54 protein-coding genes and 1 pseudogene (2 of these 55 cut by a window edge) are annotated in these 57,671 nt (G+C 49.7%); 17 read left to right on the top strand and 38 right to left on the bottom strand.

The window, feature by feature from the left end; all coding sequences use genetic code 11:
• The 3 genes from hisF to G614_RS0104410 form a co-directional block, all read right to left on the bottom strand.
• Positions 1–523, bottom strand: partial view of an imidazole glycerol phosphate synthase subunit HisF gene (gene hisF, locus G614_RS0104420; protein WP_027640972.1) — the 5' portion only. The gene continues 239 nt to the left of window position 1, outside the view; 523 of the gene's 762 nt are visible here — the first part of the coding sequence; its start codon is at positions 521–523; the stop codon falls past the left edge of the window.
• Between the two features lie 75 nt (positions 524–598).
• Entirely contained in the window at positions 599–1,204 is a 606-nt protein-coding gene (gene hisH, locus G614_RS0104415) for an imidazole glycerol phosphate synthase subunit HisH (RefSeq protein ID WP_027640971.1), read from the bottom strand.
• Positions 1,205–1,265: 61 nt separating this feature from the next.
• On the bottom strand, positions 1,266–1,937 hold the full coding sequence (locus G614_RS0104410) for a hypothetical protein (RefSeq protein WP_027640970.1): 672 nt from the start codon (positions 1,935–1,937) through the stop codon (positions 1,266–1,268).
• A 318-nt stretch (positions 1,938–2,255) separates the two neighbouring features.
• Between G614_RS0104410 and G614_RS0104400 the strand changes: the two genes are divergently transcribed.
• Positions 2,256–4,019, top strand: a complete 1,764-nt coding sequence (locus G614_RS0104400) for an ABC-ATPase domain-containing protein (RefSeq protein WP_027640968.1) — start codon at positions 2,256–2,258, stop codon at positions 4,017–4,019.
• A 119-nt stretch (positions 4,020–4,138) separates the two neighbouring features.
• On the opposite strand, the gene G614_RS0104395 is transcribed toward G614_RS0104400, so the two are convergent.
• Positions 4,139–5,161 (bottom strand): aldo/keto reductase, encoded by a 1,023-nt coding sequence (locus tag G614_RS0104395; RefSeq protein ID WP_027640967.1) that lies wholly within the window; start codon positions 5,159–5,161, stop codon positions 4,139–4,141.
• Between the two features lie 172 nt (positions 5,162–5,333).
• Positions 5,334–5,576 carry a hypothetical protein gene (locus G614_RS0104390; protein WP_027640966.1) on the bottom strand — a complete coding sequence of 81 codons (243 nt, stop codon included), beginning with the start codon at positions 5,574–5,576 and terminating at the stop codon, positions 5,334–5,336.
• A gap of 294 nt (positions 5,577–5,870) precedes the next feature.
• Between G614_RS0104390 and G614_RS26770 the strand changes: the two are divergent.
• The 3 genes and pseudogenes from G614_RS26770 to G614_RS0104375 all read left to right on the top strand — a co-directional run.
• Positions 5,871–6,071: pseudogene (locus G614_RS26770) on the top strand (acyl-CoA thioesterase); the annotation flags it as partial.
• A gap of 51 nt (positions 6,072–6,122) precedes the next feature.
• Positions 6,123–7,280 carry a ComEC/Rec2 family competence protein gene (locus G614_RS0104380; protein WP_027640965.1) on the top strand — a complete coding sequence of 386 codons (1,158 nt, stop codon included), beginning with the start codon at positions 6,123–6,125 and terminating at the stop codon, positions 7,278–7,280.
• A gap of 69 nt (positions 7,281–7,349) precedes the next feature.
• Positions 7,350–7,562 carry a DUF3006 domain-containing protein gene (locus tag G614_RS0104375; protein WP_027640964.1) on the top strand — a complete coding sequence of 71 codons (213 nt, stop codon included), beginning with the start codon at positions 7,350–7,352 and terminating at the stop codon, positions 7,560–7,562.
• A gap of 100 nt (positions 7,563–7,662) precedes the next feature.
• On the opposite strand, the gene G614_RS0104370 is transcribed toward G614_RS0104375, so the two are convergent.
• On the bottom strand, positions 7,663–8,274 hold the full coding sequence (locus G614_RS0104370; RefSeq protein ID WP_027640963.1) for an N-acetylmuramoyl-L-alanine amidase family protein: 612 nt from the start codon (positions 8,272–8,274) through the stop codon (positions 7,663–7,665).
• A gap of 207 nt (positions 8,275–8,481) precedes the next feature.
• Here G614_RS0104370 and asnA point away from each other — a divergent pair, with 207 nt between their 5' ends.
• Together asnA and G614_RS0104360 are read left to right on the top strand one after the other, a co-directional pair.
• A complete protein-coding gene (gene asnA, locus G614_RS0104365; protein ID WP_027640962.1) occupies positions 8,482–9,489 on the top strand; it encodes an aspartate--ammonia ligase in 1,008 nt (335 codons plus the stop codon).
• A gap of 20 nt (positions 9,490–9,509) precedes the next feature.
• Positions 9,510–10,166: a trimeric intracellular cation channel family protein gene (locus G614_RS0104360; protein ID WP_027640961.1), complete on the top strand. Its 657-nt coding sequence runs from the start codon at positions 9,510–9,512 to the stop codon at positions 10,164–10,166.
• An 87-nt stretch (positions 10,167–10,253) separates the two neighbouring features.
• On the opposite strand, the gene G614_RS0104355 is transcribed toward G614_RS0104360, so the two are convergent.
• The 12 genes from G614_RS0104355 to G614_RS0104285 form a co-directional block, all read right to left on the bottom strand.
• Entirely contained in the window at positions 10,254–11,573 is a 1,320-nt protein-coding gene (locus tag G614_RS0104355) for an ABC transporter substrate-binding protein (protein WP_027640960.1), read from the bottom strand.
• Between the two features lie 70 nt (positions 11,574–11,643).
• Entirely contained in the window at positions 11,644–12,312 is a 669-nt protein-coding gene (locus tag G614_RS0104350; protein WP_027640959.1) for a response regulator transcription factor, read from the bottom strand.
• Complete coding sequence (locus tag G614_RS0104345) at positions 12,305–13,618, bottom strand: sensor histidine kinase (protein ID WP_027640958.1); 1,314 nt, start codon at positions 13,616–13,618, stop codon at positions 12,305–12,307. Before G614_RS0104345 ends, G614_RS0104350 begins: the two co-directional genes overlap by 8 nt.
• A 4-nt stretch (positions 13,619–13,622) precedes the next feature.
• Positions 13,623–14,570, bottom strand: coding sequence for a sugar ABC transporter substrate-binding protein (locus tag G614_RS0104340; protein WP_002588397.1), 948 nt, complete (start codon positions 14,568–14,570; stop codon positions 13,623–13,625).
• Between the two features lie 212 nt (positions 14,571–14,782).
• Entirely contained in the window at positions 14,783–15,751 is a 969-nt protein-coding gene (locus G614_RS0104335; RefSeq protein ID WP_027640957.1) for an ABC transporter permease, read from the bottom strand.
• Positions 15,752–15,769: 18 nt separating this feature from the next.
• On the bottom strand, positions 15,770–17,257 hold the full coding sequence (locus G614_RS0104330) for a sugar ABC transporter ATP-binding protein (RefSeq protein ID WP_027640956.1): 1,488 nt from the start codon (positions 17,255–17,257) through the stop codon (positions 15,770–15,772).
• Positions 17,258–17,387: 130 nt separating this feature from the next.
• Positions 17,388–18,506, bottom strand: coding sequence for a sugar ABC transporter substrate-binding protein (locus tag G614_RS0104325; RefSeq protein WP_027640955.1), 1,119 nt, complete (start codon positions 18,504–18,506; stop codon positions 17,388–17,390).
• 161 nt (positions 18,507–18,667) lie between these two features.
• Positions 18,668–19,363, bottom strand: coding sequence for a D-lyxose/D-mannose family sugar isomerase (locus tag G614_RS0104315; protein WP_027640954.1), 696 nt, complete (start codon positions 19,361–19,363; stop codon positions 18,668–18,670).
• 21 nt (positions 19,364–19,384) lie between these two features.
• Complete coding sequence (locus G614_RS0104310; RefSeq protein ID WP_027640953.1) at positions 19,385–20,245, bottom strand: class II fructose-bisphosphate aldolase; 861 nt, start codon at positions 20,243–20,245, stop codon at positions 19,385–19,387.
• A gap of 151 nt (positions 20,246–20,396) precedes the next feature.
• Positions 20,397–21,500, bottom strand: a complete 1,104-nt coding sequence (locus G614_RS0104305) for a carbohydrate kinase family protein (protein WP_330366747.1) — start codon at positions 21,498–21,500, stop codon at positions 20,397–20,399.
• Positions 21,501–21,804: 304 nt separating this feature from the next.
• Positions 21,805–23,475: a Na/Pi cotransporter family protein gene (locus G614_RS0104300; RefSeq protein ID WP_027640951.1), complete on the bottom strand. Its 1,671-nt coding sequence runs from the start codon at positions 23,473–23,475 to the stop codon at positions 21,805–21,807.
• A 537-nt stretch (positions 23,476–24,012) separates the two neighbouring features.
• On the bottom strand, positions 24,013–24,813 hold the full coding sequence (locus tag G614_RS0104285) for a DUF7402 domain-containing protein (RefSeq protein ID WP_027640950.1): 801 nt from the start codon (positions 24,811–24,813) through the stop codon (positions 24,013–24,015).
• 179 nt (positions 24,814–24,992) lie between these two features.
• Here G614_RS0104285 and G614_RS0104280 point away from each other — a divergent pair, with 179 nt between their 5' ends.
• Positions 24,993–26,084 (top strand): KamA family radical SAM protein, encoded by a 1,092-nt coding sequence (locus G614_RS0104280; protein ID WP_027640949.1) that lies wholly within the window; start codon positions 24,993–24,995, stop codon positions 26,082–26,084.
• A 155-nt stretch (positions 26,085–26,239) separates the two neighbouring features.
• Here G614_RS0104280 and fucO read toward each other — a convergent pair whose 3' ends face one another.
• The 5 genes from fucO to G614_RS0104255 all read right to left on the bottom strand — a co-directional run bounded on the left by fucO (position 26,240) and on the right by G614_RS0104255 (position 34,233).
• Positions 26,240–27,388, bottom strand: coding sequence for a lactaldehyde reductase (gene fucO, locus G614_RS0104275; RefSeq protein ID WP_027640948.1), 1,149 nt, complete (start codon positions 27,386–27,388; stop codon positions 26,240–26,242).
• A gap of 223 nt (positions 27,389–27,611) precedes the next feature.
• Positions 27,612–28,178: a TetR/AcrR family transcriptional regulator C-terminal domain-containing protein gene (locus G614_RS0104270; protein WP_027640947.1), complete on the bottom strand. Its 567-nt coding sequence runs from the start codon at positions 28,176–28,178 to the stop codon at positions 27,612–27,614.
• Between the two features lie 153 nt (positions 28,179–28,331).
• The gene (locus tag G614_RS0104265; RefSeq protein ID WP_027640946.1) at positions 28,332–31,031 is read right to left on the bottom strand and encodes a hypothetical protein; all 2,700 of its coding nucleotides are present in this window, start codon (positions 31,029–31,031) and stop codon (positions 28,332–28,334) included.
• Entirely contained in the window at positions 31,015–33,291 is a 2,277-nt protein-coding gene (locus G614_RS0104260; RefSeq protein WP_027640945.1) for an efflux RND transporter permease subunit, read from the bottom strand. The genes G614_RS0104265 and G614_RS0104260 overlap by 17 nt, the downstream gene beginning before the upstream one ends.
• 63 nt (positions 33,292–33,354) lie before the next feature.
• Positions 33,355–34,233, bottom strand: coding sequence for a hypothetical protein (locus G614_RS0104255; protein WP_027640944.1), 879 nt, complete (start codon positions 34,231–34,233; stop codon positions 33,355–33,357).
• A gap of 252 nt (positions 34,234–34,485) precedes the next feature.
• Between G614_RS0104255 and G614_RS0104250 the strand changes: the two genes are divergently transcribed.
• From G614_RS0104250 to G614_RS31890, 3 genes are all read left to right on the top strand, one after another.
• Positions 34,486–35,076, top strand: coding sequence for a TetR/AcrR family transcriptional regulator (locus G614_RS0104250; RefSeq protein WP_002569790.1), 591 nt, complete (start codon positions 34,486–34,488; stop codon positions 35,074–35,076).
• A gap of 122 nt (positions 35,077–35,198) precedes the next feature.
• A complete protein-coding gene (locus G614_RS0104245; RefSeq protein ID WP_027640943.1) occupies positions 35,199–36,431 on the top strand; it encodes a class I SAM-dependent rRNA methyltransferase in 1,233 nt (410 codons plus the stop codon).
• Positions 36,432–36,619: 188 nt separating this feature from the next.
• Positions 36,620–36,769, top strand: coding sequence for a hypothetical protein (locus G614_RS31890; RefSeq protein ID WP_002569792.1), 150 nt, complete (start codon positions 36,620–36,622; stop codon positions 36,767–36,769).
• Positions 36,770–36,787: 18 nt separating this feature from the next.
• Here G614_RS31890 and G614_RS0104235 read toward each other — a convergent pair whose 3' ends face one another.
• Entirely contained in the window at positions 36,788–37,438 is a 651-nt protein-coding gene (locus tag G614_RS0104235; RefSeq protein WP_027640942.1) for a YczE/YyaS/YitT family protein, read from the bottom strand.
• Positions 37,435–37,593, bottom strand: a complete 159-nt coding sequence (locus G614_RS31070) for a hypothetical protein (protein WP_155245019.1) — start codon at positions 37,591–37,593, stop codon at positions 37,435–37,437. Before G614_RS31070 ends, G614_RS0104235 begins: the two co-directional genes overlap by 4 nt.
• A 200-nt stretch (positions 37,594–37,793) precedes the next feature.
• Between G614_RS31070 and G614_RS0104225 the strand changes: the two genes are divergently transcribed.
• Complete coding sequence (locus G614_RS0104225) at positions 37,794–38,666, top strand: AraC family transcriptional regulator (protein ID WP_027640941.1); 873 nt, start codon at positions 37,794–37,796, stop codon at positions 38,664–38,666.
• 106 nt (positions 38,667–38,772) lie between these two features.
• On the opposite strand, the gene fliD (G614_RS0104220) is transcribed toward G614_RS0104225, so the two are convergent.
• From fliD (G614_RS0104220) to G614_RS0104160, 13 genes are all read right to left on the bottom strand, one after another.
• On the bottom strand, positions 38,773–40,089 hold the full coding sequence (fliD, locus tag G614_RS0104220; protein WP_027640940.1) for a flagellar filament capping protein FliD: 1,317 nt from the start codon (positions 40,087–40,089) through the stop codon (positions 38,773–38,775).
• 54 nt (positions 40,090–40,143) lie between these two features.
• On the bottom strand, positions 40,144–40,539 hold the full coding sequence (locus G614_RS0104215; protein ID WP_027640939.1) for a hypothetical protein: 396 nt from the start codon (positions 40,537–40,539) through the stop codon (positions 40,144–40,146).
• A 6-nt stretch (positions 40,540–40,545) separates the two neighbouring features.
• Complete coding sequence (gene fliS, locus G614_RS0104210; RefSeq protein ID WP_027640938.1) at positions 40,546–40,950, bottom strand: flagellar export chaperone FliS; 405 nt, start codon at positions 40,948–40,950, stop codon at positions 40,546–40,548.
• 34 nt (positions 40,951–40,984) lie between these two features.
• Positions 40,985–43,510, bottom strand: coding sequence for a flagellar filament capping protein FliD (fliD, locus tag G614_RS0104205; protein ID WP_027640937.1), 2,526 nt, complete (start codon positions 43,508–43,510; stop codon positions 40,985–40,987).
• A 194-nt stretch (positions 43,511–43,704) separates the two neighbouring features.
• Positions 43,705–45,384 carry a methyl-accepting chemotaxis protein gene (locus G614_RS26765; protein WP_044917401.1) on the bottom strand — a complete coding sequence of 560 codons (1,680 nt, stop codon included), beginning with the start codon at positions 45,382–45,384 and terminating at the stop codon, positions 43,705–43,707.
• A gap of 33 nt (positions 45,385–45,417) precedes the next feature.
• Positions 45,418–46,269 (bottom strand): flagellin, encoded by an 852-nt coding sequence (locus G614_RS0104195; RefSeq protein WP_027640936.1) that lies wholly within the window; start codon positions 46,267–46,269, stop codon positions 45,418–45,420.
• A gap of 79 nt (positions 46,270–46,348) precedes the next feature.
• On the bottom strand, positions 46,349–47,431 hold the full coding sequence (locus G614_RS0104190) for a glycosyltransferase family 2 protein (protein WP_027640935.1): 1,083 nt from the start codon (positions 47,429–47,431) through the stop codon (positions 46,349–46,351).
• A complete protein-coding gene (locus tag G614_RS0104185) occupies positions 47,428–47,874 on the bottom strand; it encodes a PilZ domain-containing protein (RefSeq protein ID WP_242827996.1) in 447 nt (148 codons plus the stop codon). Before G614_RS0104185 ends, G614_RS0104190 begins: the two co-directional genes overlap by 4 nt.
• Positions 47,875–48,071: 197 nt before the next feature.
• Positions 48,072–48,836 carry a lytic transglycosylase domain-containing protein gene (locus G614_RS33335; RefSeq protein WP_027640933.1) on the bottom strand — a complete coding sequence of 255 codons (765 nt, stop codon included), beginning with the start codon at positions 48,834–48,836 and terminating at the stop codon, positions 48,072–48,074.
• 46 nt (positions 48,837–48,882) lie between these two features.
• Complete coding sequence (locus G614_RS0104175) at positions 48,883–50,034, bottom strand: N-acetylmuramoyl-L-alanine amidase family protein (RefSeq protein WP_027640932.1); 1,152 nt, start codon at positions 50,032–50,034, stop codon at positions 48,883–48,885.
• 10 nt (positions 50,035–50,044) lie between these two features.
• Entirely contained in the window at positions 50,045–51,415 is a 1,371-nt protein-coding gene (locus G614_RS0104170) for an N-acetylmuramoyl-L-alanine amidase family protein (protein WP_027640931.1), read from the bottom strand.
• Positions 51,412–51,693, bottom strand: coding sequence for an EscU/YscU/HrcU family type III secretion system export apparatus switch protein (locus tag G614_RS0104165; protein ID WP_027640930.1), 282 nt, complete (start codon positions 51,691–51,693; stop codon positions 51,412–51,414). Before G614_RS0104165 ends, G614_RS0104170 begins: the two co-directional genes overlap by 4 nt.
• A complete protein-coding gene (locus tag G614_RS0104160; RefSeq protein ID WP_027640929.1) occupies positions 51,680–53,107 on the bottom strand; it encodes a hypothetical protein in 1,428 nt (475 codons plus the stop codon). The genes G614_RS0104165 and G614_RS0104160 overlap by 14 nt, the downstream gene beginning before the upstream one ends.
• Positions 53,108–53,331: 224 nt before the next feature.
• Between G614_RS0104160 and G614_RS0104155 the strand changes: the two genes are divergently transcribed.
• The 6 genes in view from G614_RS0104155 to fliW are tightly spaced (at most 28 nt apart) and all read left to right on the top strand, a layout consistent with a single transcriptional unit that may run on beyond the window.
• Positions 53,332–53,637 (top strand): flagellar biosynthesis anti-sigma factor FlgM, encoded by a 306-nt coding sequence (locus G614_RS0104155; protein ID WP_027640928.1) that lies wholly within the window; start codon positions 53,332–53,334, stop codon positions 53,635–53,637.
• A gap of 16 nt (positions 53,638–53,653) precedes the next feature.
• Positions 53,654–54,079 (top strand): hypothetical protein, encoded by a 426-nt coding sequence (locus tag G614_RS0104150; RefSeq protein ID WP_027640927.1) that lies wholly within the window; start codon positions 53,654–53,656, stop codon positions 54,077–54,079.
• A gap of 3 nt (positions 54,080–54,082) precedes the next feature.
• Positions 54,083–55,783, top strand: coding sequence for a flagellar hook-associated protein FlgK (locus tag G614_RS0104145; protein WP_027640926.1), 1,701 nt, complete (start codon positions 54,083–54,085; stop codon positions 55,781–55,783).
• 25 nt (positions 55,784–55,808) lie between these two features.
• A complete protein-coding gene (locus G614_RS0104140; protein WP_027640925.1) occupies positions 55,809–56,966 on the top strand; it encodes a hypothetical protein in 1,158 nt (385 codons plus the stop codon).
• A 28-nt stretch (positions 56,967–56,994) separates the two neighbouring features.
• The gene (locus G614_RS0104135) at positions 56,995–57,585 is read left to right on the top strand and encodes a hypothetical protein (RefSeq protein WP_027640924.1); all 591 of its coding nucleotides are present in this window, start codon (positions 56,995–56,997) and stop codon (positions 57,583–57,585) included.
• A 27-nt stretch (positions 57,586–57,612) separates the two neighbouring features.
• Positions 57,613–57,671, top strand: the 5' portion of a protein-coding gene (gene fliW, locus G614_RS0104130) for a flagellar assembly protein FliW (RefSeq protein WP_027640923.1). It continues 436 nt past the right edge of the window; only the first 59 of its 495 coding nucleotides appear in the window; its start codon is at positions 57,613–57,615; its stop codon lies off the right edge, out of view.

Below are 57,671 nucleotides of genomic sequence, written 5' to 3'. Positions count from 1 at the left end.
TACTGGTGAGCAGTATCTCACCCGCGCCCAGACGGTCTGCCTCCATGGCCCACTCCAGGGCATCTTTCCCCACATCCACACGTCCGCCGTGCTTGTAGATATTCCAGCCTTTTCCATCAGCCCTGCGCCTGGCGTCTATGGCTACCACCACACATTGGCGGCCGAACTTATCCGCCGCGTCGTTTATAAGACGCGGATTGTCGATGGCTGAGGAATTAATGGATATCTTATCCGCCCCCTCCCGGAGAAGCATGCGGAAATCTTCCACTGTGCGTATGCCGCCGCCCACAGTAAACGGGATGAAAACAGTCTCCGCCACCTTGCGCACCATATCCGCCACAGTACGGCGGTTGTCCGAGGATGCCGTGATATCCAGAAATACCAGTTCGTCTGCCCCTGCCTTGTCATAAGCCGCGGCTATCTCCACCGGGTCCCCTGCGTCCCGCAGGTTCACAAAATTTACGCCTTTTACCACGCGTCCGTTGTTCACGTCCAGGCATGGTATGATTCTTTTGGTAAACATATCGCCTCTCCTATCTCCTGTTTTAATTGGTATGGCGCTGCCTCCGATATCCTTTTTTCAGACAGCGCAGGACTTTCACAGTCCGATAAAATTCTTAAGAATGGCAAGGCCCGCCTTCCCGCTTTTCTCCGGGTGGAACTGACATGCAAACACATTTCCCCGTTCAACAGAAGCGTGTATCACGGTGCTGTACTCCGTGGAAGCTGCCACAATGGACTCATCCTCTGCTTTCAGGTAATAGGAATGGACAAAATAAACATAGGCTCCGTCTTCAATCCCATGAAACAGCTTTGCCTCCGGCCTTATCTTCAGTGAATTCCAGCCCATATGCGGAATCTTAAGTCCGGGATGCTCCGGTATCTTAAGTATCTTTCCCGGAAGGATGCCCAGACCCGAAACCCCCTGGCTCTCCTCACTGCTGGCAAATAAAAGCTGCAGTCCCAGGCAGATACCCAAAAATGGAGTTCCCTGGTCCACTGTCTCATGAATCACATCCACCAGACCATACTGCTCCAGCTTTCCCATGGCATCGCCAAAAGATCCCACCCCCGGCAGAATGACCTTGTCCGCTTTGAGTATCGTTTTCCTGTCCCTGGTTATGACAGGCGTTTCCCCCAGTGAAAGCAGGGCTTTTTCCACACTGCGCAGGTTTCCTGCGTCATAATCAATAATAGCAATCATATATTCAACCTCGTTCCTATGATTTAATATTTTATCATTGTAACGTGATAAAACACCCCTCTCAATCCTCTGCCAGGCCGCGGATAAAGGAAACCGAATCTGCCTGGATTCCCGCGGCCCGCTCTCCCAATTCTTTGGGCATCTGGTAAAAATTTTCATGTATCCTGTAAAATATGGATTTCTGGTTGAAAAAACCAATCTTCTCAAATGGCCACCGCATGACGGTAGGCGTCTTAAACCCCTCTCCCAGTTCCAGGATAACCAGTCTGCGGTTCAGGGTCCCTGTCTGCCATTTCTTGTATGCCTCCCACCTGGGCAGGTAGCCTTCCTCTATATAAGTCTCCGCCTCAACCGTATTGCCTGTCAGGGGAGCCTTGCAATGAGTGCAGATATCATCCGGCACCTCCCCCTCTTCCCATATATCCTTGGTACAGGCTTTGGAACACTGCCTCCAATGGATATTTCCACAGGGAGCGACCACCCGCCTGCTGTCAAAATCCGTGTCATAGACAGCTCCATCCGTCACAGTGGTAACCACATAATAATCCTTGTCCCTGACCAGACTCCATAGGGCCGCGTAAGCTTCCCGAAGCTCCTTCTGAACCTGGTCCCCCAGACAACGCCGGCGCACATCTCTTGCGTCGTCCCTTAATTTCCATTCCCCTCCGATGCCTATAAGTACCTTTTCCGCGCCGGACAGCGCCTCTAACAATTCCTTCTTCTGCTGGTCCATATCCACTTTCACTCCTGTCATTCTTAAGGCTGCCCATGAACCGAAGTGCGTCTGATATTCCGCTTCAGGCCCTGGCGCCGTCTTATGCTATCATACCATAAAACATGGCAGGCTTCAACGCTGCCTAACCCCGGATGGCCGGATGTGACCGGGACCGGGATCGCCATATGTCCCCCATGCAGGCTGTTCTTCCCGGTTGCATTTTCGCCGGACCTGCTATAAAATATAGGAAGCAAATACAGAAAAAGGAGCCTGTCAAAAGGCAGACCGGAATGGGATTCCGGCCTGGCAGCGCAGGTGAAGAGGTGAAGCATCATCATGAAATCAGCACAAGACCTGAGAAGATTACTGGAATCCATTGACCGGAAAGGGTATCCGGCCTATAAAGATACGCGGGGGTCATATGACTTTACGGATTATGTACTTTCCATCGACCATGTACAGGGAGATCCCTTTGCATCCCCTTCCAAATTAAGTGTATTTATTCCGCTCCAGAGGGCCGCCTACCCCAGCGGATATTTTGACGCCCCCCACAAGCAGACTGCCCTGGAAGATTATCTGGTCAGGCAGTTCTTCCAGGAAATCGCCAAGTACAATTTTAAAGCAAAAGGTTCCGGCAAAAGCGGCCTGATTGCCACCAGCCGGCCAGGGCCTGAGATTCTGAGCCGGACAGCCTGCGAATGCAGCCCTAAGGGCATAACGGCACGCTTTGAGGCAGGTTTTCCGGCCAATGGCAGGACCATCAATTCCGGTGAACTGATTAAAATTCTGTTTGACTTCCTGCCGCGGTGTGTCAAAACCGTATTTTACTATAAAAACAGGCCTGCCCAGGAGGTAAAGGCCGTGTCAGACCTGGCGGAAGACCAGCGTTTCATCCGATGTAAACTGGAACGCCTGGGACTGGTCTCCTTTGTGGCAGACGGTGCCATCCTTCCCAGGGAAAGCGGCATTTCCAGCCGGCCCATGAAGGGCAGCGTGCCCTTCCAGTCACCGGATTCCCTCAGAATGGAATTAAACCTTCCTCATCATGGCAGAATCACCGGCATGGGACTTCACCGGGGCATTACCCTGATTGTGGGAGGCGGATATCATGGCAAATCCACCCTGTTAAAAGCACTGGAGTCCGGCGTCTATAACCATGTGGCCGGGGATGGACGGGAATTTGTTATCACTGATTCCACTGCCATGAAGCTGCGGGCAGAGGACGGCAGAAGCGTCCAGAATGTGGACATTTCCCTGTTTATCAACGACCTGCCCAACAAAAAGGACACCCATTGCTTCTCAACTGAGGATGCCAGCGGCAGCACCTCCCAGGCAGCCGCTGTCATCGAAGGGATTGAGGCCGGAAGCCGTGTCTTTCTGATTGACGAGGACACCTCCGCCACCAACTTCATGGTCAGGGATGATCTGATGCAGAAAATCATCAGCCGGGACCAGGAGCCCATTACCCCATTCATTGAGAGGGCCAGGGATTTGTATGAAAAATCAGGCATTTCAACTGTTATGGTGGCAGGAAGTTCGGGAGCTTATTTCTATATTGCAGATACCATCCTCCAGATGGACTGCTATGAACCACTGGACATCACGGATAAGACCAAGGCCTTCTGTTCCGGCTACGGCGTTGAGCCCATCACCTCTGCCCCTGGCTTTCTTCTTCCGTCCGGGGGACGCAGACTGTTAAGCAATAAAGGCGGTTCCCAGACTGCATCGGGAAATTCTGCTGCCGAAAGCAGGGGAAATTACAGAGGCAGGGGGCCCCGGGGCGGCGGCCGCGACGAGCGCATCAAGGTCAAGGTATATGGAAAGGATTCCCTGCAAATTGGCAAGTCCCCTGTGGACCTCCGTTTTGTGGAACAGCTCATTGACTCTGAACAGACCAATACCCTGGCACAGATGCTGCGCTACTGTGTGGAACACCAGCTGCTTGAACGGTACACGGTAAAGGATACGGTCTCCATGCTGCTTAAGGAGATACAGAAAGGCGGGCTGGCAGCCGTGGGCGACAGCTCCTACGCGGCCTGCGGCCTTTCCATGCCGAGGATCCAGGAGATATACGCCTGCATCAACCGCTACCGCAATTAATCCCTGCAAAAATCAGTATCATGGTTTTATTAAAAACAGCGCTTCCTCTGCCTGCAATGGCAGCTGGGCGCTGTTTCCTTTTACTTCGCTACTGTTTCTATTTTCTTAGTCCGTTTCCTCTAATATTCCTTTCCATCCAGAATCTCCAGATAGTCCTTCAGGTTCTTCTCCAGCAGTGCGGGCGTGTCCAGGTTATAGGGACATTTTCCCTTGCACTGGTTGCAGTGGAGGCACTGTTCAATTTTCTTCATTTTCTCCTGAGCGTCCGGTGTCAGCCAAGCCGCGGAAGGAGCCCTGCGTATCATAAGGGACATCCTGGCACAGTTGTTGATTTCAATACCCACGGGACATGGCATACAGTATCCGCAGCCTCTGCAGAATTCTCCCAGGAGCTCTTTCCTGTCCTTATCAATCAATGCCCTTATCTCATCTGTCATCTGAGGCGGATTCCCCACGTAAGACAGGAATTCATCCAGCTCCCTTTCTCTCTGAACGCCCCAGATTGGAAGCACATTGTCAAACTGGGCTAAATATGCGTAGGCTGCCCGTGAATTATTGATAAGACCGCCGGATAATGCCTTCATGGCAATGAACCCCATGCCTGCCTCCCCGCACCGCTCCACCAGTTCCAGGTCCTTATCCGTGGCCAGATAACAGAATGGAAACTGCAGTGTCTCATAAAGGCCTGAATCAATTGCCTCCATTGCCACTGACAGCCTGTGGTTGGTGATTCCTATGTGGCGTACCTTGCCCTGCTCCTTAGCCTCCAGCACGGCTTCATAAAGTCCGGTGCCATCTCCCGGCTTTGGACAGAAGGGCGGATTATGGAATTGATAGAGATCCACATGGTCTGCCCTCAGGTTTTTCAGGGAAATCTCCAGGTCCTCCCAGAATTTCTCTGCTGTCTTTGCGGCTGTCTTGGTTGCGATAAACACCTTATCACGTATTCCCTCAAGCGCGGCTCCTAACTTCTCCTCGCTGTCCGTATAATTCCTGGCTGTGTCAAAGAACGTGATTCCTCCTTCATACGCCTTTTTTATAAGGTATACCGCGTCCTCCTCCGGTATTCTCTGGATAGGAAGGGCCCCAAACCCATTCTTGTTCACAGTTATACCTGTTTTCCCCAAAGTGACTTCCACCATCTTATGTACCTCCTTCAAGCCTGCTGTTTTTTATCATTCTACCATAAAACAGCTGTCATCTACAACATGAGGACTCAAACAAGCATAAATTATAAGGCAAAAAATAAGAACGCTCAGTTTACAGGCGTCCTTATCTTTATATGGAATTGCCGTGTATACAGGATTACGTGTCTCATGCACTGAGAGTCATGTCTCCTCCTGCCAGCATTTCTTTTAAATCATCCATGGTCATGTCCCGTTCCTTCAGCATCTCGTTGACCACCTTGAATTCCTCCAGCTGGATATGTTCCCTAAGTTCCTTTTCCTTTTCTCTCATGGTTTCCAGACAGCTTTCATACTGTGCTATGGATGCTTGTACATCCGCCAGCTCTCCCTGCAGTTTTTCAACCGGTGACTTTCTTATTCCCCGTGCCATAATCATGCGCTCCTTTTCTTTTTGATAATATCTGGTCTGAATCTGCTTCCGGGTATCAGATCGGAGGACAGGTCCATTTATTACCAGTATATGTAAGCAAATTTCAAAATATACATAAGCTGTTTAAAATACTCTGTAGGTTAAGGTACGCTGACCCGGGTCAGGTCAGACTCTGCTTCCGGCCGGTAAATCCGTGGAATCAGCTAAAGCTCATCCAAAGAGTTCATCCAAAGAGACACAAACATCTTTCCAGCTACTCGTTTTTTGGAAAAATTCATGGTATAATACTTCCATGTGCCGCCATGCTGCATTCCGGGGCTACTACCAGAAGATGGAGACCAGATGGGCTGTGTGCACCATTCCAACTACATCCGCTGGATGGAGGAGGCAAGGGTAAACCTTATGGAACAAATGGGCTGCGGATATAAGGCCATGGAAGCATCCGGCATCATGAGCCCGGTTCTGGAGGTACACTGCCAGTACAGGTCCATGGTTATCCCCATCTGAAAATATGATTATTACAAAGACAGGAAGGCTGACTAGTTTATGACAAAATCAAAGAATATCCGAATATTGATAATATCCATTTTATGTGCAATATCTCTTTTGCTGGGAGGATGCGCGGATTCATCCCCCTCTCTTTTACCGGATAAGGGTTCCTCCATAACCGCACCATCCGGGTCCGGACTGGATGTACATTTTATTGATGTGGGCCAGGGCGACAGTATACTAGCCGAATCAGACGGACACTACATGCTTATTGATGCAGGTGAAAATGACCAGGCCGGCACCGTAATCTCTTATCTAAAAGCAGAGGGAGTGACAAAACTGGATTATGTGATTGGCACCCATCCCCATTCGGACCATATCGGCGGCCTGGACAAGGTAATCGATACCTTTCCCGTAGACAAGGTCTTCCTGCCTCCTGTGGAACATACCACCAAAACCTTTGAGGACGTACTGGACTCCATTGCCTCCAGAGGACTTAAAATCACCAAACCCAAGCCCGGGGACTCCTATGATTTGGGAAACGCCTCCTTCACCATACTCTCCCCGGTAAAAGACTACGGCAAAGACCTGAACAACTGGTCCGTGGGAATCCGCCTTACTTACGGCGATAACAGCTTTGTCATGTGCGGTGACGCAGAGAACCAGGCTGAAGAAGATATTTTAAACAGCGGCGCAGTGCTAAAAGCAGATGTTCTGAAGGCAGGTCATCACGGCAGCAGCACCTCCACCAGTAATGCATTTCTGAAAAAGGTATCTCCCTCCTGGGTGGTAATCCAGTGCGGAAAAGGCAACTCCTACGGCCATCCCCATAAGGAAACCATGGAAAAGCTTAAGAAAGCAGGCTGCCAGATACTGCGCACGGATGAGGAGGGGACCATTACCGCATTCAGTGACGGCAAGACAATTACATGGAGTACCGGCAACGGCACGGTCCGCGACAACAGCAACGCTAACAGCGCCGTCAATAATACCGCCGATATCCCGGACACTGACAACGGGGCCGCGGCTGAAAATGAGTCCGGCAACAGCTCCACTCTCTCCAGCTATGTCATAAATACCAACACAGGCAAGTTCCACCGCCCCGACTGTGCCTCTGCCACCCAGATGAAGTCTGAGAACCGCAAGGACGTGACGGCATCCAGGGATGAACTGGTACAGGAGGGATATGAACCCTGTAAACAGTGTAAACCTTAAACCAAACACAATATGAGACATTCTGTAAATACTGTCTCTTACCCCAAACCCACAGAAAGGAGTTTCTATATGAAATATATCATCGACCGGCTGGAAGAGGGTCTGGCCATATGTGAAACCGAATTAAGGAAACGCATCTGCGTTCCCGTCAGCCATCTTCCAAAGAATATTAAGGAAGGCGACGTGCTAAGAGAAGAGGAAGGCAGGTTTTCCCTGGATTCCGAAGAAACAGATAAAAGACGGCGTGAAATGAAAAAGAAGCTTATGGATCTATTTGAGTAAAATCAAAAAATGACAAACGGCTGCGGGCCCGCATTGACTGCCAATGCGGGCCCATTTTCTTGTTATGTTCCTGTCATACTTCCACCGTTTCATCCCGCCTCTACCTGTTATCCGGCGATATCATCTTCCCATCCTGGTCAAACTGGTATTCCTTTCCATCAATCACGCAGGTTCCGACGGCCATCTTCCCGTCTGTTCCCAGGTAATAGAGCGAACCATTTTCCCCGTACCATCCGGTCCGCATGTTTCCGTCACCGTCAAAACAGTACCATACGCCGTCAATCTGCTTCCAGCATCCAATCAGCCGGGTTCCGTCCTCGCAGATATAGTTCCAGTATGCCCCATTCTTGTGCCAGCCCGAAGTACCGGAAGCTGCCCCTGCCCCGGAAGCTGCCCCTGCCCCGGAAGCTGCCCCTGCCCCGGAAGCTGCCTGGACCGCAGCCTGAGCCTGTGTCTGGGTACTTTCCCCACCTCCTGCATAGGGACACACTCCATTGGGATGCAGATGTGCCGGATGACCTTTGCAGTGGTAATGATAGCTTCCCAGCCCGCTGGCATTCTTGTTATCCCGGTGTCCTCCGCTGGCATCTGTTCTGCCTGAATGGGCCTGGGCCTCCATTCCCCATGGGGCCTGTCCCGTCATTCCGGCGCCTCCGGCCAGAAGAACTCCGCTCATGACCACTGCCAGCCATACCTTTACTGTCCGTTTCATCTCATTACCTCCCGATTTCATTTTTAACTCTATTATACCATAGTTCCATCTGTATGTAACATCATATTTCAGCCCTTTCCAGGGGATTTTCTCATTTTCAGGCCATTTCCGGCATAAAAAAGTGATGGAAGCACTTGCACGTTTTTCCCAATGATGATACCATAAGAAACATATGTAATGAAATCAACTAGTTTGGAGGTTTTTAAGATGGAACTAATCATACCTAAGGATTACAACCCCCGCCTCTCCATACGGGAGACGCAGGACGCAATCAAATACATACGCGATACCTTCCAGAAGGAAATGGGAAGGGAGATGCATCTTGAACGTATCTCCGCTCCCCTATTCGTGGAAAAGAGCAGCGGACTTAATGATAACTTAAACGGCACCGAGCGCCCTGTTTCCTTTGACATGCTTGGGCTTCCCGGGGAGACCCTGGAGGTGGTGCACTCACTGGCAAAATGGAAACGTATGGCCTTAAAGGAATACGGCTTTAAACCAGGCGAGGGCCTTTACACCAACATGAACGCCATCCGCAGGGATGAGGAGCTGGATAACCTTCACTCCTGTTATGTGGACCAGTGGGACTGGGAGCGTGTCATTACTAAGGAACAGCGCAGCCTGGACACCTTAAAGGATACGGTGCGGGAGATCTTCAAGATCATCAAGCACATGCAGCATGAGGTGTGGTATAAATACCCGGAGGCCGTTAAACACCTGCCAAAGGATATCTACTTTATCACCAGCCAGGAACTGGAGGACCTGTATCCTGATAATACTCCTAAGGAAAGGGAAAATCTGATTACCAGGGAGCACGGGTGCGTGTTCCTGATGCAGATAGGCGACAAACTGGCCAGCGGCAAGCCCCATGACGGACGTGCGCCTGACTATGACGACTGGAAGCTGAACGGCGATATCCTGTTCTGGTTTGAGCATTTGCAGTGCGCCCTGGAAATCTCCAGCATGGGCATCCGTGTGGATGAGGCTGCCCTGGAAGACCAGCTGAAGAAGGCAGGATGTGAAGACCGCCGCAGCCTTCCCTATCATAAAATGCTTTTAAACGGCGAGCTTCCCTACACCATTGGCGGCGGTATCGGACAGTCACGTCTTTGCATGCTGCTTTTGGACCGCGCCCATATCGGTGAAGTACAGGCCAGTATCTGGCCCAGAAAAATGCGCGATATCTGCGGGGAGAACAAGATTTATCTGCTGTAGCCATTGGCTGGGAGTGTATTATGGAATCAATCTCAATCTTTTTTATCATCGAAATAATCGGTACCGTGGCCTTTGCGTCATCCGGTGCCCTGGTAGCCATCAAACAGCGGCTGGATTTGTTGGGAGTGGTGGTCCTTGGCGTCACCACTGCCGTTGGCGGCGGAATGCTCCGGGACATCATACTGGGAATCGTCCCGCCCAGCCTGTTCATGAACCCGGTTTACGTGTACACGGCCTTTCTCACGGCCATGGTGCTCTTCATCCTGGTCTGGCTGAACCAGCAGATACTGGAAAGCCGGTATATCTCGGCCTATGAGAAGATGATGAACCTGTTTGATGCCGTTGGACTGGGAGCATTCACAGTGACGGGCATCAACACCGCGGGGACAGCCGGTTACGGGGAATATCATTTTCTCTCCATCTTTCTGGGCGTCCTCACAGGCGTGGGCGGCGGTATCCTGAGAGATATACTGGCAGGACAGTCCCCGTATATCCTGCGCAAGCATGTATATGCTTCTGCCTCCATTGCCGGGGCCATATGCTATGTCTGCCTGGGCGGCTGGCTCTCCAGGGACGCCTCCATGATATTGAGCGCAATTCTGGTAGTGCTCATCCGCCTTCTGGCGACAAAGTACAACTGGAACCTTCCCACCGCATACCATACTAAGAACAAATAAAGTGAAAAAGGCCCAGGTCCCAATCATTGTACGAACCAATGTACTGATGATTACGGCCTGGACTTTTTTGTCATGCGCTTGTGTAACTCACCTCTGCTGCTGCAGATACTTCGTAATGCTTCTTTGGAATATCTTCATACTGCTGTCCACATTCCTGTTTTCCATGAGTATCTTTGATACTTCCCCGTCCGCCAGGCTCATAACCTGCTCATACTGCTGGAATTTGGGCTCTATGACTCCATTTTCAATTACATTGTAAAGCAGGCTGCTGTTGATGACCTGCTCTCCCTCATCCATGTCCTCCTGTATGATGGCAGCTGCCTGGGCGGAGCCGGTAACGCTTTTGAGCACAGACACGCCCTGGGAATACCGGAATATGTCCATCTGCATCTCCTCATTTCCGGTCAGCTGTTTCAGAAACTCCCACGCCAGCTTTTCATGCTTTGTATTGCTGTTGATTCCCATGAGAAGGGAATCGACCCTGGAACGGTTCTCCCCCTCCTTGCCCGCGGGAAATGTGATGCAGTCCCACTGGAACCTGGTGTATTTCTTAATCCGGTAAGGATATGTCTTATAGGTCCTGTACTCCGCAAAGGTCAGGGGCATGAAAGCCACGTTCCCCTTGTTGAAATCCTCCTGGGTCACGCTCTGCCCCTGGTTAAGGTCATTAAGGCGCTTCATGTATTTAATGGCATCCAGGACATGGGAGTCTGTAAAGGGCAGTTGCTGCTGGTCCCCGTCATAAAACCTTCCCCCGCTGGTGTAGACCGCGTTTCTCCAGCTGTAATTATAGGTTCCGAACTGGTCCAGCAATCCATCTCCGTTTACATCCTTTGTTATCTTCCGGCAGATTTCATACATGTCGTCCCAGGTCCAGTCCTCCTCCGGCACCTCAATCTGCTCCTTGGCCAGAAGGGACTTGTTGACAAATAAAAGGACCGGAACCGTTTCATAAGGAAGGGCGCACTGGTGTCCGTCGTACTTTCCCGCATCCAGGGCAGTGGTGAAAAAATCATTCCGGTCAAATCCGGCGTCGTGCTCGATGAGCTCGTCCAGGTTTTTCATGACTCCCAGGGACGCATACAGGTTAAAATCCGTATCAGGCACCATAAACACATCCGGCATCTTTCCCTCTAAAAGCTTTCTGGCGCACCACTCCGAGTAATCCTCCTTGCTGATTCCGCTGTAGTAGTGTATCTTCACCCCGGGATGCTCCTCCTCGAACCTTGCGATTGCCTTGTCCATGATGACAAAGCTGCTGGCACTGGCCACGTCCCAGTTGCTTCCCGTGAACATGCCGAATTCCAGGACAATCTCCTTCTCATGGTACTTATATACACATCCAAGCAAGCCCACAAGGAGGAACACGGCTGTTCCCAACCCCATTGTCCATTTCCATCCCTTCATCCCAATCTCATCCTTCCTTCTGCCAGCCTCTTGTCTTCCCCCTGCCCGCGTACTCTGGTCCGGTCAAATCTCAGGTACCCAGCCGCTTTCTTACGTTGGTCTGGACAGCCCAGATTGCCAGCTGGGTGCGGTCCCTCAAATCCAGCTTGTTCAGTATGGTGCTGAGATAATTGCGCACCGTTCCCTCTGACAGCCTAAGGGCCTCCGCTATCTCCCTGTTGCTGGCTCCCTTTTCCACCTGGGCTATGATTTTCCATTCTGTCTTTGTGAGCTCGTCCACATTCTTATCGCCCACAAGTATGGTGTAATCCGCCTGGGCCATCTGTGAAAACAGCCTCAGCACCTTGGTGGCAATATCCGGGTTAATCATAGCCCATCCATTGTACACAGTGGTGATGGCATTGGCCAGTTCATCTATGGACACGCCTTTTAACAGGTATCCGCTGGCACCGTACTTCAGGGCATTGTAGACGTACTCGTCATCGTCAAACGTGGTGAGTATGATAATTTTAATCTGAGGATAATTTTCCTTGATGATTTTCGTGCACTGCACACCGTCCAGCTTGGGCATCCGTATGTCCATCAGTATAACATCGGGTTTGTTCTTCCTCACACAGCGGATGACCTCCTGCCCGTTGGATGCCACATCCGTAACCATTATATCCGGCCTGCTGTTGAGCACAATCTGCAGGCTCTGGCGAATCAATTCCTGATCGTCGGCAATCAATACTTTAATCATAAGTCTCCCCCCATCGGATTGGTATTCTTGCATTTACAGTAAATCCGTCGCTGCCGTCAAATGTAACAACGCCGCTCAGCATCTTAATCCTCTCCTTCATATGCTTTGTCCCGAATCCGCTCTTTATCTCCTTACACCCGATTCCATTGTCCTTGATTTGCAGAAGGATGTCCGTATCCTCCTTCTTTATGGTAATCCATATCTGGCTGGCATGGCCATGGCGCAGGGCGTTGGTGATTCCCTCCTGGATGACCCGGTAAATGGCGTTTTCCTCGTCCTCATCAAATTTCAGGTTCTTTACCTGGCAGTCAAAATACACCCTTGCGCCGGACACAGCGTTCATGTCCGCTACCATCTTGCTGATGGCGTATTCCAGGCTGAAGCGCTCCAGGGCGTCCGGGCGCAGCTGGCTGACAGAGCGCCGTATTTCCTTAATACCGTCCCTTGTGACCTTGGAAATAAGCTCCAGCTGGTCCTTTGTCTGCTGGGGCGACGTGCCTATTGTGGCCAGACAGGCGTCTATGCCTGCGGCGATTCCGGTCAGGGTATGGCCCAGGGTATCGTGGATTTCCCTGGCCAGGCGGTTCCTCTCCCTTGTCTCTGCCATCTTCTCCGCCATCACGGAATACTCCTGAAGCTGCTCATTCACGTCCTGAAGCTGCTCGTTGAGGGCGTGTATCTCGTCCAGATTTCCCTGCTGCTGGTTGATGATGTTCACACAGTACACCACGAACATGATTACATTCAGGGATACCAGGATATTATAGCAGCTGAGCAGATACTGCTGGGTGGATGCATTGTAAAATGAGATATAATCCTGTATGGAATACAGGCGGTAGGAAATGGAAAGCAGTTCGTAATCAGCCAGGATGAAGCTGCCGATTGCCACTGCCGCCAGAAAATACCTGGATTTCCCGTTCTTGGCATAGAGAATTACATTGGAAAACACCAGCAGCAGAATTCCGTTGTAATTAAAATTCAAAAGTATGATGATGGCAAAACAAATAGCAAAATCAGCCACAAGGCTAAAAAGAATCACCTTGCTGTTGTCCGGAAACAGCCGGTCCCGCACAAACATGCTGCCTGCCAAAAGAGCCAGAAGAAGGGCGCAGATCCAGATGTTCCGGTAAGGGTACCAGACAATGGCCTGGATGCCGCTTAAAAACTCCCTGGCAACATAGCTGCGCCGTATATTTTCAATTGTGGCATATATAAATATGCTGATTCCCATTACGGATACCACATTAAGCGCCAGAATTCCCAGCTGCAGGATGCGTACCCGCCTGTTATCCATATTCGTATCCATCTACTCACTGCCACCCGTCTATCTCAAACTCATGGAGATTGTCCCTCGTAATCATGGTGCTGGGCAGGCTTATGTATTTCTCCACCGGATCCCCGTCCAGGTATCGGTAAGCAGTCTCAGCCGCCTTCCTGCCTATGGACCTTGGGCTCTGGGCGCTGGTTCCTGTCACATAGCCCACATCCAGAATTGCCTTGAAATCCGGAGAGCCGTCAATTCCGTAAATCAGGACGCCCTCCTCCCTCCTGGCCTGCTGCAGGGCTGCCAGAGCGCCCAGGGCCGTGGGGTCATTGCCTCCCAAAATCACGTCAAAGCTGATGTCCCGGCGCAGGAGGTCGGCCATCACATGGGAGGACACCTCAATCTCGCCTGCCGCAGCTTCCCTGTATACCACCTGGTAATTGTCATTGTCCGCTATGGTGTCCAGAAAGCCCTGTTCCCTATTGGTAATGGAGGTCTGTATGGGATTGTTGAGGATGACGATTTTAGCCTTGTCCTTTCGTTTCATCATATCCAGGGCGCAGAGCTGGCCTGCCTGGTAGTTATCCGTCTCTATAATGGAAATCACGGAATCCCTGTCCTTCACCACCGTATCCACATTGATGATGCCGACTCCTGCCTCTCTGCATGCATCCAGGGCCGGCTGTACCTTTTCCCAGTCCACGGGATTTAAAAACAGCATCTGGATGCCCTCGTCTATCATCTCCTGAATCTGCTCGTTCTGCTTTTCCTGGTCCTGAAGGGGGTCCCGGGTGAGAAGGATATCGCCGTTGGCTTCCACCACCTCTTCAATCCCCTCATTGAGTACATCAAAATACGGATTATTCCTGGTCATATAGGTGGCCCCGAACAGCCTGGCCTCATGCTGGCGCCCGCTCCCGTCCGCATGGCCGCAGCCCTCCAGCAGGAGCATAATGCCCGCTGTCAGGATTAACAAACCTGTCCCTATCTTCATCTGGTTCCCGCCTCTCTATCCTTGCCTTCATTTCCTTGCCTTCATTTCCTTGCCTTCATTTCCCGGCTGCCTGGTCATATCCCCGGCCCGGTCCTTTCCCATTATACCGCAAACAGGCGCATCTGTAATATTTCATAGGAACTTTTTGCAAAACATTGACTTCGACAAAAAGCGCCCCACTGCCGTGAAACGCTTTTGCCGTAAACCAGGCTTTATTCCGCCTTTTTGTTTCTTAGGTAATCCACAAAAACAGCCAGGAGAATAACGGTTCCCTTTACAACGTACTGCCAGAAGGAATTGACATTCAGCAGATTCAGGCCGTTGTTCAGCACGCCGATAATCAGGCCGCCTATGATGGTGCCGCCGATTTTGCCGGAGCCGCCTGCCATGGAGGTACCGCCCACCACAACGGCCGCAATGGCGTCCATTTCGGCTCCGTCTCCTGCCGTGGGCTGGCCGGAATACATACGGGATGCCAGGACCACTCCGGCAAGTCCTGCCATGATTCCCGAATAGGTATGTACCAGGAATTTTACCTTGGCCGTGCTGATGCCTGAGAATCTGGCTGCCTGGGAATTGCCGCCCACTGCGTAGATATGGCGCCCCAGCTTTGTCTTATTCATGATAATGGCCGTGATAATCAGCACCACTGCCAGAAGTATGACTGGAGTGGGGACTCCGCCCACGTACCCGGCTCCCAAAAACTGCCATTCCTTTGTGACCACCCGCACGGGTGAGCCGCCTGTATATACATAGGCCAGTCCCTTTGCGACATTCATGGTGGCCAGGGTCACGATAAACGGCGGTATGGTTGTCTTTGATATGACCACGCCGTTAATCATGCCCACCACGGTGCCCACCAGTACGCCGCCCAGAACGCCCGCTGCTATGGGAAGGCCGTAGCGTGACACACAGCCGGCTGCAAAGCAGCCTGAAAGGGCGATGATGGAGCCCACGGACAAATCAATGCCCCCCAGGATAATGACCATGGTCATGCCGCAGGCCAGGAACAGGTTGGACGATATCTGTCTCAGTACGTTGAATATATTTTTCTGGGTCAGAAAGGAGCCGCTGGTCTTTGGGAACACGGATAAGAAAATACACAAAATAAGCAGGGCCCCGATGATGCCGATATTATCCTTGAAATATTGTTTTACATTTTTCTGCAATCTGGTTGTCATTTGACTTTCCCCCTTTTCTTACTTTGCCGCCAGCTTCATGATTTGTTCCTGGGTGACGCATTCCTCATGGCTGAAGCACCCGGTTATACGGCCGTCGCACATGACATAGACCCGGTCGCTCATGTTGAGAATTTCAGGCAGTTCTGACGATATCATGATGATGGACATGCCTTTCTTCACCAGCTCATTCATAATTGCGTATATCTCAGACTTGGCACCCACGTCCACGCCCCTGGTGGGCTCGTCCAGAATCAGTATCTTAGGGGCGGTGGCCAGCCATCTCCCAATCATTACCTTCTGCTGATTGCCGCCGGACAGGTTCCCGATAAGCTGTTCCTGGGACGGAGTCTTGGTATCCATCATCTCGATGTACTGCCGGGTAATCTCTTCCTCCTTGTCCGCATCCACCCATATGCCCTTTATGAAGCTTTTCAGCACCTCGATGGTGGAGTTAAACCGGACGCTCTGCACCTTATACAGTCCCTCCTGCTTCCGGTCCTCAGGCACCAGGGCAATACCGAACTTCATGGCATCAATGGGAGATTTGATGGCTGCCTTCTTTCCTTCCACGCTGATGTCACCCGTGTAACCGGGCGTCAGTCCGAAGATACACTTCATGGTCTCGCTCCTTCCGGCGCCTACCAGCCCCGCAAAACCGATGATTTCCCCCTCACGCAGTTCAAAGCTGGCCCCTTTGACCATCTTCCCGTCTGCAATGTTTTCACATTTTAAAACAACCCTGCCGGGCTCCATGTAATCCCTGGTGTAATACTTGGTCAGCTCCCGGCCCACCATCATGGCAATGAGATGGTCCCTTGTTGTATCCTTCACCGCCTCGGTTCCCACATAGGTTCCGTCTCTCAGCACGGTCACCCGGTCGCAGATCTGCTCCAGCTCGTCCATCTTATGGGATATATATATGATTCCCACGCCCTTTTTTGTGAGCTCCCGCATGGTGCTGAACAAAAATTCCACTTCCTTGTCCGATATGGATGAAGTGGGCTCGTCCATCACGAGAATCCTGGAATGATAGGAAATGGCCTTGACGATTTCCACCATCTGCTGCTGGGCAATGGTAAGGTCCTTGACCAGCGTCCCCGCGTCAATGCTCATGTGATATGTGTCCAGAAGCTGCCGGGCTTCCTTTTCCATGGTCTCATGGCTGACCCAAAGCCCCTTTGACGGCTCCCTGCCAAGAAAGATATTTTCCGCCACAGTCATGTGAGGTACCAGTACCAATTCCTGATGAATAATGGAAATGCCGTTGCTGTGAGATGCATTTACCCCGTCAATGGTTACCTTTTTTCCGTCAATAAAAATCTCGCCCTCTTCTGCGATGTAGATGCCGCCCAGAACCTTAATCAGCGTGGATTTACCTGCTCCGTTTTCACCGAGCAATGCGTGGACCTCGCCGGCCCTCAGTTCCAGGTCCACCCCCTGAAGCGCCTTGACTCCCGGAAATGATTTGTGGATGTTCTTCATTTGAAGCAGAACTGTTTCACTCATAATCTCACCTGCCTGTTCTTCTATTCATATGGTTCCTGACAGAGTTTCCTGCCGTACTTTTCTATTTTGGTCCTGTCAGATAAAAAGTGCCTGGCCCCCGCGAGGGCCCAGCACTTTTCAGACTAATCTCTTACTGCCATCCATCTGTGCCATACTTATCTACATTTTCTGCTGTAATAAGGAAGGTTTCTACCGGATATCTTGATTCGACCTTGTCGCCGTTTAAATATGTATACATGATATTCACTGCGGACTGTGCAATCTTAACAGGAGACTGTGCGCCGCTTCCTTCAATCAGGGATTCCCCGGAAGCCATCTCTGCCTTGATGTCAGGAGAGCCGTCCACGCCGTAAATCATACAATCTGTAAGACCTGCTGCGTTGGCTGCCGCCAGTGCTCCCAGTGCAGTGGGGTCATTGCCTCCGAAAATAGCAACCACATCGCCGTGAGCCTGCAGCAGATCCTCTGCGATACCCATGGAAACCTCCAGATTGCCTTTGGCATCCTGCTGTGCAACGATATTAAAGCCCTTTCCCTCAATTGCATCTAAAAATCCGTTTGTTCTGTCCGTAACGGAATTCATGGTAGGAGAATCCAGTACAATGATATCCCCGCCGTCCGGGCATTTCTTTACAAGGTCCTCGCCGCATACCTTGCCTGCGTTATAGTTATCGGATCCGGTGTAGGAAATCAGGTAGGACATATCCGCCACCTCTGTATCAAATCCCACGATGGGGATTCCTGCTTCCTTAAGCTGGTCCAGGGCCGGAAGGATTCCCTCTGCCTCTGCCGGATTCATGAACATGGCGTCAATATTCTGGGAAATCAGATCCTCTACCTGGGTAATCTGAAGAGTAACATCATTGGCAGGATCCACTGCAATCAGCTCGTCGCCGTTGGCCTCAGCCATTTCCCTCATCCTCTTCTCAATGGTGACAAAGAACGGGTTGGTTCCATCCATACATGTATAGCCGAACTTGTAATGCTTGTCCGGGTCCTTCTTCTTCACATCAGCAGACGCCATATCGGCCGCTGCCGGCGCTGCCGCCTCTGTGCCTTCCTTGCTCTCCTCTGCCTTATCAGGCTCAGCGGCCGCCTCCTTGGCTTCCTCTGTGGTCTGGGCCTGGGTTGGCGCCTCTGCGGCGGCTGCCGTTGTCTGGGAGTCCCCGCTGCCGCACCCTGCCAGGGCGGATCCTGCCATTGCTGCGCACATCATTACTGCCAACAGCTTCTTAGTACTTTTTTTCATAAGTTACCTCCTTTTGCAAAATGTTTTGTTGTTTTTGCTGTAATCAAATCTTATCACGCTTTCCTTTTTAACACATGTGCACAATGTAATCATTTTTATATGACATTTGTCATATTTTCCATCATCACTTTTGCTGTTTTCCATTCTGCCTCCGCAAATTTTCATCGTTTTGCACAACTGTCTGCTGGGGGGTACTCATTGCACAGCAGACGCAGGGGCGGCTCATCCTCCTCTATGACCGGAAAACGGCCTGCCGGCAGATAGAATCGGTTGTCCCGGTTATCGTCATTGCACATGGATACCTCTCCCAACAGCACGGGCCCTGTGCCCGGCTCCAATTGGAAATCGTGATACAGATAGGGCTGGATGGTAATGCTCTCCCCAGGGCACAGCCGTATCTGCGTTCCCGCGGGAACCGTATACTCCCGTCCGTCACTGTGTATCAGCACATCCGTATCAGCCAGCCCTTCCTCTTTGTCGGCATTATATACGCCTATGAGCACATTGCCTCCTCCCCGGTTGATGATGTCCTCCATCTTATTCCAGTGGAAGTGCATGGCGGCAGACTGTCCTTCCTTCATGTACAGCAGCTTTTCCGCATAGGGTTTTGTGTACTTATCCATGGACACATTGCCGTTTCTCAGGGTGATGAGGGAGAAGCCCACCTTGTCAAAATCCCCCATTCCAAAATCAGTGATATCCCATCCCAGCATGTTATCCCGGACCTCATCGTATTCGTGGCCCTTCTCTTTCCACTCTTCCGGCGTAAAATAACAAAATGGGGGCAGTTTAAAGGAGCATCTGTCAATCATCTTTTCCATGTCCCTCAGGGCCCTGTTGATTTCCGAACGTTTCATGGCCTTTCCTCCTTTTCCGTCTTACTCCAGATGCGAGAACACCTTGATTGTGTGGAGCACATCCTCCTTCATGGCCTGGACTGCCCACTGGGTTACATCGTGGAAAAATACATATTCCCCGGCTGCCGCGCATTTTTCTTTTACATACATGCCGCCCGCCTTGGCCAGGTAGGTGTAGTAATTGATTTTCCTGACCCCGTTGGCAATGCATTTCTTAAAATCTTCGTCGCTGACCCCGGAGCCGCCGTGCATCACGATGGGAATGCCAATGCTTTCCCGAATCCTGTGTATCCTGTCAAAATCCAGCTTTGGCGTGGTCAGATACAGCCCGTGCACGGTGCCGAATGAGCAGGCCAGGGCATCTATCCCGGTGAGTGTGGTGAAAGCGCGGGCCTGTTCCGGGTCCGTATAGCAGCTCTCCACAGCCTCCCCTTCTTCGCCTTCTCCAACGCTTGAGAATTCCTGCCTTCCCATGGCTCCAATCTCAGCCTCCACAGAAGCGTCCCAGTTTCCGGCCATTTCCACTGTAATCTTTGTGTTTGCCGCATTTTCCTCAAAGGGCAGAACGGAACCGTCGTACATCACTGAGGTGAATCCCATTTCCAGGGCTTCCCGGAGGATTTCCAGCTTATCGCCGTGGTCCAGATGGACGCATACAGGCACAGAGGATTTCTCTGCCATCATCACCATCACAGGCCCGATGACCTTAAGAGGGACAATGGACTCATGGACCGGCGCAAACTGCAGAATAACCGGCTGTCCCAGCTCCTCAGCCGCCCCTAATACGGCCTGAATTCCCTCCAGGGATGTGATGTTGAAGGCGCCAACTGCTATCTTTTTTGCATCTGCCAGGTCTAAGACCGCTTTCATTGAAACTAACATGTTATATATTCTCCTTTCTTCCGGCCTGTGCCGGAACATTCATGGTTCTTCTGTCTTTCGAAACCATCCGCGTTTTGGCCCCAAAGAGCATTCGTTTGTTTGGCCCCAAAGGGTATTCGTTTGTTTGGCCACAAAGGGTATTCGTTTTATGTCACGGGCGGATGATGTTCTGCTTCTCCCATCCTGCCTCCATCTTCTGCCTCAGCTCCTCAAAGGACAGCAGGCCGCTCAGGGCGTCGTAGGCCGTGACGCAGGAGGCACCCGTGGCAGCTGCCAGCCGGACGCATTCAAGCGGCGCACAGCCGTCCAGCATGGCCTTTATGAAGGCGGCGATGCTGGTATCCCCTGCCCCTGTCCCTGACAGGATGCAGTCCGGTACATAGCTGTCCTCAAAATGGCTGATATCATTCCATCCTGTAAATCCCGGCAGGAACTCCTTCCACACCGGCTCAGGTGCTGTCTTCAGGTACATGCCCGCTGCCCCGCATTTCAGAAGAACGCACCTGGTCCCCATGGACAGCGCTCTGGCAGCCAAAGGCTCCACGTCCTCCTTCAGAGACAATATGCCTGTGACATCCCCGCCTCCTGCCGTCTCCTGCCATTTGCAGTACAGGGGGCGGTCCAGCATGTATCCCAGCTCCTCAATGCTTGGCACGAAGAAATCCACATAGGGCAGCACCCGTTCCAGTATCTTTGCCCAGTCCCTGCCTGCCGCTTCGGAATCCGGGTCCACCGCTACCAGGTCCAGGGACGTGGTAAGCCCCATGGATTTTACCTTCTTAAAAAGCCTTACCAGCTCCTCCCCGTCATCCAGATAGAACTTTCGCATGATTGGAGGATAACCAAAATGAAAATGTGCCGCTTCCCCTACTTTCCCAAAGTCCACGTCCTCGCAGCCAAAGGTATCATTGCAGCCCGGATCGTGAAGAAAAAACCGGTCCAGTCCCTTGGGAGCCAGCACAATGGTATAGGATGTATTCTCCCCCGGAACCTGGCTGATGCAGGTCTCACAGCCGTGTGCGCTTATCATGTCCTTCAGTGCATTCCCAAAATAATCATCCCCTATTTTAGCCATCAGAACCACGTCCGCTCCCAGACATTTGAGACCCAGACCTGTGTTGGAAACAGCTCCTCCGGTGCACATCATGGCTTTTCCCACCTTAAGCAGCTTTCCCGGCTGAAACAGTTCAGAGAGCTTCTGCTTCCCGCTGTTTTGGAAAACCGGCGTAATGTCCAGGGAAATATGCCCGGCCACTGCTATCTTTTTTTTCCTTCTTCCATCTTACTTCCCCCTTCCGCACCCAATCATAGCAGTTTTCAAGGATAAATCCAATGGTTTGTGTGCAATTATTACATAGGTAATATTTAATATGACATTTGTCATATGCATATTGCACAACGCAAAAAAAACAAAAGTGATAAATCCATGAAAACGCAAAAAGGCCCTGAGGAGCCGTGATATTCACAGCGCCCCAGGGCCTGATTATTATTCATTTAACTGGTACATGCATATTCAACTGGTACATACGGATTCAACCGATATATGCGGATTCTATGTTTTAATCACAAAACTCACGCGATTGCCGCTGCTGTCTGTCCCCGGACCACTCTATGGCGTCATAGGCCTGGGCGATGTTCAGCATATGGTCGCCGATTCGCTCATAGTCAGTCAGCATTTCCGAATACAGGATGGAGGACTCCACATTGCAGTTGCCCTCCCGCATGCGGTCAATCTGGTTCTGACGGAACTTGCGGGTTATATCGTCAATCCTCTGTTCAATCTCAGCCACCTTAGGCAGCGGGGACTGCGTGTCCCCGGCAGCTGCCGCCATCAAAAGCTCCATGCCTTCCCGGCAGGTTTCCTCCATGACAGCGAATTCCTTCTTTGCGTAATTTGAAAACTGAAGTCCTTTTGCCTCTATGGTTTCGGCATACTCCGCCAGGTTCATGGCATGGTCGCCGATTCGCTCAATATTTCCCAGAATGGTATACATCCTGTTCAGGGTGTCAATATCCTTGGGCGTCTGGTCCAGCACAAGTATCTTGGAAATCTTCTGGGACAGCCTCATATTGCTTAAATCAATCTCCTCTTCCCGATCCGTGATAGCCTGGATTCCTTCCGAAGCACCATCCTCCACTGCCTTGAAGCTCTGGGATACATTCTCTGCCGCTGTTGCCAGCATTCCCTTAATCTCATCATGAATCTGGTTGATCGCAATGGTGGAGATACCAAGGTGGTGCTTGGAGGCCATAAGTCCCTCGAACCACTGGTCCGCATCCTTTACATACACTGCCTTATCCGGAAGAATGGCAATGGCAATCTTCTCCAAAAGCGCGCCAAAGGGCAGAAGAATGAGGGTGGTGCTGATATTGAAGATGGTATGGACATTTGCAATCTGAGCCACCGGATTATCCGGAGTCAGGCTTACCATGAAGTCCGTAAACGGAGTCAGGATGCACAGGGTCACAAACAGCGCCGTACCAATCACGTTGAACATCAGGTGAATCAGCGTGGTGCGCTTTGCATTGCGGCTGGTTCCCACGGAAGCCAGAAGCGCCGTGATACAGGTACCGATATTCTGGCCGAACAGCACGAACACGGCACTGTGAAGGTTGATGACGCCGCCCATGGCCAGGGCCTGAAGGATACCCACAGACGCGGACGAGGACTGGATGATGGCTGTAAATACCGCGCCCACCAGGATTCCCAGAAGGGGATTGGAAAACTTGGTCACCATGTGGATGAAGGTCTCAGAATCCCTCAGCGGAACCATGGCATCGCTCATCATGCCCATACCGATGAACAGGACACCGATACCGGCGATAATGCCTCCCACATGCTGTACCTTTTTATTTTTCGAGAAAATCAGGGACATGACGCCCACAAAGGCGATTAGCGGGGCCAAGGCTCCTATGTCCAGGGCAATAAGCTGTCCCGTAATGGTGGTGCCCACATTGGCACCCATGATAATCCATACAGCCTGCTTCAATGTCATAAGACCTGAGTTGACAAATCCTACGGTCATGACGGTTGTTGCTGAAGACGACTGAATCAGGGCCGTGATTCCGGTGCCCACCAGCACTCCCAGAAAACGGTTTGCCGTAAGGCGCTCCAGTATCTGCTTCATACGGTTTCCAGCCACAGCCTCCAGATTGGTACTCATCATCTGCATGCCGTACATGAACAGGGCCAGGCCGCCCAGCAGGCTTAAAACCAATTCTACTCCCATGTGTTTTCTCCTTTTGTCTGAGGAAATAAGTTCTTACTATATTATCATTTTATGGATAATCTCGTGCGTCCCGGAATGATTCCGGGTAAAAATGGGCAAAAATATGGCATAGCCCGCCATCCCAAACAAAAGATCGCAGGTTATGCCTCCTTTATCATATTCTTGCGGCATCCGTCACACAGGGCGTTTCCCATGATATCTATAGCCTCGTTTCCTGATTATTTACCATTTTTTTACGACTTCTTTACACATACTCATTATACGGGATATTTCATATGTCGTCAATATCGTTTCCCGCCAGTAATGTAAAGTCTATGTAAATTATGTGTAAAATCTCTCCCGGAAATACATATATTCACAAATATCTCCCGGGACGGAACCACGTCATTATCCAATTATTGAGTATATTGCTTTTTCCCCTGTTATTATACACTGCCTGCATATCCCAGGCCCCCGGCCAGGGCCAGCAGGGCAAACATGGCAGTGCCGCCCCGCGGACAGCTCGTGGATGCCACCGAGAATGCTCCCGGCCACACCTTAAAGCATGGCCTCATGCTCCCGGCCATAGACCTCAATCTGTGTCAGGGCAGGAAAGGGAGAGGGGTCGTCTGCCTTGATAAGCTGTCCGAAGGTAAGCCATGTGATACCCTTGCGCTCCAGACTGATGATATGGGGTTCAACGCTCTTTTCAAGCTCCACTGTCTCAGAGGTTCCGTCGGAAAAAGTAAATGTCACCTTTTTCCACCAGTTGTCATGAGGGAAGTCCGCCCTTGTATAGAGGACAATCTGGTCAAAATCCACGGGGCGTCCAAACTCCAGCGTCATTAGGGCATCGTCCTGCATATTGATTCCCCATGACTCATATGGCCACTTTCCGTGGGACAGGTTTGCCTTCACCCCGTCAATGGCGTTGCGGGCCGCAAACACGGCCTCTCCCCTGGTTTCCACATTAGCATGGGCGTGGGGATAGCATTCCTGGCCCTTGTGCTGGTCCATAACGTTCTTTGCCAGATTCCGGTATGACTTAATCTCATAATCCCTGGCATAGCGCATGGTCAGATAGTGGCGCTCTCCTGTAAAAGACTTGGGGTTATAGGATGTCTTCCCCTCTGCAAAGGGGACCTCATAGACCAGCTCATTACCGGCCCCATAGATGAATGCCTCATCCATGGTATCATCCACCCGTATGATATAAAAGCGGTTCTTTTCCGGAAGGGAAAAAAGAATCTTATCCCCCTCCTCGTATTCGCCCTTCCATGCCAATACGGCCTGTTCTCTGCCCATGGCCTCTGCCTTTACCGCATCGTTCTTATCCTTTACTGTAATCTGCATTCCCATATATATTACACACTCCTTTTTACATCAATTTCTTTTGGGTTCTTTCATTCTACCATGGAGTCCCTGGGAATACCATATACAAAAAAGTTTAAATTCACAAAACTTTCACTTTTTATTCATCATAGTCTGCTGTTCCTGATGTTATAATAGAAAAAATAATGAATGAAGGGGATGATTGGATGAATTGGAATGAAACACTGAGAAACAACGTAACCCGCGCCGAGGAACTGAGAACGTATATGAGACTTACCAGCCAGGAGGAGGAACACATGACCCGGATCCTGGAACGCTTTCCCATGACAGTCACAAGATATTATCTGTCCCTCATTGACTGGAACAATCCGGAACAGGACCCTGTGTTCAGGATGTCCATACCCTCCATCCGTGAAACCGATCTGTCAGGGGACTTTGATACCAGCGGAGAAGCGGACAACACCGTGCTTCCCGGCCTGCAGCACAAATACGCCCAGACAGCACTCATCCTGTCCACCCACCGGTGCGCCATGTATTGCAGGCATTGTTTCCGCAAACGGCTGGTGGGAATCTCCGACGACGAGACAGCCGGAAATGTGGACGAGATGGCTGCCTACATCGGCTCCCACCCTGAAATCACCAATGTGCTCATATCCGGCGGGGATTCCTTTCTGAACAGCAACCAAATCATACGCCGGTATCTGGAGGCGTTCAGCTCCATCAGCCATCTGGACTTAATCCGTTTCGGCACCCGCACCCCTGTGGTGCTCCCCATGCGGATTTATGATGACCCGGAACTTCTGGATATACTGGCCTCCTATACAAAAATCAAACAAATCTATGTGGTAACCCAGTTCAACCATTCAAATGAACTGACTCCGGAAGCAGTAAGAGCTATCCGCTGCCTGATTGACGCAGGTGTCATCGTAAAGAACCAGACCGTGCTGTTAAAAGGAATCAACGATGACATCCTGATACTCGGAACCCTGTTAAAGGATCTGACAAGATACGGCGTCATTCCCTATTACATTTTCCAGTGCCGTCCCGTATCCGGGGTAAAAAGTCAGTTCCAGATTCCTCTGACAGAGGGCTGCCGCATCGTGGAGGGGGCAAAGAACATGCAGAACGGCCAGGGCAAATGCATCCGCTACGCCATGTCCCATGTCACCGGCAAAATAGAAATCCTGGGCCAAGTGTCCGACGGAAAAATGCTTTTTAAATATCATCAGGCAAAATATGAAAAGGACCGTGGACGTATATTCAGCGAGGAATTGGCACCGGGGCAGGCGTGGCTGTAGGGCGGGACTGACTGCGGCGGGGACTTGGACTATGCCGCAGAATGGTCCACAGCGCACGCCGGACTATGCCGCAGACAAATTTCAAGCCGCAGACATTTCCCTAATAGGGGCATGTCCTGCGGCCTTTCTTCTGCCATAGGCTGCTGTCTATGTAATTACATCAGTGACAGATACAGGTTCTTGATATCCTCAAAGGATGGGTCCTTTGGATTGCCTGGGCGGCAGGCATCATCCATGGCGGACTGTGACAGGAAATCCACATCCTCAGGCTTTACGATTTCCTTTAAGTCAGCCGGGATACCTACGTCAGCGGACAGCTTCTTTACCGCGTCCACTGCTGCCTTGCGGTATTCCTCCTGTGTCATGTTCTCAACGCCCTCTACGCCCATGGCAATAGCAATGTCCCTGAACTTGGTTCCTGTGCAGGGTGCATTGTATTCCATAACGGTTGGTAGGATGATGGCATTTGCAACGCCGTGTGGGGTATCATATAAAGCGCCCAGGCCGTGAGCCATTGAGTGTACAATGCCCAGACCGCAGTTGGAAAATCCCATTCCGGTCAGATACTGGCCCAGAGCCATGCCTTCCCTACCCTCCGGCTTGTTCTCCACTGCATCCCTCAGGCTGCGGGCAATGACTTCAATAGCTTTTAGGTTAAACATGTCAGTCATCTCCCAGGCGCCCTTTGTGGTATAGCCCTCGATTGCATGGGTCAGGGCATCCATGCCGGTGGCTGCTGTCAGTCCCTTAGGCATGGAGGACATCATCTCCGGATCAACCACTGCCACTACCGGGATATCATGGGTATCCACGCATACGAATTTACGCTTTTTCTCCACATCCGTGATAACGTAGTTAATGGTAACTTCCGCCGCAGTGCCTGCTGTGGTGGGAACTGCAATAATCGGCACAGACGGATTCTTGGTAGGAGCAACGCCTTCCAGACTTCTCACATCCTCGAATTCAGGGTTGGTGATGATAACGCCGATTGCCTTGGAGGTATCCATGGAGGAACCGCCGCCAATGGCGATGATATAGTCGGCGCCGGATGCCTTGAAAGCTGCAACGCCGGTCTGCACATTCTCGATGGTTGGGTTAGGTTTGATATTGGAATAAATCTCGTAGGCCAGTCCTGCATCCTCCAGTACCTTTGTCACCTTGCAGGTTACATTGAACTTAATCAGGTCAGGATCGGAACATACAAAAGCCTTCTTAAAGCCTCTTGCCTTTGCCTCATTTGCAATCTCCTTGATTGCGCCTGCGCCGTGATAGGATGTCTCGTTTAATACGATTCTGTTTGCCATGATTCTCTTCTCCTTTACTTTGACTGTACGCCGCCGGACCCATCTTAATTGTCCGTGGATTTGCTTGGTTACTTTTGTTAATATTATAACAAGTCCGTTTTTAAAATAAAAGTGACAAACATCCCTGTCTGTCACTTTCTTTTAAGATTTGTGCAGTTTCACCATTTAGAATTATGCATAATCACCAATTTCTATCTCTGCTGCGGCTGCGGGTATCCGGGACTTAGAGAAGTTTCAGTTTTCCAAAAACCTCTGCCAGCTTCGGCGGCATGGCTTCCACCAGCTTATCAGACATTTCCCGGGGCGTGTCCTTCATGCCTCCCAGAACCCACTTCACAGTCATGTATACGGAACCCTGGCAGTACATCTCCAAAAGGAACTGAAGCTCCTGGCCCAAAGGCTGGCTGGTCTTTCTTGCAATCAGGTCCGTATAAAACTGGAGAATCAGTTCAAAGTCATGTTCCTTCAATGAATTCCTGTCATCGGAGCGGAACGCTTCTGTGAAAAACACCTTTTCATTGAGAATGAACTCAAACTTCTGGGTCAGGCTCTCCCCCACCGTGTGCCCCATGCCAATCTGCTCAAAGGACTGAAGCACCAGCTTGTCAAAATACCAGTTTATCAGGTCGTATTTGTCCAGAAAATTCCGGTAAAAGGTCTGCCGGGTCACGCCGCAGCCCTCCACAATATTTTTGACCGTAATCTTATCCACCGGCGCTGTCTTCATGCACTCCTTGACGGATTCCGCCAGCTTATATTTTGTTTTCTCCTGCTTTCCTGTAACGGCCATGGTATTCCTCCTGCGGCAGGTACTGCATGGAAACGCCCCGGTACCTGTATTTTTTTGTAACATATCCCTGCGCGCCAACAGGCAGTGCAGCCATGGTTGCGCTGCACTGCCCGCTGCTTCTATGGACAGTATATCAAATTTTCAGTCCGGCTTCTACCTGTTTTTGAAAATGCTTACCATTGCCTTCCACATCTGTACCAGCACGTTCCACATTCGCCTTAAGGGGCTTTCCTTGGCCTTGGCCACTTCTGCATCCGCGGTCTTGGCCGTGTCGTCATCCACGCTGATCTCATCGGTGCGCATGACAATCTGCAGTGTCTTAGGCGGTTTGTTCCGGTCCGAGGTAAAGGATACTTTTTCTGCGGACGGATCCATAAACAGGAACCGGTTATCTGTATCAAACTTATCCAGCTCGTTGTCAATGGTATCCTTCATGGTACGTCCGGCCTGGCGCATCACAGTGGTGCTGTCCAGGATGTTCAGGCTTTTATCCAGAAGCTCCATGCTGCCGCGCAGGCTGTCCCTGGCAGCTGCGTCAAAATCATCGCTGCTGTCTTTTAATGTGTTCTGGATGATGGTCAGGGTGCTGATTCCATTGTTGAGGGCATCGGTGGTGCGCCGTACCAGTTCCTGGGAGTCATCCAGGGCAGTCTGGAGGTCCGGATAATATACATCCAGAGAATCATTGAGGGCCTTTAAATCCTCAATCAGATAATCCATATTGTCAACTATCTCGGCGCTGTATTTCGCAGAATCAGATGTATCATCCATCAGGTTCGACATCCTGTCTGTCAGGGATTTGCTCTGGGCAGATAAATCCTGAAGGACTGCCACCTTTTCATACAGGGATTGTTCAATGGCTTCCGCTGCGCTCTGCGGATCGGGACTGCTTACCAGAGGGATGTTTTTTCTCTCTATGGATGCGGTTGCCGATATGCCTGCCAAGCCGGTGTTTCCTGTATTCTTCGTAGAACTAATGACAGAGCCGGTATCCGGGGCGTTGCTGCCGGTATTTCCGCTGGTAGTGCTGCTTTCAGTGGTGCCTCCGCCGGGATTTCCGCCTCCGGCTGCGCTGTCGCTGCCGCTCTCAGTTTTGCTTCCGCTGGTACTTCCGCTTTCGGTCCCGTTTCCGCTGGTACTTCCACCCTCGGCCCTACTTCCGCTTCCGCTGGTACTTCCGCCTCCGGCTGTGCTTCCGCTGCCGCTGCCGCTCTCGGTTCCGCTTCCGTCTGTACTTCCGCTTCCGGCTGTATTTCCACTACCGCTCTCAGTCCCGCTTCCGCTGGTACTTCCGCTTCCGGCCGTATTTCCGCTTCCGCTGCCGCTCTCGGTTCCGCTTCCTCCGGCGCTGCCGCTCTCGATTCCGCTTCCTCCGGCGCTGCCGCTCTCGGTTCCGCTTCCGTCTGCGCTCCCGCTTCCGCCGGCACCTCCATCCGGATTATCTTTCCCATCCGTACTGCTGCCGGAATTTCCGCTTCCCTGGTCATTCCCCTGATTATTATTCTGGGTGTTTTCCTGACTGCTGCCTCCGCCGGAAGACGAATGGCTCCCTCCATTTGATACCCCGTAATCCACGTCCTCCATGTCCTCCAGTTCTTCCTCATCCAGCTCCTCGTCATAGAGCCTTCTGGCCTTGGTGCTGGAACTCTTATACAGGCTGAGATACGTAAGCAGTGTGTCCTGGGATGCCCGAAGCTGGGTGTCCAGCGCAATGATGGATTCCATGGTCTTGTGGAGCTCCGGCAAATCGCTGCTGATACCGCCTGCGCTGTTTTCAATGTTCTTAAGTCTGGTCTGCAGTTTTCTTAATGGGTCCTGCATGTCTCCCAGTGTGTTAACAATGTCATTCATGCTGCTGTGGACCACCTCAGCACAGTCCTTGGCTGTCTGCAGGTGAGGAATCATGGTATCCATCTGCTGTGCCACCGATGTAAGTGCTGCCAGCGTCTGGTCATTTCCCGCCAGTATGCTGTCCTTGGAATTACTCCACTTCTGTCTGGCGCTTTCCGCTGAATCCATGCCCTGGCGGACCTGATTCACGCCCTGCCTCATGTTCTCCACGGACTTTGCCATCTGCTCCAGGCTGTCGTAAAGCTCATCTCCCGCATCCTGCCATGTATCCTTGGCTTCCTTCAGGTCCTTGATATGTTCCAAATCCTCGACCGTTCCCGGCACCATGGCCATGATCACGCCTATGGTCTCAAAGCTGTCCGTGCCGATGCGCACCGTATAATCTCCATCCTCCCCCGGAAGGGCGGTAAATACTACCGCTGTGGTATCCCCCAGGTTCTGGGTCTGGGAACCCTCCGCCTCCACACTGTAGCACTTGCTCATATCCACGGGCACAGCCACCATAAGCATCATGTTGTTGCGGTAATACTCCCCGGCATTGTCATTGGGCTCTGCCTTCACATTGATCTCAATAAGACCTGAAGCCCCAGCCAGCTTATCGCCGTCCGTGGGTACACCGTTCAGCTTGTAAGATACGTCAAAGTCCCAGGGCAGTACAATCCTGTCTTTATCCACAGCGCATTTATAATAAAATCTTCCCCTCTGGGCCTCCGGAAGCTGCCATGTGACTGTCCCGTCCCCCAGCACAGGTTCGATGCTGTTAGACATGTTAATCACATTTTCATAGGTCCCGTAATCCGTAAACTCGGTCTGGCCATTGAGGCCCACTCCCTTAACCACATTAATCTTATCCACCCTGCCATAATAATCCAGGTTCACATACATGGTTTCATCCACGTCCACGGAAGGCTGTGCTCCGTATACGGGTGCGCTGCCAGTGCCGGTGCAAAGCATGACAAAGACCATTCCCGCTGCCATGATTCTTTTATATTTCATTTTCATCGCTTTCCACCTCCGCTGGTTTTAAATCAGTCCGTTTCAATGCGGACGCCTTGTTTACAATGGCGCCTAATCCTGCCTTAATCAGGGCTTTGTGCTTTTCATGGCGCCGTCTCAGATATTTCTGCAGGCGGTCCCACTCATTGCTGGTAATGATGCGGTCAAAGAGCACCAGGAGCGCCGGCAGCACGGTCAGCACCAGAATCACGCTGAACAGCGCCCCTCGTCCAATCAGGTGGCCCAGGTCCCCTATGGCCGCTGTAGTCGATATGAAATGTATGATATATCCCGCCAATATGATAATGGTTCCCGAAGTAAAAATAGAGGGACAGGACAGCATCAAAGCCTGGATACATGCTTCCTTCTTCTCCAGAGACTTTCTGCAGGACACATAATTATTGGTCAGCAGGATGGAATAATCCACCGTGGCTCCCAGCTGGATGCTGCTCACTATGATATAGCCCATAAACACCATGGTATCCCCTGCCAGGTAAGGCATGGCCATATTGAGGAAAATTGCAGCCTCAATAGGCACCATGACAATCATAGGTATGGCAAAGGACCGAAAGCTGAACATGACCACCAGGAACACGCCCAGCATGGATAATAAATTCACCCTGGAATTATCCGCCGTGATAGTGTTCTTTATATCCTGTGTGGAAGGTGTTTCCCCCACCAGATAGGAATTCTCCGGATAATACCGCTCCAGAATATCCCGGATTTCATCCGCGCCCTTGAATGCCTGTTCGCTCTCTGTCTTGGTCCGTATGTAAATGAGCATCCTGCAGTAATCCTTTGTGTGGAGCTCGCTGGTAATGGAATATGGCAGGAATTCCTCGGGTATTCCCTCCGGCAATGTATTGGACAAGGACGTCACACTCTTTACATAGGGAAGATCCTCTATCTCATCTGACATCTCTTTCTCCGTTACCGCCGAAGTATTGGGATACATGGCCAGCATCATGTTGCTTCTTCCAAATTCCTGAGTGATTACCTGGTCGTCCGCATAAACCTGGGTCCCCTCGCTGGCTCCCACCGCGCTGTTGCCGTACAGGAAATCATTCATTCCCTGGGCCACATAAGCGGGCGGCGCCAGAATCAGCATAATGATAAGGGAGGCGTAACGCACCCTGTATACCCATTCGCTGAATTTTCGGAAGGAGGGCAGGAAGGGACGGTGCCTGGTCTTATCATTCCACTTGGAAAATTTGAGAATCATGGCCGGCATAAAGAACAGCACGGTTATAAGACTGAACACAATTCCCTTTGCCAGCACCAGTCCCATATCAAACCCGATGGTGAACTTCATGGATACCAGGGCCAGAAAGCCCACCACCGTGGTCAGGCTGCTGGCAAATATGGAATTGATGGCAGCGTCAATGGCATTGATCATGGCCTGTTCTTCTGAAAGGCCCTTCTGCTTTTCCCTGGAAAATGCATCAAGCAGGAAAATGGAGTAGTCCATGGAGGTTGCAAGCTGCAGCACCATAGCCACATTGTTGGTCAGGAACGAGACTGTCCCGATAAAAATATTCGTACCCCGGTTCAGCAAAATAGCCACACCCATAACCAGCAGGAAAAGGATTGGTTCCGACCAGGCTGTAGTGCTGATGCACAGCACCGCAAATATCATGATGACGGCAACCGTAAGGATGAGGTTCATCTCACTCTCCACATTTTCCGTCAGGGATTTATTCTGTACCGCCATTCCCACATAGTATCCCTTATCCCCTGTAATGGCCTTCATCTCGTCAATGGCCTGGGATGTCTTCTTTGCCGTATCCCCCTGGTCAAAGGTGATATCCATTACAGCGCAGCCGTCCTTGTAGTAGTCCTCGATATCCTCCTGGCGTATGAAATCCTCGCCCGAATAGATATTCACCGTACTGTCGCACCAGAGAATCCGGTCCACCCCGTCCACTGCTTCCAGCTTATCCTTGTACTGCTTTGCCTCATACAGGCTCACATCCTTAATCATAAGCCTGGCAGTGCCCGGGTAGCCGAATTTATCCTCCATCAGGTCCAGTCCGATACGGGACCTGGCCGATGCAGGCAGGTACTCCGTCAGGTCATAATTCACATTTACAAAGAGCATCGCTATCAGGAAAAAAACACACCCTGCCGCAAATACGCTCTCAATCCATCCTTTTTTATGTATGATAAACCTGGCCATGCGGAAGGAAAACTTATCCCCCTCCTGCATCTCCTGTCCTTTTACCCTGTGCATTCTGTCCTTTATCCTGCCAAACAGCTTCTGTCCCATACTTCATGCTCCTTATGCCGCCGCCCCACGGCGGCTGTGCCCTGCGCTGTAAAATCCCTCTGCTTACCGCATCAGAATCACCATAAAATACTGCTTACCGTCCTTTTCCCTGTGGGCCATCCCCAGGCGGCGGTAATATTCCAGTGAATACTTCCGGTCGGTCTTCGACTGGAAGCGTTTATCCAGCTTTTCCTTTATTTTGTCAAATGCCTCTGACGCATCCTCACAGTCCCTCACGTACAGCTCCAGACAGGAAGCATTCCTTCTGTAGTTGATAACGGACAGGTAATCGTTAATGGTACCTTCGCCGGGAATCCTGTCATCTGCATAGCCTCCTGCCATGGCTCCGTCCAGCCTGTGGTCCGCCGCCTTGTTGAGGGTCATATCCATCTGAAAGCCTGCATACCGGTCATAGACACGGTGCATATCGCCGTCATACTCATCCTCACGGTCCGGGTATTCCTCAAAGTATATATCCTTCTTTTCCTCATTCAGCTGGTCAAACAAATCCTGGGCAATATCGTCGTAGCATCCAGCATCATAGGCCCCTCCGCCTGTATTCTCCACCCAGCCGGCAGAAACCAGGGCTCCCTGTGCCGAAAACTCATATTTCCCGTTATCCAGTATCAGCTCTCCCAGGTTCATGCCTCCATCTTCGTGGAAGTAATACCACTCTCCGTCCACTTCCCGCCATCCCGTAACCATGGCCCCGTTCTCATCCATGTAATAGGACCTTCCGTCTGTCCGGAGCCATCCCCTATGTAAATTTCCGTCCTGTTCCAGCCAATACCATCTTCCCTCTGCCTGGTTCCAGCCCGGAATAAATGAAGCGGTTATCACCTGTGCCTGCTCATCCGCCAGAGCTGTCACGGGTCCGGCCTCCTCAAGGGCCCACAGAGCTCCCGCCATAGCCAGAATGACTGCACATATTCTATATCTCATGCCCTTTGCCTCCGTTCCTTATATATATATCCATTATGCATCTTCTATACTATTAAACAACTTACATCTTGTTAATTGACTTTTGTTTATTTATTGACTATAATGGATTATAATAAATTATCGCAAAAATACAATGATTAATTTCCTTAGTTTTGACGGTTAATCAACACTTTTCCCATTTTTGTACAGAATACAATTGTTAAATATTTGTAAATACACGCAAACCTATATAAACAAAAGGAGGAACAGATGATGGGCATTGAACCTGTGGACCGCCGGGTACGCAAGACCCGCAGACAGCTTCGCGAATGTCTTATAACATTGCTCAAGGAGAAAAAAGTCCAGGATATCACGGTTCGGGAGCTGACCGACATGGCGGACTTAAACCGGGGTACCTTTTATCTCCACTATAAGGATGTGTTTGACCTTCTGGAAAAAACAGAAGCAGAGCTCCAGGAAGATTTCAACCAATTGGTCTGTAAGCACGACGCCGTGGATTTAAAACAGCGCCCTTCTGTCATATTCAATGAAATATATTCCTTAGTATATGATAATGCGGACCTGATCGAGATTCTTCTGGGCGAAAACGGGGATCTGAATTTTGTGAACCGTCTGAAGCAGCTCATACGTGAGAAATGCCTGAAGGACTGGATGGAGGTATTCCGCTCCGGCAATGCGGCTGCTTTCGACGCTTTCTTCTCCTTCATCGTGTCAGGATGCATCGGCCTGGTACAATACTGGCTCCAGACAGGCCTCAAAGAAACGCCGGAACAAATGGCAAAGCTGACAGAACACATCATCACCAAGGGAATCGGTGTCCTGGAAATCGACCCTTACGTATAATGCCGTCTGAACTGTTACAATTTCCTATATATAGTGTCATGTATTGTCCATAAACCGGATGAATTTTTCTCCATGTTATGATATGATGGGAAATGAATCACAACAGAAAACAGGAGAATACAATGGAAACAAGAATTGAATACAGTCCAAAAGCAATTGTCCGTATCCGCAAAGGACAGGGACGTTCCCTAAAGGCCGGAGGCGCATGGATTTACGACAATGAGATAGAGAGTATCAATGGAGCGTTTGAAAACGGCGACATGGTGACCGTGGAGGACTTTGACGGATATCCCCTTGGTACCGGCTTCATCAACACCAGGTCCAAGCTGACGGTCCGCATGATGTCCCGCAGGAAGGATACGGTCATTGACAGCGATTTTCTGGAAATGCGGGTGCGCAATGCCTGGGATTACAGGAAGGCGGTTACAGACACCTCCAGCTGCCGCGTCATATTCGGGGAAGCCGACTTTCTGCCCGGTATTGTCATAGACAAATATTCAGATGTGCTGGTGGTGGAATCCCTGGCCCTGGGAATCGACCGCCTGAAGCCGGTCATTGTGGACAAGCTCAGAAAAGTCATGGCGGAGGACGGAATCACTATCCGGGGAATCTATGAGCGCAGCGATGCCAAGGTCCGTCTGCAGGAGGGTATGGAGCGCCATAAGGGATTCATGGGAGATTCCTTTGACACCAAGGTGGAAATACGGGAAAATGGGGTCCGGTATATGGTGGATGTGGAGGACGGCCAGAAGACCGGCTTCTTCCTGGACCAGAAGTACAACAGGCTGGCTGTCCAGAATCTCTGCCGCCGCATCAAGCCAAAACAGGTGCTGGACTGCTTTACCCACACCGGCTCCTTTGCCCTCAACGCCGGTCTGGCAGGGTCCGCTCATGTGCTGGGCGTAGACGCCTCGGAGCTGGCGGTAAACCAGGCCAGGGAAAACGCAGCCCTCAACGGCCTGACAGAACAGGTTCAGTTTGAGTGTGCCGATGTCTTCGGCCTTCTTCCCAGGCTGGAGCAGGAAGGCCGCAAATACGACGTAGTCATCCTGGACCCGCCCGCATTTACAAAGTCCAGGAATTCCATTAAAAACGCAGTCAAGGGCTACCGCGAAATCAACCTGAGGGGCATGAAGCTGGTAAAGGACGGCGGCTATCTGGCCACCTGCTCCTGCTCCCATTTCATGGACCCGGAACTGTTTACCAAAACCATACGTGAAGCCGCCGGCAATGTACACAAACGGCTCAGACAGGTGGAGTACAGGACCCAGTCAGCGGACCATCCCATTTTGTGGGCAGCGGATGAGTCTTATTATTTGAAATTTTATATTTTCCAGGTGTGTGAGGAGAAATAAATTTAAGAATAAAAATCCCTGAATACCGGTATGAGATGCAGTATGCGCCATTGCCGGTATTTCAGGTATTTTTCTTCTATCTTCCATTATTTTCCATGAACAGGAGGCAGAAAAAACGGATAAACTATAAGTGAGATGATACGATAAAAAGTACATTTATAGATGTACATTTATAGAAAGGACCGGACATGATTATACTCATTATATTCCTGATACTGACTGTTCTATCCATCCTGGTCTGCTGTTTTGTGGCAGGCTCAACGCCCTATGACAGGGAGGCCGACGATGAAGCACAGCTGGAATTTCTCCGCAAATACAGGGAATCAAAAAACAGGTAAACAGAACCCCTGATATCTTCAAACCACTTTCCCATTTCCCAGCCAGCCGCATACTTTCCCGCGGATTCTCTCGTGGAACATGTCGATTACCGGACCCAGTCCAAAGGTGCACACGATGGTTCCAATGCCAATCTCCCCGCCTAAAAAAAACGCCAGGACCACGCACACCGCATCCAGGGACACCTTGGCGGTTCCCAGCCTCATCCCCCTTTCATGGAGAGCCACCACCAGGTCATCGGTGGGATTGGTGGGGAATACGCTGATGATATAGCAGGCCACTGCAAATGCCACCGCCGCCGCGCCTGCCGCCATAATGAGCAGGGAAGCTGCCAGCCCTGTACCCTGTACAGGCGCCAGAATTGTCTTCCACATATCCGTAAATATTCCCAGAAAAAAGGACGAAATAAATGTCTCCAGTCTCGGATATCCCTTTCTGATAAAAGCAGCCAGAATCACCACCAGAAAGGCGGTAGCATAAATGGCAAGGGATGTATTGATATGGAGCCGTTCTGCCAGGGCAAAGTTCAGGGCGTCGTAGCCACCGGCGCCCAGGTGGGCGTTGATGGTCAACACCACGCCCATGGGCATGATTCCCACGCCGATGGCATAAAGCGCCAGATTGCAGGCCCATTCTCCGGGTGTCATGGATTTCCACTCTCTCAGATTCATGATTCGTCCTGCCTTATCACAACATTCTCCAGACTGCTGCGGGCCGCCTGTCCCCTGAAATTCTTAAGCGTCACATCCCGGCATTCTTCCGCATACAAGGCATGGCTGAAAACGCACTCTGGTACGGTACCGTATGAAGTGTTTACATTTTTCACTTCTCATGTTATAGTTCTATTATAATTGCAAACTCTTTCAAAGAAAATTGAGTTATTTGGTAAAAACATTGCAAATCTTGGAAGATTGAGATTGAAAATCGAAGGGCTTTGTGCGGATATGCCAAATTAGCAAGATGCATTTTGTGCAATGCGCCGAAGAATAGTTGAGATAAGATATTGAATTAAGAGGCAGGAGACTTATGGTTACATCATCCAACCGCGAAAAAATGCTGAAGCATTATATGCGCAGCAGTGATTTTGAGCTGGACCACCACAGGGACGTCACCTATCCCTCGGTAGAACCCCATTATCATGAATTTTATGAACTGTTGTACTTTATAAGCGGCCACGTGGATTATATCATCGGAGATGAGATTTACCATCTGCAAAACGATGACCTGCTGATCATACCGCCCAATGTCATGCATAATCCCATATTTGCAGATTTCCGCGTACCATACGAGCGGTACGTCCTGTGGATATCGCTGCCGGCCCTGCAGCAGCTGGCTTCCATCGATGAGGACCTGAACTACTTTCTAACCGCAAAGGGGATGAAAAACTATCTTCTCAGGCACCACACCACTGCCTGGGGCAACTTCCGCACCATCTTCACCTCATTAGAAGAGGCCCTTGGAGAACAGAAGCCTCTGAGACATGCACAGGTCAAGGCATTCATCCTGCACCTGCTGGTAGAATATAACCTGGCCCTCATGGAAGATTCCGGCACGGCCCAAAGCGGGGTAAGAGATAACCCGCTGACAGATATCCTGCACTATATACAGAACCATCTCACGGAGGATTTGTCCATGGACACCATTTCAGATGCCTTCATCATGGATAAATACAACCTGGCCCATATGTTTAAGGATAAAATGGGAATCTCTTACTATCAGTATGTGCTTCAGCAGCGGCTTTTGACTGGCAAGAATCTGATACTGGAGGGTGTGCCTGCCAATAAGGCGTGTTTTGCCTGCGGATTTAATGACTATTCCAGCTTTTTCAGGGCATTTAAGAAGGAGTATGAGGTGTCGCCGACGGCGTTTAGGAGGATTCATGAGGGGATGATTGGGTAAAGTGGGGGACTTTATTAAAAAATCCTGTAAACTGTCCTACAACATTTTACAGGATTTTCATATATAATCTCGCATTTACAGATTCATATGCATGAAAGGATTCCAACTATGCCAATGTATTCATCAACAAGCCCACAGCATAATAATTCCCCAAATTATAGGGACTGCTCTTGACAAAATTGTAAAAATACTGATACACGGAACGATCGTAATCTTGCTTCTGACTTACGGTGGTCCCCTTCTCAGTTGACCCCTTCAAATCATTGCTCACAATCCGCTGTACGGAATCTGAAAGAGCCGCGTCAGCGCGGGCCGCAACTTTTTCAGCAATGCCGAATTGGCCTCCTATAATCGATTTTGTCCCATCAAAATCAGTTTCCAGGGCCTCTCTCAGTTTTTCTTCATCCAGCTGCAGTTTTCCATCCTTATTATAAGAAATTCCAATAGCCGCCAATGTTTTCTCATCAGCCATGCCTCTGCCAAAGGACTGTGCGTGGGCAGCTGCGCCGGTTCCCCGGTCTGAATTTCCCTGAAGCAGGGTCTGTACGGAATTATATCCGTTTACTAAATCTTTTACAGCGGATACCACCTCATCCTCGTCTATTCCTGTATAAATCCTGCTTTCACCGGTTCCTTTCAGCTGTGCCTCTATTCTGCCGTAATCTAAACTGATTCTGTTGGTTGCGGATTGGAACGCAGTGGTAATCCCATTCTCAGTTACACTGTATACCGCATCCTGCGCAAGAACAGATGCCCTTTCAACACCTGTTGCAGCTCCGGTTTCTCCGCTGACAGAAAACCCTCCTGCCTCTCCTTCTTTTCCCGAAGTAAGGACCAAAGAGACCTTTCCCTCCACATTTGCTACAGAAGCTTTTACACTGGAACCAGCCTGGGCATTGATAGATTGCGCAGCCTCCTGATACATCTGATGATATGTTTTAGCCGTGCCATTCTCATTAGTACTTCCAATGGATACAGATACACGCTTTCCATCAGATGCTATTATCTCGAAGTTCATATCGTCTCCTGATGATACTTCCTCCGCTCCCACATGGGCTGCGCTGGTATTCTGCTGTGCCTGAGCCAGGGATTGGACATTCAAGCTAATATCCGTATCTCCCTTAAGGCTGTAGGTTCCGGAAACCTCCGCCACCTTGCTGTTAGTGGATGCTGCCCGGTAATCATTAAACACATTCTTACTGCTGCTCTCCTTCAGCTTAAAAGCCGCGCTTTCCAAAGATGTAAGCTCTTTCTGATAACTCCTTAGAAAATCCTGGCAGCCGCTGCTGTAGGCTGCGGAAGAGACCCTGTTCACAGGTTCTACTGCCTGATAGCGCGACGTCTGCCTTGCATTGGACAACTGGAGCATATTCAGAGTGTTTTGATACTGGTAATAGCTGCCGGATAATCCATTAACCGCCATATTCATTCCTCCTTTTCTGATTTTTTATAAAGCCCTCAAGTGGCGCTTTATCATTTATTTGTAAAATGACTTTGTACCAGCTGCTCTCTTATTTAATATTTTGTCCGCATCCTGTATCTCTTTAATGAGGGCCGCCGTCTTTTTCCTAAGCTTCAGGATTTTATCTTCCTCATAGCTTATGCCTTCTGCCATTGACAGGAATTCCCCGGACATAAGCCTGTGGATATCCTCGTTCTCTTTTTGTCCCCCTTCGGCCATCCTCCAGATCATCTCCTGGCAGTTTTCAATATTTTCCATTTCGTCCGCACGCATTTGGAGAATCAAACCGGCTGACACGGAATCTTCCCGCGAGACAGCGTCCTGCAAATCAGCTGTAAGACGTTTAATTTCTCTCAGGAAGTTATACCGTCTCTGCAGCAAGACCATCACCTGTTCCAAATCCAGCCCCATGTCCGTCTATCCCAACACTCCTCTCCTATCTGTCATATGCACATCACTTACCTCCCGGGCAGCCTGCTCAAATGCATCTTTCAGTTCGCTGAGTATATGGCTTATCCTTCCAATTTCCTTTTGCTCCCGTTCCCGGCCTGATTTTACTTTACTGATATCCAGTATTAAATAGTCGTAAATTCTCCGGAGGTCATAGCTGATCGGCTGTTTCATATCCAGGATATCAATTAAATACCGCACAATGTTGGAAGACCGTCTCAGGCAATCATCAAACAGCGCATATTCCTTGTCCGTCAAAGCCAATTCAGCCTTCCGCAGGCGTCCAATCGCCTCTTCATACAATAAATCAAGCAATTCCCAGCTGCTCATGGAATAGACGCTGTTTTCTTTATACTTTTGATAACTGTTCATTACATTCCCTTTCTGACATGAAACCGCTTCGTCATTACTTAAGCTGGCTCAGGTAGCTGGACTGGCTGTTCATCCGATTAATTAATGTTTCCATGGAAGTAAACTGCTTTATGTAACGGTCCTGCTCTGTCAAAAGCTGGGATTTATATTTGTTCAGAACCTCTTCCATATCCTTTAACTGCCTGTAAATCTGATTATTCATGACCGAAAGAGGAACCTTCTCTGAACCGGCCTCCTCAATAAGCCGTCCGTATGAATCTCCATTTTGACTTCTGTATCTGGTTGCATATGTGGTCAGCGTATCCTCTACAATATTTGTAAAACCTTTTGTCACACTGCCGCCGCCTGTAAATACATTTGACACTTTATCCGGATCACTGGTCATAGCCGCCCTGAATTTCGCTTCATTAAACGTTATGGTACCGCCGTCCAAGTAATCATCCGACACGGTAATCCCCATCTCCTCCAAGTCCTGGTAACTGATTCCACTGTTTAACATCTGTGTCATTACGGACTGCAGGTCCATGCTCAGCGAACGCATAGTGGCATCGTTAAACAGCAGCCCTTCCTTTGCCTTTTTCTCCCAGTTTTCAATGGAGGTTTCAGTCATCTCAGCCTTTTGGGCATCTGTCAGAGGACCATATGATGAATCCGGTCTGGTAGTAATCTGCTTATTGACTTCTGTAACCATTGCATTATATTCTTCAAAAAATTTCTTTACTGCTTCGGTCACGCCGTCCACATCCGCTGATGCGCTGAAGGTAACTGCCATGGATGTGTCAGAAGTCCATGAACCGTCCTCCTGCCTCACATCTCCGAAAACGCCGGAAACAGTGACTTTCATACCGTCTAAGTCAAAGGTATTTGAGGAACTTTCAACAAGGGTTTTTATCCCATTCCCATAGCTTACAAGCACCTCAGCGTTCCTTCCCGCTTCCAGGCTGCCTTCGGTTACCTTGTTGGTATCTGTTGGTTTGAAGCTGCTGTCCACAAATTCTCCGCTGTCAGTCCTGGCTCCAAAAATCGCTTTTGAAGCGCCGTCCAGGGTAATCTCCCTTCCCTTGCCTGTCTCTGATGTTACCAGAACAAACTGGTTGGAACTTGAAAGGTAGGAAGCTTTTACACCGGCATCTTCATTTGAATTAATTTTTTCTATCATTCCGTTAATGGACGTGTCGGCTGTAACTCCCTTTATCCTGACGCCGTTAATGATCAGGCCGTTTTGATTCAAATCCGCAAGAAAAGCCTCCTTTTCATCATCTGTGGCATCCGGCAGTAATTTATCAATATTATCACGGATACTGCTCTCCGCGCTCAGTTTATTACTGGCCCCTTTCTGAATCCCCAGTGTTTTTCTTACATCCGCATCCCTGGAGGTAATGGTAAGCGTTTGGTTTGAGGAAGCCGCTGGTCCCAGGTCGAATTCCAGGCTGCCGTTTTTATTCTCCACCTTAATGTTATCTGCTCCAAATGCCTGATTCAGACGTTTCTGCATGGTCTGCTGAAGTTCGTCCAAGCTGGCAAAGCTTTCGCCTGATTTTACCAGCTCTATCTCCTTTGTCTGTCCGCCAAAACTGAATGACAGCTTCTTTCCCTTCAGAAAATCAACCATATTCTCACTGGATGCATATGTATCTTTAAAGAGCTTCTGATTTTCTCCCAGCTTCTCCAAGCTGATTCCGTTGGATTCGTCCTTTCCCTCCGAATCATAGCCCAGTGCCTTCAATGCACTGGAGGATGACCGGATGACAAGATCCGTTGTCTTGCCGTTCTTCTCCTGTAATCTCATAACGCCATTTTCATATTTAAACTCTGCCACATCCGCAAGTTTGTCATTCCCCGACTTAATGCTGGACTGAGCCAGGGCCTTATTTAATCCCTCTGCCAGTTCTTCCCCGAACAGCCTGCCTGTCTTGTCGTTTACAGCGTCCATATCAGAGGTATAGTCAAGCGTGACTGTAATTTCTTTTCCATTCTCATCTTTATCCGTATAGGAAGCCGGGAAAGTAAAGGTGCCGGCTGATTTAAATCTGTGATCCGTTACGCTGTAGATACCGAATTCCAGCTTGGTTCCTTTTAAATTTGATGTTCTGTAAACCTCATTTGTAAGGCTGTCCTCTGTAATCCCGGTCTTAATACTTTGGGCCTGCTTGCCGGCTGACAGCAACGTGGTGGAAGACGCCATCTGCTTTACGCCTAATATAGACATGTAATCCGTCATGCTGGAACTTCCGCTGGCTGATACAAACTTAGTCGCATCTGTCTTTCCCAATGCCGTCACCCTGTTTTTTGCAAATACAGAAGCATCCTTAAGATTAAAGCCGCTGCTGTATGAAAAATAATTATCCTGCAAATCCAGAATTTTTGCGCTGACAGACTGATACGCCTCCTGCTTCCAGCTAAGGCTTGTCATCTTCTTATTCTGGCTGGTTATCTTTGCCTGAGTCCCTGCTGTCATCTGCTCAATTATTGTATCGCGGTCTATACCGGAGGCCAGACCGCCATATCCTCTTAAACTCGTATTCCCTAAACTGCTTGTTGCGCCAGATACACTTGCCATTTTTCCTTTCTCCTTTCATCTCATGCTGATTTTACTTTTCTCTTTATTTTATCGGCATTTTTTAGAAAACAATAAGGAAGATAAACAATAAAGTTGAAAGGCCGGCCAAAGCAGCATAAATACCTCTCCGGCCGGCCTGGATACAGTTCTTCCGTAAAACTCCCTTCATATCATATTTTTTATCATCTGAAGAGTCAGTGCATATCCTTAAGTCTAAAACGTCCTACAAGATCCTTAAGCAGGCTTGACTGGCTTGACAATTCCTGGCTTGTTGCCGCGCTCTCCTCGGCTGTAGCTGCATTAGTCTGTACAACAGATGATATCTGATCAACTCCTGTAGTTACCTGGGCAATTCCTTCAGCCTGCATACTGGCCGCTTCTGTAATCTTTGCCATACCCACTGTGATCTTCTGGGCTTTTTCAACAACATTAAGCAGGGAAATTTGTGTCTCCCTGGCAATCCGGTTTCCCTCTGCCACTGCTTCTAACGAGTGGTTAATCAATACCGTTGTATCTTTTGCAGCTTCCGCGCTCTTGGATGCCAGGCTCCGAACCTCATCGGCAACCACTGCAAAGCCTTTTCCCGCAGTACCTGCCCGCGCTGCTTCAACAGCTGCGTTCAGGGCAAGGATATTGGTCTGGAACGCAATATCCTCAATGGTTTTGATTATTTTTTCAATTTCACTGGAACTTTCGTTAATCCTTGTCATTGCGGACATCATTTCTTTCATTTGCTGATTGCTGCCTTCTACCCCATTGCCCGCAGCCTCTATCAGCACATTGATGTCGCTGGAATTTTGAGCTGTCTGTTTAACCTGTTCAGACAATTCATTAATTGTAGCTGCCAGCTCCTCAATGGAACTTGCCTGCTCGGTTGCTCCCTGACTAAGGGACTGAGCGCCGCTGGATACCTGCTCTGAGCCGCTGGCCACCTGGTTGGAAGCCCGGTGGATCTGACTCAGGGCGTCATTCAAGGTGCCGATTATCTTGTTCCCGGAAGCCTTGATGGATGCAAATTCACCAAGATAGTCCATATCCATCTCTATAGTAAAATCTCCGGAAGCCATTGAGTCCAGACGGCTGCATATATGGCGGATATATGCAGACAATGTGGATAAAACAAAGCGCAGATTCTCCGCAAGTCCGCCAAGCTCATCCTTTGAAGTATAAGTGACCTTAGAACCCATATTCCCATTGGCCATTTCTCTGACAGCGTTTTCTATCTCCGTTATAGGAAGAACCAATCCCCTGGTCAGGCATTGGGTCATAGAAACTGTGATAAACAAAAGCATCAGGGCAAACACAGACAAAAAAACATAGCCCATGCGGACTGTAGCCACTCCGGAATCATAATAAGACTGCGCGCTTTTCTGAGACTCATCTATCACGTTCTGAAGCGCCGTATCAAAATTCCCGCAGGCCTGCCTGTATTCTCCCTCGAGCACAAGAAGGGCATTTCTGTCATCCCGCGCGCTGATATACTCCATCGCTTTGCCGCGGAGGGAACTTACATTTGCAGACGCGTCCTCAACCGCCTGCCATAAAGCCGGGCTGCCATTCCATGCGCCCTTAAGATCTTCCAGCGTGGCGGAAAGCGCAGACGCCTCCCCTTCAATCTCACGCAGGATTGACTGAGTCTGAGCGTCATCATCAAGTTCATAAGACCGGTACACGTCCAGCTGGATCTTCCTTGTAAGCGCCTGGGCTTCCACAGCCGCCTTTACCGATGGATAGGGCACCCGGTAAAATTGATCCAGCTTATTAAACATGCGGTTAAATCCCATGATTGTAACTAAAGCAGCTATTATATTAAACCCTATAACAATTCCAAACCCAACCTGCAGCTTTCTTCCAACTTTTAAGTCTTTAAACATTTTTTCTTCTCCTCTTACGTTTCTCCTGGTTATTTAACCCTGGAGAAGCCGAAGCGCGAAATCCGGCAGATTATTTGCATGGGAGAGCATGGCATTGGAAGCCTGAAGCAATATATTCGCCGTGGTAAATTCCGTAAACCTCTCAGCCATATCCGTATCACGTATTCCGCTCTCTGCAGCCGTCATGTTCTCCTTTGTTACTCCTAAATTATTATTGGTATGCTCCAGATGGTTTAAAGTTGCCCCAAAAGATGCCCTTACGTCAGCCACCGCTTCAATTGCCGCGTCAATCTTTCCCATTGCCTCATTGGCAGCCTCTCCGCTGCTAAAGCTGACCTTGTCCAGAAGCAATTCTCTGCTTCCCATATAATACCGTCCCACATCCATGGTCTCTTCCGATGAATGACCGATCTGAAGTACTATATTATCCTTTAACTCCGGCGGTGTAAAGCCAGGCGGAATTGTTTCTGCGGTTCCAAACAATGGTATTCCGGCAAAATCCGTTGTTTGGCTGATACGGTCAATCTCTCCCAGCAGTTCCTGACGCTCCATATCAATATTTGCCCTGGCTACTGAATCATATGTACCGTTAGCTGCCTGAACGGCCAAGGTCTTCATTCTCTGAAGCATGGAATGAACCTCCTGAAGCGCTCCCTCTCCAGTGTTGGTCATACTGATACCGTCGTTGTTATTGCGCATGGCCTGGTCCAGCCCTGCAATCTGGCTGCGCATCAGTTCCGATATGGCCAGCCCTGCCGCATCATCTCCGGCACGGTTGATCCGATAACCGGAAGACAGCTTTTCCAGGGTTTTATTGACTTTTCCTTTTGCTATACCCTGGTTTCTGGCCGAATTTATTGACGCTATGTTGTTCTGTATCCGCATCTGTCCTTCCACCTTTCTGCTTTGTTCTGTATTTCCCTATGTCTTAATATCGGCATATTCGTTAAAAACATAAGTATTTTTAAAAAACAAGCTTCTTAAGCCGTTCTTCCGCAGGTTCAAAGCCGGCAGCCGCGTCCTTATAATATTTTACCGCCTTTTCTGTCTGGCCTGATACCTCATACCACAAAGCCAGGTTGTATGCCGCCTTAAAAGAACCGGTACCGGTCACGCCGCCCGGGCGCTCGCCAATCCGGAGGCATTCCAGGAAGCTGGTCTCAATCCTGGGCAAAAACTCAATATATAATGAAACATCTGAAAGCACCAGCTTCATATAAAACAAACCGCATGCAAACCAGAAATCCGCCTGATCCTGCAGATATGGCTGTTCCCTTTTTACAACCGCGAAAGCCTCGGACAAGCCGGATTGTGTTCCGGACTCCAACAAGGCGTACAGATATGAAACCACACCTTCTGTCCAATACCCGGATTTCCTTGATGCATTTTTATAAAATTCACGAAACCAGAAAAGGCTTTCCTGAGACATTTTTGCGTTTCGCAGCGTAACTGCCATTTGAAACCTGTAATACATATCTTCCGGATAGTACCGGACCGCCTTCTTTAAATATTCCAGATTGCGTCTGCTCTTATCCGTATATAGATATCCATCGTGCTCCGCTTCCAGAGGGAGTTTTAAAAATGGGCCTGTTTCCTCAGGCTGCTCGTGGATAATGCCAAAATAGCAGGCCCTTCTTGGAAGAAGCCTTGGGAGATAAGTAAGGCTGCTTTCTGTCCTTCCCTCCTCTTTCCAAAAGTCCCTGCGCAGAAGGCTGCCGATCCATCTTCCACCATATCTGGCGGAATAATCATAAATCTGCCGCTCCAGCTTTTCTCTGCTGCAAGGCAGCAGACACTCATCCGCATCCAATATCAGATTCCACTCCGCGTCCGAATGCCTGAGGGCAAAATTCCTGGCTGCCGCAAAGTCGTCTTTCCACCCATATTTCCACACTTTTGCCCCACATTTTCTGGCAATTTCCACTGAACGGTCCGTTGAGCCTGTGTCGGCTATTACAATCTCATCCACAAGCCCTCCGGCCTGCTCCAGGCATTGTCCCAAAGAACGCTCCTCATTTTTTACAATCATCACAAGATTGATTTTCATATCTTCTCAGAGCCCTTTTCCCTCTGTTTCTTGTATACAAAGCCTCGAATCGCAGCTTCTCCGCCGTCTGTCAGCCCTACAAAACGGCAGCCATACCCATACCCTTTTCCTCCGGCCTGTCCCACCCGTATAACCTCAAGTTCAAAGGGGCGTTCCAGTGTCCGGAAGTTATAGGAAAAAGCAATCTTCTCTCCTTTTAACAGCGGCTTTTTGGTTGTCATATAGAGACCGCCGGCAGATAAATTACGGACTGTCCCGAAAAAGGCAGACCCATCGCTGCATTTCCTGAATTTAATATCTATCTTTATTTTTACACGGATATCCTTTTGTCGCTGCACCACCTGCTTTACATCCAGTATAACGCACTCCGCAGCCCAGGGTTCCGCCTCCTCAGGAAAGGATGGATTCCTGTGTACGATAACCTCGCTAAGCGTTATAATCATCCCGCGTCTTTCATCAAAAAAATCCACTCTTGTTCTAAAACGTCCGTCTGAAAGCCCATATTCGGTGAAAAAAAGGGAGATTTTATTATTTGTATGTACCACCCTGGCTTCAGTAAGACGTTTTCCTTTATGGTCATATACAGCACAACGGCTGCAAGCTTTTAAAACCACGTCTTTTCCATTTATTTCCATTTTACTCAAATCTCCATAACTCCAATTTCCCTTCCTGCATTCATCATCATCTGTATGCGAAGAATCTGAATCAGGCTGGTAAAGCTCTCTTTATCCATAACAATCTCGTCCCCCTGCTGCCGGAAAGACAGGTTTTCAAATACCCCTGGTGTGTTTATCAGGCTGTTTCCGCCCCAGCCTCTGTACACAGCAGAGCCTGCCAGGAAACTGCCGTTATACGCCATGCCGTTCCCATCTATGCCGTTATACGGGCTGCTGACATCTCGGTCAGCCGTCAGCGTTTCCCCCATATATCCCATCACCTTTTTTACATAATTCTGTGTCTCCTCATAAGGAGGTATGCCCCCATATTTCTGCACGCTTCCCGGACCTGCATTGTAAGCGGCCAGCGCCAGCTTCACATCCTTAAAACGATCCAGGTTTCCTTTTAAATATTTTGCTCCTCCCATAATATTCTGCCATGGGTCATATGGGTCCGTAACTCCCAGGCTTTTAGCCGTGCCCGGCATCAGCTGCATAACGCCCATTGCCCCTGCCTTTGACACTGCATTCGGGTTAAAATCAGACTCTGTTTTTGCCACTGCCCGCAGAAGGTCCGGCGACAGTCCGAATGTTTTACCAGCCTGTTCAAATATGGCGTCCATTGCCATGTTTTTTGCGCTGTTTTTTAATATATTTCCAAATTCACAGCTGTTCTTTTCCCGATTCCCGCTTTCTCCTGCCCTTAAGCGGAATGCCTCGGCTTCCGCCACGGTTGAAATTAATCCCATGGTAAATCAATCCTCCTCTTGTGGTATTTACGATTCCCGGTGGTCCTTAAGGGTTTAAGTATGCTGCGCCGTCCGCCCCTATCTGCCATCCATCCACAGTTGTATCCACGGCCATGACGCCATTTTCCCTTAGATAATACCAACGCTCCCCGTCTAACAGCCATCCTGTCATCATCAGGCCGTCTTCCCTCAAATAGTACCAGGAACCGGGGGACGGCTGCACCCAGCCCGTCTGCATTTCTCCATTTTCATTCAGATAATACCAGGTATGGCTGTCAGGTGAAATCCAGCCCGTGCACATGGCGCCGTTCTGGTCCATGTAATACCATCTGCCTCCTGTCTGGACCCAGCCCCTGGTGCGGATTCCGCTGCTGTCAAAAAAATACCACTTTTCCGAAAACTTTTTCCAGGTATTGGACGCCCTGCTTCCATCAGGCATAATGTAGGAATCTCCCCTAAATTCCCCTCCGTCGTCCGGTCTCTGTGTCCTTTTTTCTTCCTCCTCATAGTCATCCCAGTCAAACTCCTGGGATGTGGAGGATACATACTGCCCTTCCTTCAGATACTTCTTTTCATCCGCAGTAACCGGAACGGCCTTGACCTCATAATAATATGTCTTATCCATATCTTCCATGAATTCCGCAAGATTAGCGCTGTTGGATTCCACTGTCATCCGTTTTACTACCTTATTATCCCCATAGAGCGTTACCGTGTACCCTGGGGCATACTCCACTGATTTCCATACCGCCTTCTTTTTGGAACTGCTGCTCCAGCCCGCCAGTTCTGTCTCTCCCAATACGGAAACAGGTCTATAATCCACCTTTATCTGCAGTTTTGCATCCTCAAGGGCGCGGGCCGACACAAAATCGGCTCCCGTTACCTTACATTCAGAGCGGTTAAGGGAAACAGGAAAATATTTCCCGTCATCTGCATTTACCGTGATTTCTATCCTCACCTTTTTTCCCGGTTTCCATTTTTCATAGTCTGTCCTGTACTGAATATCCTCCAGGGTGCAGCCCTTTGTGCTTACAGTGATCACCGGCTCCGGAATTACTCCCGCTTCCCCGTAGTCAGTTTTCAGATTTACCGAAACCTTCTCAATCACGCTGGACTGGGCTCCCTCCGCGTAAATACACGGCTTTGCCGTAACCATACATGCCGCTGCAAATGCCAGCATCAGACCATATCTTCTTTTCATCCCTGCCTCCTTATCTCCAGATACCGTCCTCATCTACACGGAACCCGTTTATCTCTGTATTATGCGCCATTTCCCCGGAGCCCGGATAAAAATAATGCCAGGCTCCGTCAATACAGCACCATCCTTCAGCCATTTCTCCGTTTGAATCTGTAAAGTATGTTTTCCCATCCCTCTTGATCCATCCGGTAAACATAGCTCCCAGAAGGCTGTTATCCACTGTATTCAGATAATACCAATGTCCGTCCTTAAACAGCCAGCCGGTGTAAAGAGAGCCGTCATCATTGAAATAATAATAATACGGCCCTATGACTCTCCAGCCTCCCGGCGCCATACTGCCTAATGGGTTCTCCCCTTCCTGTTCCGTGCGAAAAAAATACCAAAGCCCGTCCAGCCTGGCCCAGCCCACCGCCATCTGTCCATTGGGATATAAGTAATAATACCTGCCGCTTATCTGCTGCCAGCCCGTAAGCATAATGCCGTCCACATTAAAATAGTACCAGTACCCGTTTATTTCAGCCCATCTTCCACGGCACAATTCTCCGCTGGGATAACGGTACCTCCAGACGCCGTTCTGCTCTGTCCATCCAACGGTGTCCATTGTCCCTTTTACCACTGTGCTTTCTCTGTTTTGATGTCCCTTTCCGTCGGAAACATAACGGTCCGTAATCTCCAGCTCGCCTGATTCGATCCATTCGCTTTTCTTCCCGTACTTTACCTGTACCTCTGTCTCCGGTATGGTCCTGATCTTAAAACTGTACATGCCCTTTTCCGTCATGTAGGGATAAAAGTTATAGCGCAGGCCCGATACTTTTGCCAGTTTATAAACTGTCTTACCATCCCTCAGAAGCTGCGCCTCATAATATCCTGAGGTGTTCTCCGGCTTCTCCCACCTGGCTTCCCCCAGGTTATCTTCATGCCAGAATGCATCAGAGGGCGGGTCATACTCTCCCTTTACGCCGTTTACCCGAATGGTTACAACCAGGGCGTCTCCGTCGCGCCTTGCCGATACAAATGTTCCTCCGCTGACTTTTACGTCTGATTTCTTATAGCTTGCCAGAAAGTAGTCCTCACCCACATCAGCAGGTTCAAGAGTCACTTTCATCCGCGGTTCATCCGAGGCTTTGATCACCTTATCCCCCTTGTCCACCCACTCAGCTTCCGTCACATGATATTTACTGTTGCTGCCCGAAACGCTTATTTCCCCGTCCTTCAGGCTCCGGGTCCCAATCCCGATTGAAGGCAGACGCCCTCCCGGTTCCAGTTTGGAATTCACTTTCACGCTAACAGTATGGATGGGCCTGGCTGCCGCCGCTGCCTCTGACGGCATTCCCAGCATCAGAAAACATATGACCAGAGCCATTCCTATCCGCCGTATTTTCATAGTCCCTCCTCCAGGTTATAATCCAAAAAATACAAATATATTTCCACCACCGCCTGATACAGTTCTTCCGGTATGGCTGAACCCAGCTTCATCTGGCTCAGCAGGACTGCCAGGGAATCATCCTCGTATACGGGCACTCCCGCCTCAGCGGCGGCTTCCGTAATTCTCTCCGCCAAATATCCCATTCCGGAAGCTACAATAATCGGCGCCCGGTTATTCCTTGAATCGTATTTTAAAGCAACCGCTCTCCTTTTAATCAGGTTGTCAAATTCTGACATTGACTCCATGCCCCCTCTCTCTTATTTCCGGGAAAGCGTCCTGGATTTCTATATCCCTGTCTTTACCTTTTACCAGAAAACGGTTTACTCCCATACCGTTTTTTTTGAAAATTTCCGCAATGCCTTTCTGGATTACATCCTGTTTTTTAACCAAAATTTCCGGAACATCCAGCTGCATGTCCGCCTTCCTGTCCTGAAGGGACAAAAACAGTTGAAATCCCCCTAAATCCTGCACGTCAAATTTCAGCAGCAGTTTAATCCTGCGTCCCCCCATATCGTCCTCTTTTCCTGAATCCGGATCAATCCATAATTCCGACATGACATCCTTCCCCCTGAACCGGAATGGGAGCAGCAAATGCAAAACAGGCATATACACGCTCTCATTCAAAAGCATTCCATCCAGCGCGTTATGAAACTGCTGGACATTTTCCAACCCCCCCTGTCCCTTTGCCCCCTTTAAAAGAAGCGCAGCAAAAGCGTCGGAAAAGGCCCTTTCTTTTTCCGATTGCTTAAGGGTCTCCAAAATCCGGGACAGATCCTGATTCCCTCCTGATCTGTCAAAACGCTCATATTCACGGTTTCCGGTCATGCGCTCATATAGCTGGGCCAGCCTGTCCCTGCTTCCGTTCTCATACCGCACGGCATGGAAAACAAACAGCATAATTGCATCTCTGACCGCCCCATAGTCATGTGTCCTGGATATGTAATTAGATAAAAAAGGAATCAGGCTGTTATTTAAAAGCGCTGTATTAGCAGCCGTATCCCCATTTTCCGCCCCCCAATCCATGCCGTCCAGTATCTGTTCAAACTCGTCTCTAAAGCCCCGAAACATCAGCTGGTTTATATCCTCCGCAATGGACCGCATTTGATGGAGAAAATGCTCCCCTGAGGAAAAATCATTATAAACTTTTAAAAAGGAAAGGACGGCTTCCCTTAAGCCATCAGACGGCCCTTGTCCCAGAATACTCCTCAGCCCGTCAAAAAAGGCGCCTGAAAACTTTGCCTGGACAGACTGCTGTTCTTTAAAAAAGGACAGAAGCTCCTCCGGCGTCTCCAGCCGGACTGAGGCCATCATCTGCTCCGCAAGTTCTCCTGCCCCGGCTGCATCCCCTGTTAAAAGACCGGCCCCCTTTCCGGCAAACAGCTGTTCCAGCAGTCTGGATGTCTGAACCCCTTCACCGATTTTTTTTATGAAAGCTCCGTAATTGCTTTCATAGTCTATAACGCTGTAACTGTTCCCTGATGCCGTATTCTTTGCGTCCTCTGTTTCCTGTCCGTCCGCCCGTACAACACGGGATGTATCCACCGGATTGTGAACCTGCCGGCTTTCCTCATAGCCTCCGGTTTTCTGTCCGTCCGGCATGTTTCTGTCCGACCTCACAGGGATATTGCTTACCTGCAGAATATTTGCCATAATACCTCCATGAATAAAAAACCATTCTATTCCTGTTTTAATATCGGCATATTTTCATTTTCCATTAGTATTATATTCAAAAAATATTTAGATAGTTTTTCACTTAGGCCTTATTATCTGCAAAAAAAAGCCGATATAATAAGCATGTGGAAGCTTCATTCTGGCAAAACATCTGGTTTTGTCTGTGAGATAATGGATTCAGCCATAAAGGGAAGGAGGTTTTTATGAATATTAAACCATATATAAACAGAGCCGGAGGATTAGATTACGTTTCTCCCGCTTCTTCTGCGAATCCGTCCAGAGCATCTATGGGGCGCGTGACATGTGATTTTGACAAGGTATCCCTTAAGGAATCCTCTCATTCTCCGGATGACGCATCCTTTGCCCGCGCCCTGGCCCATGAAACAGCTGTTAAGATCGAAGCAGGCGCAGGCAGGGAACGGATTCTCTCTTTAAAACAACAAATCGAGGCCGGGACTTATGCGCCGGATTCCAGGCGCATAGCCGAACATATGCTTGGCTACCGGTAACAAAAATGGAGGGCATATGGATAACACGCTGAATGAATTCGCCTGTTCCATCACTCTGATTACGGATGCTGTGAAGGATCTCCGGCAGATTGAAGAGCAGAAAGCAATTTCCGCTTCGGAAGGGCAGCACGATAAAATGGATGGATTTTTAAAGCAGGAACAGGTATTTCTTCTCAAACTGCGGGGCCTGGAGCAGAGCAGGCTTCGCTGTATGGAAGCCATGGGCTGGAAAGACCTTACGTTCCGCGAGATACTTTCCGGATTACCCAAAGCGCAAAAAGAACGCCTGCTTCCCTTGTTTACAGACCTGGACAGGGAGCTTGGGCTTCTGCTGGACGCCAAGGACAGCGCACAACGGGTGATCACCCTCCGTCTGGCTGAGTTTCAGCAGGCCCTTTTGAAACAGGGACAGGCAAACCAACTATTTGAAAGGAAAGCATGATATATGGTACGAGCTACATTTGCCGGTTTTTCCACTGCTCTTTCCGCCCTGCAGGCGAATCAGAAGCGGCTGGATATAGTCGGACAGAATCTGTCAAACATGAATACGGCGGGATATACCCGCCAGCAGCTGGAAACCTCCAGCCTGAATTATACAAAGCCCATTGCCCATTATATGAACGGATCTGAGATAGCCGTGGGTTTCGGCGTCCGTATGGACAAGATTTCCCAAATACGCGACCCGTATCTGGACGCCCAGTACCGGACTCAGATGAAAAAGGCCGGCTACGCTGAATCTATGCAGACCTCCCTGGACGTTCTTTCAAGGCCGTTTGATGAAAGTAATATTGATGGGATCCGCACAGCCATTGACGATATTCAGGCCGTTCTCACTGACATGCAGGATTTAGACAAATTTCATGACACGGTATTTGAAAGCAACCTTCGTTCCCGCATGAACGTACTCACCAATCTTTTAAATGACGCTGCGCGGCAGATTGAATCTGCTGAAAAATCAGAATTTTCAAAGCTGGACGGTAAAGGCACCAGCGAGAATGGGGCTGTCGACACGGTCAACCAGATTCTGCAGCAGATTGGGGATTTAAACCGGCAGATTAAACAAAATCAGATCCTCGGACAGCAAAGCCTGGAGCTGCAGGATGAGAGGAATAATCTTCTGGATACCCTTTCCAGCTATATACCCATTGAGGTTTCTTACTTTAAAGACAGTGACCATGACGGCGTTAAACCGGGCGCGGACGGCGTTACCATGGAAGAGGCTCCGGAAGAGTTATATGAATACGACCACTACGGCAATATTATCGGAAAAAAGGACTGGCCGGACGACCTGAAGGTGGAGCTCCTTTATACAGATACTGACGGCAGTCAGCGGCGCCTCACCCTTGTCAACGGAACAGAGGGCATAAAAGGCGAAAATTACGGTTTCCTTTCCATTGACGGGGGAAGTCAGGATGATCCCGCAAATGCGTCTGTGAGATTTACGGCAGCCGCCTCAAGCGGGGCACAGTCTGCATCCGCTTCTGCATCCGGAGTCCAGCTGTCCGGAGGCTCCATCCAGGCCAGTCTTGATATGCTTGGAAAAACCGGTACCGGTAACCCGATTAACGGAACCGCTTTCATTGATGACGTAAGAGGTTACCAATACTATATGAACAGGCTGGATACCCTGGCTAAAACCTTTGCCAATACCATAAATGGAATTAATGATAAAAACGATTTTGTACCAGGCGGCGGAGGAGGCGGAGTTCTTCTTGCCAATAAGCAGAACAACTCTGCGGCAGATATTACGGCTCTTAATATCGGTATCAGTGAGGATTGGATCAGCGGCAAAGCCCATATTAACGAAATGAGGGATAATCCCACTGACACTATTTTAGATATGCTCAATTCCATGACGGATACATATGCGGATTTGGATAATAAATCATTTGTTGATTATATGAATAATATTTCCACAGTTTTGGCCAATGATTCCAGTTATAACTCCAACACCCTGAAGACAGACGTTACCGTGTTAAACGGCATTCAGGATTCCAGGGATTCCATTTCCGGCGTCAGCATGGACGAGGAAGGCGCCAATATGATGGCCTACATTTCCGCATACAATGCGGCGTCACGGCTGATGACAGTCTTAGACGAGGCCCTTAATACATTGATTAACAATACCGGCTTGGTGGGAAGATAATATTGAGAAGGAGGTACTGTTTATTATGCGTGTTGCAACTACTGCGGCTTACCGTAACTTCAGCGGTTCTGTTAACGACGTCCACAGCCGTCTGAATAAAAGCATGAACAAAATATCAAGCGGAAAGGCTTATGAAAAAGCTGCTGATAACCCCCTTGCTTACTATGAGGGAAAAAAAATCGACAACCAGTATCTGGATACACTGAGTAAATTGAACCTGATACCCGACGTGAAAAACCGCCTGTATCAGCAGGAGCTGGGCATCAGGGATATTCAGTCACGGTTATCAAAAGCAAAGGGCCGCGTAGAATATATCCTTAATGATACCAACAATGCCGACCCCGGCTTAGTGCAGACTACCAGGGATGAGCTTCTGGCCTTTCAGCAGACCATGGCCAATGATTTAAATGCCCAGTATCAGGACTTTTACATTTATGGAGGGAACGACGTGTCCACCGCTCCCTTCTCCCTCAGCGCGGACGGAAAGACCCTGACTTATACCCACAAATTTTCCGGTGATACGGAAGCGACTAAAATGGAGATGACCCTGACGAAACAGGCGGACGGAAGTTATAAGTATGAATTCAGCGGCAGCAAAGGGTCTGCTGCCCTGGATGAGAACCAGACTCTTGATGCCATTGTCCGCTCCATGAAAGAACAGGGAAGGATGGATATAGGCTATGGAACAATCTCTGACCGCGAAACCCTGATGGATACCTATACAGGCGGCCTGAACGCTATCACCGGCCTGTCCTCCGATGCTGTAAGGGCAATGGACCAATCGGACCCGGCTGGTCTGCGAAATCAAATAAAGGATCTTCTAAACAACAGCCCCATTGGATTAGTGGGGCAGGCTGTACAGACAGTAAACGGCTTCATGGACGGCGGGAGCAAAACGGAATTTTCAGAATCCCTTGGCGCAATCATGGATACAATGACTGTGGCCGAGCACCGGCTCAGCACGGTGTATAGTGATTTGGGCAACAAATATGCCATTTTGGAAAATGTGGAGGATAAGCTGACAACAGACAAGATGACCCTGACCGAGCAATACAAAAACAAGCTGGGGGCGGATCCCTATGATTCAATCATTGAAATGTATTCCTATCAGCAATCCTACAACGCCGCGCTAAGGGTTGGCTCCTATATGATGGGAACATCATTATTTGATTTTATGCGCTGATTCCCATGTTCAGACTGGAGGTGATATCATGGGAACGCTTATTAAGGTTACTTCGATACCCTTTGAATCCATTCGTTTTACACAGAATGCCCGTCTGATTCCATCTGATACGGTGGCAGCAGAACGACAAAAGGCATTGTCCCTTCATCGCGCATACCAGTACCGATATCATGGCAGGGGGTGTTATTCCGGCTTTGATCTTATAAATCAGGTCAGGCAGGCATTCCCTTCCGGCTCCCCTGCGGCCGTCCCGTCACAGGGTACAGGGCCACTCCAGGGAGCGCCGTCTTTCCCGGCTGTTAATCCAAAAAACAGCCGGGTTTCCGGCACAGCGTCTGCATCAGGCTATCCTCCCGCCCCAATGACAAGCTTTACTTCAATTGACGCTGAGGAATCCGCGGCGCCTGCGGCAGCCTCCCCGGAGACACTTTCAGAATATCTGGTACAAAGAGAGGCCTTTGAATTCCGCATAGCAAAAGGTGACTTTTCTTACATCCCGGCTCTGTCCGTAACAATTGTGACACAATACCCTGAAATTCACTTTGAGTACACCGGTGAATTTAACTACGTGCCTCCCCGTAAGGACGCCAAAGGAGACATGATTGATATACAAGCATAAACAGCAGAACAGAAAGGCAGACTTTTCATGAAAACGCAAACCGGCTATTATGGAGAAATCGAATATGATCTGTCCGATTTAATTGT

The sequence above is a fragment of the [Clostridium] clostridioforme AGR2157 genome (assembly GCF_000424325.1).
Classification (GTDB): domain Bacteria; phylum Bacillota; class Clostridia; order Lachnospirales; family Lachnospiraceae; genus Enterocloster; species Enterocloster clostridioformis_A.
Note: the sequence above shows the minus strand (reverse complement) of the source record. Positions and strands in the feature narration are given on the sequence as shown.

Excerpts from the sequence above, each read along its gene's own strand:
- hisH (WP_027640971.1), bottom strand. The coding sequence starts at position 1,204 with ATGATTGCTATTATTGATTATGACGCAGGAAACCTGCGCAGTGTGGAA.
- G614_RS0104410 (WP_027640970.1), bottom strand. The coding sequence starts at position 1,937 with ATGGACCAGCAGAAGAAGGAATTGTTAGAGGCGCTGTCCGGCGCGGAA.
- G614_RS0104400 (WP_027640968.1), top strand. The coding sequence starts at position 2,256 with ATGAAATCAGCACAAGACCTGAGAAGATTACTGGAATCCATTGACCGG.
- G614_RS0104395 (WP_027640967.1), bottom strand. The coding sequence starts at position 5,161 with ATGGTGGAAGTCACTTTGGGGAAAACAGGTATAACTGTGAACAAGAAT.
- G614_RS0104390 (WP_027640966.1), bottom strand. The coding sequence starts at position 5,576 with ATGGCACGGGGAATAAGAAAGTCACCGGTTGAAAAACTGCAGGGAGAG.
- G614_RS0104380 (WP_027640965.1), top strand. The coding sequence starts at position 6,123 with ATGACAAAATCAAAGAATATCCGAATATTGATAATATCCATTTTATGT.
- G614_RS0104375 (WP_027640964.1), top strand. The coding sequence starts at position 7,350 with ATGAAATATATCATCGACCGGCTGGAAGAGGGTCTGGCCATATGTGAA.
- G614_RS0104370 (WP_027640963.1), bottom strand. The coding sequence starts at position 8,274 with ATGAAACGGACAGTAAAGGTATGGCTGGCAGTGGTCATGAGCGGAGTT.
- asnA (WP_027640962.1), top strand. The coding sequence starts at position 8,482 with ATGGAACTAATCATACCTAAGGATTACAACCCCCGCCTCTCCATACGG.
- G614_RS0104360 (WP_027640961.1), top strand. The coding sequence starts at position 9,510 with ATGGAATCAATCTCAATCTTTTTTATCATCGAAATAATCGGTACCGTG.
- G614_RS0104355 (WP_027640960.1), bottom strand. The coding sequence starts at position 11,573 with ATGAAGGGATGGAAATGGACAATGGGGTTGGGAACAGCCGTGTTCCTC.
- G614_RS0104350 (WP_027640959.1), bottom strand. The coding sequence starts at position 12,312 with ATGATTAAAGTATTGATTGCCGACGATCAGGAATTGATTCGCCAGAGC.
- G614_RS0104345 (WP_027640958.1), bottom strand. The coding sequence starts at position 13,618 with ATGGATACGAATATGGATAACAGGCGGGTACGCATCCTGCAGCTGGGA.
- G614_RS0104340 (WP_002588397.1), bottom strand. The coding sequence starts at position 14,570 with ATGAAGATAGGGACAGGTTTGTTAATCCTGACAGCGGGCATTATGCTC.
- G614_RS0104335 (WP_027640957.1), bottom strand. The coding sequence starts at position 15,751 with ATGACAACCAGATTGCAGAAAAATGTAAAACAATATTTCAAGGATAAT.
- G614_RS0104330 (WP_027640956.1), bottom strand. The coding sequence starts at position 17,257 with ATGAGTGAAACAGTTCTGCTTCAAATGAAGAACATCCACAAATCATTT.
- G614_RS0104325 (WP_027640955.1), bottom strand. The coding sequence starts at position 18,506 with ATGAAAAAAAGTACTAAGAAGCTGTTGGCAGTAATGATGTGCGCAGCA.
- G614_RS0104315 (WP_027640954.1), bottom strand. The coding sequence starts at position 19,363 with ATGAAACGTTCGGAAATCAACAGGGCCCTGAGGGACATGGAAAAGATG.
- G614_RS0104310 (WP_027640953.1), bottom strand. The coding sequence starts at position 20,245 with ATGTTAGTTTCAATGAAAGCGGTCTTAGACCTGGCAGATGCAAAAAAG.
- G614_RS0104300 (WP_027640951.1), bottom strand. The coding sequence starts at position 23,475 with ATGGGAGTAGAATTGGTTTTAAGCCTGCTGGGCGGCCTGGCCCTGTTC.
- G614_RS0104285 (WP_027640950.1), bottom strand. The coding sequence starts at position 24,813 with ATGGGAATGCAGATTACAGTAAAGGATAAGAACGATGCGGTAAAGGCA.
- G614_RS0104280 (WP_027640949.1), top strand. The coding sequence starts at position 24,993 with ATGAATTGGAATGAAACACTGAGAAACAACGTAACCCGCGCCGAGGAA.
- fucO (WP_027640948.1), bottom strand. The coding sequence starts at position 27,388 with ATGGCAAACAGAATCGTATTAAACGAGACATCCTATCACGGCGCAGGC.
- G614_RS0104270 (WP_027640947.1), bottom strand. The coding sequence starts at position 28,178 with ATGGCCGTTACAGGAAAGCAGGAGAAAACAAAATATAAGCTGGCGGAA.
- G614_RS0104265 (WP_027640946.1), bottom strand. The coding sequence starts at position 31,031 with ATGAAAATGAAATATAAAAGAATCATGGCAGCGGGAATGGTCTTTGTC.
- G614_RS0104260 (WP_027640945.1), bottom strand. The coding sequence starts at position 33,291 with ATGGGACAGAAGCTGTTTGGCAGGATAAAGGACAGAATGCACAGGGTA.
- G614_RS0104255 (WP_027640944.1), bottom strand. The coding sequence starts at position 34,233 with ATGAGATATAGAATATGTGCAGTCATTCTGGCTATGGCGGGAGCTCTG.
- G614_RS0104250 (WP_002569790.1), top strand. The coding sequence starts at position 34,486 with ATGGGCATTGAACCTGTGGACCGCCGGGTACGCAAGACCCGCAGACAG.
- G614_RS0104245 (WP_027640943.1), top strand. The coding sequence starts at position 35,199 with ATGGAAACAAGAATTGAATACAGTCCAAAAGCAATTGTCCGTATCCGC.
- G614_RS31890 (WP_002569792.1), top strand. The coding sequence starts at position 36,620 with ATGATTATACTCATTATATTCCTGATACTGACTGTTCTATCCATCCTG.
- G614_RS0104235 (WP_027640942.1), bottom strand. The coding sequence starts at position 37,438 with ATGAATCTGAGAGAGTGGAAATCCATGACACCCGGAGAATGGGCCTGC.
- G614_RS0104225 (WP_027640941.1), top strand. The coding sequence starts at position 37,794 with ATGGTTACATCATCCAACCGCGAAAAAATGCTGAAGCATTATATGCGC.
- fliD (WP_027640940.1), bottom strand. The coding sequence starts at position 40,089 with ATGGCGGTTAATGGATTATCCGGCAGCTATTACCAGTATCAAAACACT.
- G614_RS0104215 (WP_027640939.1), bottom strand. The coding sequence starts at position 40,539 with ATGGGGCTGGATTTGGAACAGGTGATGGTCTTGCTGCAGAGACGGTAT.
- fliS (WP_027640938.1), bottom strand. The coding sequence starts at position 40,950 with ATGAACAGTTATCAAAAGTATAAAGAAAACAGCGTCTATTCCATGAGC.
- fliD (WP_027640937.1), bottom strand. The coding sequence starts at position 43,510 with ATGGCAAGTGTATCTGGCGCAACAAGCAGTTTAGGGAATACGAGTTTA.
- G614_RS26765 (WP_044917401.1), bottom strand. The coding sequence starts at position 45,384 with ATGTTTAAAGACTTAAAAGTTGGAAGAAAGCTGCAGGTTGGGTTTGGA.
- G614_RS0104195 (WP_027640936.1), bottom strand. The coding sequence starts at position 46,269 with ATGCGGATACAGAACAACATAGCGTCAATAAATTCGGCCAGAAACCAG.
- G614_RS0104190 (WP_027640935.1), bottom strand. The coding sequence starts at position 47,431 with ATGAAAATCAATCTTGTGATGATTGTAAAAAATGAGGAGCGTTCTTTG.
- G614_RS0104185 (WP_242827996.1), bottom strand. The coding sequence starts at position 47,874 with ATGATTATAACGCTTAGCGAGGTTATCGTACACAGGAATCCATCCTTT.
- G614_RS33335 (WP_027640933.1), bottom strand. The coding sequence starts at position 48,836 with ATGGGATTAATTTCAACCGTGGCGGAAGCCGAGGCATTCCGCTTAAGG.
- G614_RS0104175 (WP_027640932.1), bottom strand. The coding sequence starts at position 50,034 with ATGAAAAGAAGATATGGTCTGATGCTGGCATTTGCAGCGGCATGTATG.
- G614_RS0104170 (WP_027640931.1), bottom strand. The coding sequence starts at position 51,415 with ATGAAAATACGGCGGATAGGAATGGCTCTGGTCATATGTTTTCTGATG.
- G614_RS0104165 (WP_027640930.1), bottom strand. The coding sequence starts at position 51,693 with ATGTCAGAATTTGACAACCTGATTAAAAGGAGAGCGGTTGCTTTAAAA.
- G614_RS0104160 (WP_027640929.1), bottom strand. The coding sequence starts at position 53,107 with ATGGCAAATATTCTGCAGGTAAGCAATATCCCTGTGAGGTCGGACAGA.
- G614_RS0104155 (WP_027640928.1), top strand. The coding sequence starts at position 53,332 with ATGAATATTAAACCATATATAAACAGAGCCGGAGGATTAGATTACGTT.
- G614_RS0104150 (WP_027640927.1), top strand. The coding sequence starts at position 53,654 with ATGGATAACACGCTGAATGAATTCGCCTGTTCCATCACTCTGATTACG.
- G614_RS0104145 (WP_027640926.1), top strand. The coding sequence starts at position 54,083 with ATGGTACGAGCTACATTTGCCGGTTTTTCCACTGCTCTTTCCGCCCTG.
- G614_RS0104140 (WP_027640925.1), top strand. The coding sequence starts at position 55,809 with ATGCGTGTTGCAACTACTGCGGCTTACCGTAACTTCAGCGGTTCTGTT.
- G614_RS0104135 (WP_027640924.1), top strand. The coding sequence starts at position 56,995 with ATGGGAACGCTTATTAAGGTTACTTCGATACCCTTTGAATCCATTCGT.